The 57,671-nt window shown below is 63.3% G+C and carries 42 protein-coding genes (2 of these 42 only partly in view); 14 read left to right on the top strand and 28 right to left on the bottom strand.

Annotation, left to right across the window (positions count from 1 at the left end; all coding sequences use genetic code 11):
• The 12 genes in view from sctT to AD662_RS09345 are tightly spaced (at most 58 nt apart) and all read right to left on the bottom strand, a layout consistent with a single transcriptional unit that may run on beyond the window.
• Window positions 1-187: the start of a type III secretion system export apparatus subunit SctT gene (gene sctT / locus AD662_RS09400; protein WP_018608706.1), read on the bottom strand. The gene continues 608 nt to the left of window position 1, outside the view; 187 of the gene's 795 nt are visible here — the first part of the coding sequence; it begins with the start codon at window positions 185-187; its stop codon lies off the left edge, out of view.
• A gap of 4 nt (window positions 188-191) precedes the next feature.
• The gene (locus AD662_RS09395) at window positions 192-446 is read right to left on the bottom strand and encodes an EscS/YscS/HrcS family type III secretion system export apparatus protein (RefSeq protein ID WP_014337351.1); all 255 of its coding nucleotides are present in this window, start codon (window positions 444-446) and stop codon (window positions 192-194) included.
• Window positions 447-454: 8 nt separating this feature from the next.
• Window positions 455-1,114 (bottom strand): EscR/YscR/HrcR family type III secretion system export apparatus protein, encoded by a 660-nt coding sequence (locus AD662_RS09390; protein WP_053181459.1) that lies wholly within the window; start codon window positions 1,112-1,114, stop codon window positions 455-457.
• Window positions 1,107-2,030 (bottom strand): FliM/FliN family flagellar motor switch protein, encoded by a 924-nt coding sequence (locus AD662_RS09385; RefSeq protein WP_053186775.1) that lies wholly within the window; start codon window positions 2,028-2,030, stop codon window positions 1,107-1,109. Before AD662_RS09385 ends, AD662_RS09390 begins: the two co-directional genes overlap by 8 nt.
• Window positions 2,027-2,935, bottom strand: a complete 909-nt coding sequence (locus AD662_RS09380) for a SpaN/EivJ family type III secretion system needle length determinant (protein ID WP_053186772.1) — start codon at window positions 2,933-2,935, stop codon at window positions 2,027-2,029. The genes AD662_RS09385 and AD662_RS09380 overlap by 4 nt, the downstream gene beginning before the upstream one ends.
• The gene (locus AD662_RS09375) at window positions 2,932-3,387 is read right to left on the bottom strand and encodes a type III secretion protein (RefSeq protein WP_053186769.1); all 456 of its coding nucleotides are present in this window, start codon (window positions 3,385-3,387) and stop codon (window positions 2,932-2,934) included. The genes AD662_RS09380 and AD662_RS09375 overlap by 4 nt, the downstream gene beginning before the upstream one ends.
• Window positions 3,371-4,657, bottom strand: coding sequence for a type III secretion system ATPase SctN (gene sctN / locus AD662_RS09370; RefSeq protein ID WP_053186766.1), 1,287 nt, complete (start codon window positions 4,655-4,657; stop codon window positions 3,371-3,373). Before sctN ends, AD662_RS09375 begins: the two co-directional genes overlap by 17 nt.
• Complete coding sequence (locus AD662_RS09365) at window positions 4,654-5,061, bottom strand: InvB/SpaK family type III secretion system chaperone (RefSeq protein ID WP_053186762.1); 408 nt, start codon at window positions 5,059-5,061, stop codon at window positions 4,654-4,656. The genes sctN and AD662_RS09365 overlap by 4 nt, the downstream gene beginning before the upstream one ends.
• A 14-nt stretch (window positions 5,062-5,075) precedes the next feature.
• Window positions 5,076-7,127, bottom strand: a complete 2,052-nt coding sequence (locus AD662_RS09360) for an EscV/YscV/HrcV family type III secretion system export apparatus protein (protein WP_053186759.1) — start codon at window positions 7,125-7,127, stop codon at window positions 5,076-5,078.
• 23 nt (window positions 7,128-7,150) lie between these two features.
• A complete protein-coding gene (gene sctW, locus AD662_RS09355; protein ID WP_018608721.1) occupies window positions 7,151-8,257 on the bottom strand; it encodes a type III secretion system gatekeeper subunit SctW in 1,107 nt (368 codons plus the stop codon).
• Window positions 8,254-9,849, bottom strand: coding sequence for a type III secretion system outer membrane ring subunit SctC (sctC, locus tag AD662_RS09350; protein WP_408003932.1), 1,596 nt, complete (start codon window positions 9,847-9,849; stop codon window positions 8,254-8,256). Before sctC ends, sctW begins: the two co-directional genes overlap by 4 nt.
• Before the next feature lie 58 nt (window positions 9,850-9,907).
• Window positions 9,908-10,645, bottom strand: coding sequence for a helix-turn-helix domain-containing protein (locus AD662_RS09345; RefSeq protein ID WP_053187294.1), 738 nt, complete (start codon window positions 10,643-10,645; stop codon window positions 9,908-9,910).
• Window positions 10,646-10,825: 180 nt separating this feature from the next.
• On the opposite strand from AD662_RS09345, the gene AD662_RS09340 reads away from it, so the two are divergent.
• The 8 genes from AD662_RS09340 (at window position 10,826) to cobA (ending at window position 22,716) form a co-directional block, all read left to right on the top strand.
• Window positions 10,826-12,037: a CmpA/NrtA family ABC transporter substrate-binding protein gene (locus AD662_RS09340; protein ID WP_018608725.1), complete on the top strand. Its 1,212-nt coding sequence runs from the start codon at window positions 10,826-10,828 to the stop codon at window positions 12,035-12,037.
• A 14-nt stretch (window positions 12,038-12,051) separates the two neighbouring features.
• Complete coding sequence (locus AD662_RS09335; RefSeq protein WP_003199539.1) at window positions 12,052-12,627, top strand: ANTAR domain-containing response regulator; 576 nt, start codon at window positions 12,052-12,054, stop codon at window positions 12,625-12,627.
• A gap of 360 nt (window positions 12,628-12,987) precedes the next feature.
• Entirely contained in the window at window positions 12,988-14,199 is a 1,212-nt protein-coding gene (locus AD662_RS09330) for a nitrate/nitrite transporter (protein ID WP_014337339.1), read from the top strand.
• Between the two features lie 9 nt (window positions 14,200-14,208).
• Entirely contained in the window at window positions 14,209-15,879 is a 1,671-nt protein-coding gene (locus AD662_RS09325; protein ID WP_053186755.1) for a bifunctional protein-serine/threonine kinase/phosphatase, read from the top strand.
• A gap of 585 nt (window positions 15,880-16,464) precedes the next feature.
• Window positions 16,465-18,918, top strand: a complete 2,454-nt coding sequence (gene nirB, locus AD662_RS09320; RefSeq protein ID WP_018605254.1) for a nitrite reductase large subunit NirB — start codon at window positions 16,465-16,467, stop codon at window positions 18,916-18,918.
• A complete protein-coding gene (nirD, locus tag AD662_RS09315; protein ID WP_018605256.1) occupies window positions 18,915-19,232 on the top strand; it encodes a nitrite reductase small subunit NirD in 318 nt (105 codons plus the stop codon). The genes nirB and nirD overlap by 4 nt, the downstream gene beginning before the upstream one ends.
• Window positions 19,232-21,949 (top strand): nitrate reductase, encoded by a 2,718-nt coding sequence (locus AD662_RS09310; protein WP_018605257.1) that lies wholly within the window; start codon window positions 19,232-19,234, stop codon window positions 21,947-21,949. Before nirD ends, AD662_RS09310 begins: the two co-directional genes overlap by 1 nt.
• Before the next feature lie 11 nt (window positions 21,950-21,960).
• Entirely contained in the window at window positions 21,961-22,716 is a 756-nt protein-coding gene (gene cobA / locus AD662_RS09305) for a uroporphyrinogen-III C-methyltransferase (protein WP_018605259.1), read from the top strand.
• 849 nt (window positions 22,717-23,565) lie between these two features.
• Here the strand turns inward: cobA and AD662_RS09300 are convergent.
• From AD662_RS09300 to ppsA, 8 genes are all read right to left on the bottom strand, one after another.
• The gene (locus AD662_RS09300; RefSeq protein ID WP_018605656.1) at window positions 23,566-24,600 is read right to left on the bottom strand and encodes an OmpA family protein; all 1,035 of its coding nucleotides are present in this window, start codon (window positions 24,598-24,600) and stop codon (window positions 23,566-23,568) included.
• A 107-nt stretch (window positions 24,601-24,707) separates the two neighbouring features.
• On the bottom strand, window positions 24,708-25,298 hold the full coding sequence (gene sigX / locus AD662_RS09295; RefSeq protein ID WP_018605654.1) for an RNA polymerase sigma factor SigX: 591 nt from the start codon (window positions 25,296-25,298) through the stop codon (window positions 24,708-24,710).
• 91 nt (window positions 25,299-25,389) lie between these two features.
• Window positions 25,390-26,214 (bottom strand): mechanosensitive ion channel family protein, encoded by an 825-nt coding sequence (locus AD662_RS09290; RefSeq protein ID WP_003199523.1) that lies wholly within the window; start codon window positions 26,212-26,214, stop codon window positions 25,390-25,392.
• Between the two features lie 2 nt (window positions 26,215-26,216).
• Window positions 26,217-26,462 carry a hypothetical protein gene (locus tag AD662_RS09285; protein WP_024619525.1) on the bottom strand — a complete coding sequence of 82 codons (246 nt, stop codon included), beginning with the start codon at window positions 26,460-26,462 and terminating at the stop codon, window positions 26,217-26,219.
• Window positions 26,463-26,525: 63 nt separating this feature from the next.
• A complete protein-coding gene (locus AD662_RS09280) occupies window positions 26,526-27,521 on the bottom strand; it encodes a zinc transporter ZntB (protein ID WP_053181497.1) in 996 nt (331 codons plus the stop codon).
• Window positions 27,522-27,546: 25 nt separating this feature from the next.
• Window positions 27,547-28,038, bottom strand: a complete 492-nt coding sequence (gene rraA / locus AD662_RS09275; RefSeq protein ID WP_003199517.1) for a ribonuclease E activity regulator RraA — start codon at window positions 28,036-28,038, stop codon at window positions 27,547-27,549.
• Window positions 28,039-28,164: 126 nt separating this feature from the next.
• On the bottom strand, window positions 28,165-29,154 hold the full coding sequence (locus AD662_RS09270; RefSeq protein WP_053186752.1) for an alpha/beta fold hydrolase: 990 nt from the start codon (window positions 29,152-29,154) through the stop codon (window positions 28,165-28,167).
• A 236-nt stretch (window positions 29,155-29,390) separates the two neighbouring features.
• The gene (ppsA, locus tag AD662_RS09265; protein ID WP_018605647.1) at window positions 29,391-31,766 is read right to left on the bottom strand and encodes a phosphoenolpyruvate synthase; all 2,376 of its coding nucleotides are present in this window, start codon (window positions 31,764-31,766) and stop codon (window positions 29,391-29,393) included.
• A gap of 184 nt (window positions 31,767-31,950) precedes the next feature.
• Between ppsA and ppsR the strand changes: the two genes are divergently transcribed.
• Window positions 31,951-32,769, top strand: a complete 819-nt coding sequence (gene ppsR / locus AD662_RS09255; protein WP_014337326.1) for a posphoenolpyruvate synthetase regulatory kinase/phosphorylase PpsR — start codon at window positions 31,951-31,953, stop codon at window positions 32,767-32,769.
• Between the two features lie 133 nt (window positions 32,770-32,902).
• On the opposite strand, the gene AD662_RS09250 is transcribed toward ppsR, so the two are convergent.
• A complete protein-coding gene (locus AD662_RS09250) occupies window positions 32,903-33,748 on the bottom strand; it encodes a type 1 glutamine amidotransferase domain-containing protein (protein WP_053186750.1) in 846 nt (281 codons plus the stop codon).
• Between the two features lie 102 nt (window positions 33,749-33,850).
• Here AD662_RS09250 and AD662_RS09245 point away from each other — a divergent pair, with 102 nt between their 5' ends.
• The gene (locus AD662_RS09245) at window positions 33,851-34,750 is read left to right on the top strand and encodes a LysR family transcriptional regulator (RefSeq protein WP_018605638.1); all 900 of its coding nucleotides are present in this window, start codon (window positions 33,851-33,853) and stop codon (window positions 34,748-34,750) included.
• 121 nt (window positions 34,751-34,871) lie between these two features.
• On the opposite strand, the gene AD662_RS09240 is transcribed toward AD662_RS09245, so the two are convergent.
• The 4 genes from AD662_RS09240 to AD662_RS09225 form a co-directional block, all read right to left on the bottom strand.
• Entirely contained in the window at window positions 34,872-35,099 is a 228-nt protein-coding gene (locus AD662_RS09240) for an MbtH family protein (RefSeq protein WP_018605637.1), read from the bottom strand.
• An 84-nt stretch (window positions 35,100-35,183) separates the two neighbouring features.
• Window positions 35,184-36,596: an aspartate aminotransferase family protein gene (locus AD662_RS09235; RefSeq protein WP_053187291.1), complete on the bottom strand. Its 1,413-nt coding sequence runs from the start codon at window positions 36,594-36,596 to the stop codon at window positions 35,184-35,186.
• Between the two features lie 280 nt (window positions 36,597-36,876).
• On the bottom strand, window positions 36,877-38,208 hold the full coding sequence (locus AD662_RS09230; protein WP_053181508.1) for an ATP-binding protein: 1,332 nt from the start codon (window positions 38,206-38,208) through the stop codon (window positions 36,877-36,879).
• Window positions 38,205-38,885 carry a response regulator gene (locus AD662_RS09225; protein WP_013692602.1) on the bottom strand — a complete coding sequence of 227 codons (681 nt, stop codon included), beginning with the start codon at window positions 38,883-38,885 and terminating at the stop codon, window positions 38,205-38,207. The genes AD662_RS09230 and AD662_RS09225 overlap by 4 nt, the downstream gene beginning before the upstream one ends.
• Window positions 38,886-39,060: 175 nt before the next feature.
• Between AD662_RS09225 and dsbD the strand changes: the two genes are divergently transcribed.
• From dsbD to dsbG, 3 genes are read left to right on the top strand one after another with little or no spacing between them, the layout of a single operon-like run.
• Window positions 39,061-40,788: a protein-disulfide reductase DsbD gene (gene dsbD, locus AD662_RS09220; RefSeq protein WP_053186748.1), complete on the top strand. Its 1,728-nt coding sequence runs from the start codon at window positions 39,061-39,063 to the stop codon at window positions 40,786-40,788.
• Window positions 40,788-41,657, top strand: coding sequence for a TlpA disulfide reductase family protein (locus AD662_RS09215; RefSeq protein WP_053181518.1), 870 nt, complete (start codon window positions 40,788-40,790; stop codon window positions 41,655-41,657). The genes dsbD and AD662_RS09215 overlap by 1 nt, the downstream gene beginning before the upstream one ends.
• Window positions 41,633-42,400 carry a thiol:disulfide interchange protein DsbG gene (gene dsbG / locus AD662_RS09210; protein WP_014337318.1) on the top strand — a complete coding sequence of 256 codons (768 nt, stop codon included), beginning with the start codon at window positions 41,633-41,635 and terminating at the stop codon, window positions 42,398-42,400. The genes AD662_RS09215 and dsbG overlap by 25 nt, the downstream gene beginning before the upstream one ends.
• A 170-nt stretch (window positions 42,401-42,570) precedes the next feature.
• Here the strand turns inward: dsbG and AD662_RS09205 are convergent, their stop codons facing one another.
• Both AD662_RS09205 and AD662_RS09200 read right to left on the bottom strand, forming a co-directional pair.
• Window positions 42,571-43,377 (bottom strand): alpha/beta fold hydrolase, encoded by an 807-nt coding sequence (locus AD662_RS09205; RefSeq protein ID WP_018610233.1) that lies wholly within the window; start codon window positions 43,375-43,377, stop codon window positions 42,571-42,573.
• Window positions 43,378-43,593: 216 nt separating this feature from the next.
• Window positions 43,594-56,580: a non-ribosomal peptide synthetase gene (locus AD662_RS09200; protein WP_053186745.1), complete on the bottom strand. Its 12,987-nt coding sequence runs from the start codon at window positions 56,578-56,580 to the stop codon at window positions 43,594-43,596.
• Window positions 56,581-56,849: 269 nt separating this feature from the next.
• Between AD662_RS09200 and AD662_RS09195 the strand changes: the two genes are divergently transcribed.
• A complete protein-coding gene (locus tag AD662_RS09195; protein WP_024619408.1) occupies window positions 56,850-57,398 on the top strand; it encodes an RNA polymerase factor sigma-70 in 549 nt (182 codons plus the stop codon).
• A 146-nt stretch (window positions 57,399-57,544) separates the two neighbouring features.
• On the opposite strand, the gene AD662_RS09190 is transcribed toward AD662_RS09195, so the two are convergent.
• Window positions 57,545-57,671: the end of a GNAT family N-acetyltransferase gene (locus tag AD662_RS09190; RefSeq protein ID WP_053186742.1), read on the bottom strand. 887 nt of this gene lie beyond the right edge of the window; only the last 127 of its 1,014 coding nucleotides appear in the window; its start codon lies beyond the right edge, outside the window; its stop codon occupies window positions 57,545-57,547.

The raw sequence follows: 57,671 nt of genomic DNA, 5'->3' as shown, positions 1-57,671 counted from the left end.
GCGTAGGCACGCCGACGTAGCGCCAGAACCCCAACGCCACCAGCACAATCACCGCCTGGCGCGTGACACCGGTCAGCACGCTGCTATTGAGAAACGGCAACATGAAGAAAATCGGCGCCAGACGCGCCACACCCAACACCGCCGCAGCGAACCAGGCGTACAGCTCGAAAAACAACGCCACCGACATCGGCCTAACTCAACGCCAGGCGAATGACTTCACGACTGAAATCCAGCAAGGTTTCGCCGTACCAGCCCGAAAGCAGGAACAGGCACGCCGCCACCGCCAACAGTTTGAAGCCAAACGGCAGCGTCTGCTCCTGCAACTGCGTCACGGTCTGGATCAACCCGACCACCAGGCCGACCACCGTGGCGACGATGATCGGCCAGGCCACCATCAGCAGGATCAAGTACAAGGTTTTGTTGCCGGCATAGACCAGATCGTTCATCGGTGCACCTAGGCCAGCAAGGTCAGGTATTGCTTGACCAGCCCGGTCGACAGCAACGCCCAGCCGTCCAGTGCGACAAACAACACCAGTTTGATCGGCACGGAAATGATCACCGGGCTCATCATCATCATGCCCAGCGCCAGCAGGATGCTGGAGATCACCAGGTCGACGATCACGAAGGGCAGGTACAGATAGAAGCCAATCTTGAAAGCACTTTTGATTTCACTCAGCGCATAGGCCGGCAGCAGCGAAAACAGCGAGGTCTCAACCTCTTCATCGGCAGGCAGGCCCGCGTCGGTTTCAGCCTGGAACGCCTGGGCCCGCTCGAAGAACTGCGCCAGCTCCGGGTCGGTGTACTTGCGCAGGTAATCCTTGTAGCTGCCCAGGCCGTTCTCGGCGAAGTCCACCACCGACGCAATGTCGGTAAAGGTCACCGCCTCGCGCTTGTAGTAGTCATGGCCCTGCTTCATGACCGGCGTCATGACGAAAATCGCCAGCATCAGGGCAATCGCATTGAGCGCCATGTTCGATGGCACCTGCTGCAGGCCCAACGCGTTGCGCACGATGACGAAGACGATGGAGAACTTGAGGTAGCAGGTGCCCGCCGCCACCAGGAACGGCAGCAGCGAAGCAAACGCCAGCAGCGCGATCAGCGAGACGTCATTCATCGGCGCCCGCTCGATAGACCTTGAACAACTCGACCCCCAACTGGCCGTCCAACTGCACCAGTTCCCCCTGGGCCACCGGCTTGCCGTTGGCGCGCACCTCGATGTGCCGCGCGGCATCTTCGGCCAACGGGATCAGTTGTCCCTCGATGATGCGCGACAGCGTCGCCAGGTCGGTTTGATGGGTGGCGAGCAGGAACTCCAGGCGCACCGGCAGCGCGCCCAGGTCGATGGCCGCGCCAGACTCCGGCGGCTGCTCTGGATCGGTATCGGTCACAGTCGGTTGCATGTGTAGCCCCTCTTGGGTAAAGGTAAAAGTGCCGAGGCAACGGTTGGCCAGACAGCACCGTTGAGTGCGCTGGGCGACGCGCAGGACATCGCCCTCACCCAGGCGTCTGCGACTGGCAAGACTCAGGTGGCTGACGCCGAGAATCAGTTCCAGGTGCAACGGCAATTCATCCAGCCATGAGTCGGCGTCCAAGCGCTCGCTGGCGAAACGTGCGGGCGGCAGTTGCAGCAACCAAACCCGTCCCCGAGGGGTGTCGAGCCATGGCAGGTCGCGGGTTGGCAATCGCACCGGGGCGACGCCTTCGATGTCGGACAACGCCCGGTAGTGCAGCTCATCCACCTCCAGCAGCAAGGGGTGCGGCGCGGCGCGAAACAATCCGAGGACATTCGTCCACGACGTTTCGCTCGTCAGCAAAGACCGCAACTGTGGAAGCGCGCGATGCAGCCAATCATGGGCCACGATCAGCCCCTGCCACTCGCCGCCGTCACCCTGGGCGCAAAACCGCAAATAGCCGGAGCGCTCTGGCACCTTGCCCAACCCCGCGTCGCGCCCGGCACGCCGCCAGCGTTGAATCGCCTGGGCCTGGGCATGCGCCAGAGGGTCGACCCGCCGTAACTGCAACGCGCTCATGCCGGACGCTCGCCCTGTTCGTCCTGCTCCTCATCCGGCGCCTGATGCGAACCCTGGCGCGGCTGCTCGCCGCCACTGTCAGCCAAGCGCCAGGCTGGCTCCCGGGCCAGCTCGAAAGGTGCCTTGAGCTGCTCGAGCACCAGGGCATTGCTTGGGCTGAGCGTCAGGTTCCGAGTGGGCTCTTCAGGCAGCCGGCTGATCGTGATCTGTCCACTGGCGGCCCCTCGACTGAACGGTATTTGCAGCAAGCCCCGGCCCGTGTCCGGCAAGGCCTCGACCATGACCTCAAGTGCTGGCGGTAGCGTTGGCGGCAACGCTGGCGGTAGCGCTGGTGCGGGCAGCGCCACCGGTGCAACCGGTGACCCATGGCGCGCGCCCTGAAAACTCAACGGCGCTTGAGGCAACTGTTCGTCGATACGGGGGGCCGACCGTGCACGGGGAACAATGACAGGGGCCATTGGTAGCGGCTCGGTCGACACCCCATCCCTCGGCACTGTGGCTTTATCGATGACAGCAACAACAGGCTGCAGGCGTTGCGGTGACGGACGTTGCGTGGGCTCGCTGAACAATGGACCTGCTTGTGGAACAGCGATTGTTTCCCGGGCGGGGAGTCGTCTGCCATCGGGTTCAACCGCCCGCGTCTCCCGGGCAATCGGCTGAGTTTCATCACGATCGAGCGCCTGCGTTTCCTGCCCCACGCTCATCGCCTGCCAGACCGGCACACGGGCGGTTTCCATCAAGGGCCGCTGCTGCCGAACCAGCGCAACCACAAGGTCCAGCACGCCTTGCGGCAGCTCATCCTCCTGCACCGGGATGAGCAGATCTTGCAGCTCATCCAGCGGGTCTTCGTCGACCGGTTCCAAGGCGTGGACCAGACGGGTTGGCGGCACACAGACCTCTTTCATCGCCGAACTCCAATCAACTCTTCCAGCTCTCGCTCTTCGCGGCGCACCGCCTCCAACCGTTGCCCACGCAACAGCTGCTGGACAGCGCGCTCATAGTTGTCGTGTTTGCGTTGCAGCCCGCGCAGTTGTTCGCGCTGCACCTGCAGCTGTTGCTCGACCTGTCGGCGCTGCTGATCCACGCGGTCACGCTCGACGCGCAGCAGATCGATGCGCCGACGGATGACCGCCTGGGTCCGCAACAGCGCCAACAACTGCCCGTGATCCAGCACACAGTCATTGGCCCGATGGCTGCTCAACAAACGTTGCAGCGCAGCCTCCTGTTCCTCGAAACCGGACTGTTCCTGCAACAGCGGCTGCAACTGACGCTGGACGCGCAACAGCGCCTGCTCGCCGCGTTGCCGACGCAACTGACTGAAGGCCAGCAGGCGCCGTCGATCAAGCAATGAGTTCATGCAGGCTCCGCAAGGTTTCATCCGGTTCAACGCACTGATCCGTCGGCTGGCGCAGCCACTGGCTGAGGGCTTCGCGACGTTGCAGCGCGTGGTCATTGGCCGCGTCCACGCCCGGGCTGTACTCGCCCATGTCGAGAAACACCTGCAGTTGTTCCAGACGCGCCAGGGTGTCCCGGGTCGCGGCCGCCAGTTGCCGGACCTGTGGCGAGGTGACTTGCGTCGCCACCCGGCTGACGCTGCGCAAGACATCGATGGCCGGGTAGTGCCCCTTGGCGGCCAGGGTCCGGCTGAGGTAGACGTGGCCGTCGAGAATGGAGCGAATCTCCTCGGCGATCGGGTCCGGCTCGTCGTCACTTTCCAGCAGCACCGTGTACCAGGCGGTGATGCTGCCCGACGCGGTCACACCCGGACGTTCGAGCAAGCGCGGCAAGGCATCGAACACCGAGGCCGGATAGCCGCGCCGCGCCGGTGCTTCACCGGCCGCCAAGGCCAGGTCGCGGCGAGCGCGGGCGTAGCGCGTCAACGAGTCCAGCAACAGCACCACGCGCCGGCCCTGGTCGCGAAAATACTCGGCGATGGTGGTGGCCTGCAGCGCCGAGTTGCAGCGATCCACCGAGGAAAAATCCGACGTGGCGTACACCACCACGCAACGGGAATGCTGGGGCGACTGGCGCAAATGCTCGATGAACTCGGTCACTTCGCGCCCGCGCTCGCCAATCAGGCCGATCACGAAAACATCCGCGTCGGTGTGTTCGATCAGCATGTTGATCAAGGTGGTTTTGCCGGAGCCGGCGGCGGCAAAAATGCCGATGCGCTGGCCGACACCGCAGGTCAGTAAACCGTCGATGACCCGAATGCCGGTGCGCAAGGGCTCCACCACCGGGCGCCGTTGTTGGTACGACGGCGGGGCGGCATCCACCGGACAGTCGCGCTGGGCCACCGCTGTCGACGGCGCCAGGCGCTCGACGATAACGCCCTGGGGATCGACCACACTGCCGAGCAAGGCGTCACTGCAGGTCAGTTGCAGGGTCGAACCAGTGGGCACGATCATCGACTCCCGGGACAAGCCTTTCGCCTCGCCCAGCAAACTGAGCAGCACCGCGCCGGGCTTGAAGCCGATGACCTGCGCCCGGGCGGCAACCTGGGGCGAACGCCAATGCCGGCGCACCTCACAGATTTCGCCGATCACCACGTCCCGCAGCGCCGCTTCGATCAATGGACCGCTCAAGCACAAGGGATGGGCCGCCAGCCGTTCCAGCCGCAGGCTCATCGACGCAGGATGTCCAGCAGCGTTTCAATGGCCTGCACGAAAGAGTCCAGCGCTTGGGCCAAGTGTTTGGCATCATTCAAGGCATAGGCACTGGCCATCAACCGCAACTCCAGCCGCCCCTCGACCTCGCACAGGTGCAATTGCCCGGTACGGGAAAACGGGTTGCCTTCGAGCAGGAACTGCAGCAGGTCGAAAGCACAATAATTCAATGACGATGGCGTCGCTTCGGCGACCGCCGCCCAGACCCACACATCACCTTCCACCTCAGCCACACTGATATCCGGCAGATTTTTCATCTGCATTTCTATCGTGCTGTGGCTGTCGAAATGCCCTATTTGACTGTCTACGCAGCCGCTGTGTCGCAGCGCTTCGCGTAATAGCCCGGCGATATCCGTTGGTACCATTGGTAAAATTTCCTTTATAGCGTCTTGATGACATTGACCGAGACCGTCTCGGAAACCTCGCCGAACGACATCACGTCCAGCTCCCGAAAACGCCCCTCGATCAATTTCTTGATGTAGCGCCGCACATCGACCGAACACAGCAGCACCATGTCCTTGTGGGCGATGTGCACGCTGTCCAGGCCGACACTGAGGCGGTCCATCAGTTCTTCCGATTCGGCCGGTTCCAGGTTGAGGAAACTGCCGCCCGAGGTTTGCCGGATGCCCCGGCGCACCACGTCTTCGAACTCCGCCGACAACAGCAGCACGCGCAGGTCGTTGCCCTGGGCAAACTTGTTGCTGATGTAGCGGGCCATGGCGCCACGAACGTGCTCGACCAGCGCCAGCACATCCTTTTCCCGGGAGGCCCAATGGGCGAGGGTTTCGAGGATCAGCTTCATGTTGCGCACGGAGATGCGCTCGCCGATCAAGCGCTGCAGCACCTCGGCGATCTTCTGCACCGTGACGTGGCGATAGACTTCCTTGAGCAGGTCGGGGTAGCGCGCTTCCATTTCGTCGAGCAGCTGCTTGGTTTCCTGCACGCCGAAAAACTCCTGGATGTTGCGCGCCAGCAGCGTGACCAGGCAGCGATAGCATTCTTCGTCGGCAGGTCGCAGGTGATAGCCCAACTGCTGCACGCGCTCGCGGTCGGCGGCGGTGAGCCAGACACCACCGAGGCGATTGCTGTCGTTGCCACGCACCAGGGCAAAGCCCAACGGCTCCAGCTCCGGCGAATAGTCCAGCAGGCGCCAGTGATCGAAATGAATATCGAACTGCTCGGCGCGCACTTCATTGATCAGCACTGCCACTTGATGGGCCGGCAACGCCTCGCTGGCGCGCAGCCGCGGTTCGGGAATGCGCAGCCCGTAATCGACGAAGAACTGGCTGCGAAAGCGCGCCGCCCAACGCTCTTTCTCCAACGCTTGCAGGCGCGCTGGGGGCACCAGCAGCATCAGGGCGATGGTTTCAGTGGCAACGTTGTCGACGTCGTCGAGCAATCCCGATTCACCCTGCGCCGCGCCTGGCTCGGCAGGTTCGCTACGGCTTTCGCCCGGGCTGGCCTGGCGCAAGGACTTGCGGTGGCGCACAAACACCACCAGCCCGAGCACACTGGCAATCGAGAGGAAGGTCAGCAGCGGAAAACCGGGCAACAGGCCCACGCCCACCGCCAGCAACGCGGTGACACCGAGCACGAACGGGTTGCCCAGCATCTGGGCAAGCATGTTGCGCCCCAGGTTGCTGTCATCACCGTTGACCCGGGTGACAATGAAGCCGGCGCCGATGGCAATCAGCAGCGCGGGGATCTGCGCGACCAGGCCATCGCCAATGGTCAACAGCGTGTAGGTGGACAAGGCCGTGGACATGTCCATGCCCAATTGCCCGACGCCGATGGCCATGCCGCCGATGAAATTGACGAAGATAATGATGATGCCGGCGATGGCATCGCCCTTGATGAATTTCATCGCCCCGTCGAAAGAACCGTACAACTGGCTTTCACGCTCCAGCACGCTGCGTTTTTCCCGCGCCTGGGCCGCGTCGATGGCACCGGCCTTGAGGTCGCCGTCGATGCTCATCTGCTTGCCGGGCATGCCGTCCAGGGAGAAGCGCGCCGCCACTTCGGCGACCCGTTCCGAGCCTTTGGTGATCACGATGAACTGGACAATGGTGACGATGGAAAAAATCACGAAACCCACCACCAGGCTTTCGCCGATCACGAAGTCGCCGAACGACGCGATGATCTCGCCGGCATCGGCCTGGCTGAGAATCAGCCGGCTGGTGCTGATCGACAGCGCCAAGCGGAACAAGGTCGTCAACAGCAGCAGCGCTGGGAACGTCGAATAGCTGAGGATCCGTTCGATGTAGAACGAGCCCATGAACACCAACAACGAGATGACGATGTTCAGGCCGATAAGAAAATCCACCAGCACCGTTGGCAAGGGGATGATCAGCATGGCGATGATCATCACCATCAAGGTGAGGATCAGCAGCTCCGGGCGCGCGCCGACATTGCGCAGGAACACGTTGAGCATTCAGGCCTGGCTCCGGGACAAGATCATGGGCCGCCACCGGGCAGTCGCTGCTCGATGAGTTCGTGGGCATAGGCGACGTCGGCCAGGCGAGTGAACTGGATGGCCAGGCGTTGTGGCGCCTCTTCATCGGCAAACAGCGGCGTCGGCAATTGCAGGCTGAGCCGACGCACGGCCTGCAACACCGTCGAACGCTCCCGGTGGGCACTGAGCAGCACCCCCTCCCCCAACGCCCCGAGCAACAGCTGGTCGAGGTCATCGGGGTAGGTCAACACGCCGAACATGAACACCAGCCAGTCGGCCTCGTGGGGGTTGTGCCGGCAGAGCAGTGCATCGCCGAGCACAGCGCCGATAAACAGCGCATCGGCCGAGCGCAGGCGCTTGAGGTCGGTGACCCGGGTCAACAGTTGGCCGAACTCGATGCGCGAGCAACTGGGGTCCTGGGCGCTGATGTCGGTAAGCAGCGCGGCTTCGATGAAGGCCAGCACATTCGTGCGCTGTGCCGGGCCGTACAGGGCAATCCAGTCCTGGTAGCAACTGAGCGGGCCTTCGTCGGACTCGAGGAAATCCCGGTAGGTCTCGCGCAGCAGGCCGGCCCGCACCGCCATGCTCCCGCCAAACATCCTGGCCTTGAGCGCCGCGTTGATCCCGGCGTTCATGCGCTTGGGCGAGCTTTGGGCAACCACCGTCTGCAACAGCGTTTCGAGCCGCTGGCGGGTGCGGGTTTCCAGGTTCCGACGGCGCAACAACGCCCGCAGCACCAGCGCCAGGTCGCTGTCGTCGGGGAACAGGCTGCGCGCCATTTGCAGCAACCAGGCCACGGGCTTGTCCGCCAGCCGCGCCAAGCTCAGCACCTGTCGTGCCTTGGGTACGGTGTCGTCCTCGAGCACGCGTTCGAAGGTGTCGGTCAGCGTCTCGGACTTGAGTTCGAACAAGCGCCGGCCACGGAACTGCGTCAGCGCCGCCGACAGCTCGTCGCTGATCTGCACGATGCGCTGCGCCACCGCCGCCGTTGCGCTGTCGTCCAGCCCCGCCTCGGCGTCGACTTGCGGTTGTGGATGTTCGGCGGCCTTCTCGGCGTTCAGCCGCGCCTGGGCAACCCGGCCACCGCTGGAAACCGTTGGCAGGATCATCGCTCTGACATCCGGAAGTACATTCGACGCACACGTTCGTGCTGCTCGGGAGTCAGCAACGGCATGCCCGTCTCCACGGGTTCAAGGGCGTCGCGGATTTCCTTGGGCTGGATCAGGAACACCCGCACCGTGTTGGCCGAGCGGTTCTGGCGATAGCTGAACAAGCGGCCGATCCACGGAATCGATCCCAACACTGGCACGCGTCCGATCTGCTCGCCATGGTCATCACGGGTGAAACCGCCCACCAGCAGGCTCTTGCCCTGGGGCACCCGCGCCACGGTACTGATGCGCGTGCGTCCGACCGTCGGCAACGCACTCTGTTGCTCACCCCGGCCGGGGTTCTCGACTTCGTTGCCGTCCTCGATATTGAGCGACATCTCGATCTCGTCCGCCTGGGCGAAACGCGGCAGTACGCTGACCAGCGTGCCGTAGGTGATGTGCTGCAGGTCAACGCTGCGCTCCCCCACCAGCGGGGCGTAGAACGTGCGGTTGTTGTCGAAGATCGCCGGGACGTTCTCTTGCGTCAGGATCACCGGTCGCGAGACCACGTTCGCCCGGTGGGTGCGCTCCAGCGCCATGACCTGGGTCACGAACGAGGCGCCGTCGAGGGTGGTGGCCGAACCGGCGTTGAGCGAGGCGCTGAATTGCCCGCCGGACTTCACCGCGCCTTGCCAGTTGATACCCAACTGATTGAGTTCATCCTTGTGCAGATCGATGATCCACAGCGACAGCTCGACATGGCGTTTCGGCGTGTCCAGGGCATTGACCAGGTTCTCGATAAAGCGCACCTGCTCGGGCAGCCCCTTGACCAACAGGCTGTTGGTGTCCGGGTAGGCGACCACCCGAATGTTGCCGGCGGCCACCTCGCGCGCAATGATTCGCGGTGCCGTCGGGTCCTGGTCCGAAGAGCTGTTCGCCAGGCCTTCGAGGGGAAACACCGGCATCGCGCCTCGTGGCTGCTGGGTGGAAGGTTGGGCCACCGTTGGCTCGACCTGCTGCTTCTCGCCGCGCAACAGCGCTTCGATCACGGTAGCCAGCCCGGGGATGGTCACCTTGTCGTCACGCAGCTCATATTTACGGTCGCTGACGAAGGTGTTGCGCACATGGATGACGCCAATCTGCTGCTTGCCCAGCAACAGTTCCGAGCGCTGGTTGTCCATCAACCCGGCCGCTTGCACCACCAGGTCGACATACATCGGCGGGCCCGACACATGGAAGGTCCGCAAACCGTCGTGACGCAGCGGATAACGCGCATCGTGCAAGCCCGAACGCCCCAGGAACGCCTGGAGCTTGGCGACGGTCAGGGTCTGCAGCGACATCATCGCGCTCTTGATTTCCGAGGCGTCATACAAATAGATCGCCTGGCCATCGCTGTACCAGATCAACCCCATCTGCACGCTGACTCGCTCGAAGGTCCGTTGCGGCGTGCGCAGGTCGAACGTACCGCCAATGCGCTTGGCCGCCGCGGCCTTGCTGACGATCACCGGCTTGCCCAATGACCCGGACAGCTCGCTGAAAAAGGTCCGCGCGCTCTGTTCGCGAGCCTCGAAGGTATAGACATCGGCCCTTGCGGCACCGGATACGAGCAGCATCACAGCGCTAAGGCAGATGAATAAAAGGGATGGGGATAACGGTTGGCGGCTCATCGGCTCACTTGCCTGGAAGGTAGGTGATATCCGCCAGGCTGCTGGGTGCGAAACCCACCAGTTCGCGGATCTCCTTGGAAAAATGTGACGACGAAGCAAAGCCGAACTCCAGCGCGACATCGGTCAACGAGCCGTCCTGAAGGCTCATGTTCAACAGCGCCTGGGCCGTGCGCCAGCCGCGCAAGGCCGGTTTGGCGGCAGAGCCCAGGGCTTGGCGACAGAGCCTGCGAAAGTGCGAAACCGATACGCCGTAGCGTTGCGCCAGCGCGTTCAGTTTTTCGCTGTGGGTGCCTTGCTCCAGAAGGAAACGCACGAGCCCGTAGCTCTCGTGATGACGCAGCAGGTGGGCGACCGCGTGATAGGCCGGCGTGCCGCTCATCGCTTGGCCGATGTACCAGCGTTCGAGCCGTTGCGGCGAGCGGACGGTTTCCCCCGCCACCGGCAACAGGGCCCATGGCTCCGCGTGCAGCCGTTGCCCGGCATCCACCAGGGCATCGCTCATGTCCAGGAACGCCTGCAGCTTGACCAGCGTCGCTTCGCAAACCGGCGTGACATGCAACTCACCGCCACTCAAGCGCAGCGAATCGCTCTGTACCACCAACCCCTCCCAACCGACGGGCAGGCAGTGGCTGCGGCCCAACCGCCCGGCGCTCAGTTGAACCGGGGCCCGGGCCACGCGCAGGTGCAGCACGCGTTCGCCCAGATCGGGCAATGCCGTGGCGCGAATTGTTGTGTCCTGCATACGGTCCCCTTTGCTGCCTGGCGTTGGAAGGACCGACAGGATGAAAGACACGACGCCTGGAATCTTGATGGGAAGGTGATGAGGGCTCGGCTGGCATATGCCTTGCACCATTACTGCTCATCGGCGCCGGTGCCAAAGGCCAAATGAGTGCCAGACTGATTAAGTGGAAGGTGATGCACGATGAATGAAGTTCCAGCCAACCCCCTGGCCTGGGTCAACGGCAGCGATGCCCCGGAAAAGAGCGCGGTCAACCTCGGGTTCATGGCGTTGAGCGACTGCGCCCCGGTCGTCGTGGCCGCCACCCAGGGCTTCGCCCAGCCCTACGGCCTGACCCTGAACCTCAAGCGCCAGGCGTCCTGGGCCAACCTGCGCGACAAGCTGGTCAGCGGTGAAATCGATGCCGCCCACAGCCTGTATGGCCTGATCTACGCGGTGCACCTGGGCATCGGCGGGGTCGCGGCGAGCGACATGGCCGTGCTGATGGGGCTGAACCAGAACGGCCAGAGCATCAACCTGTCCCATGGCTTGCAGGCCCAAGGCGTGACCAGTCCTGAAGCACTGGAACGGCACGTGCACCAAACTCGCCCGAAACTGACCTTCGCCCAGACTTTCCCCACCGGCACCCACGCCATGTGGCTCTATTACTGGCTCGCCGCCCAGGGCATCCACCCGTTGTCGGATGTCGACAGCGTGGTCGTGCCTCCGCCGCAAATGATCGCGCACCTGCAAGCCGGGCGTATCGACGGGTTTTGCGTCGGCGAGCCCTGGTGCGCCAGCGCGGTGAAGCAGAACCTCGGTTTTACCCTGGCGACTACCCAGACCATCTGGCCCGATCACCCGGAAAAAGTCCTGGGTTGTACCCGCGCGTTCGTCGAGCAATACCCCAATACCGCCCGGGCCCTGGTGATGGCGATCCTCGAAGCCAGCCGCTTCATCGAACAAAGCAGCGAAAACCGTCGCAGCACCGCGCAACTGTTAAGTGCGCCCGAATACCTCGACGCCCCGCTGGACTGCATCGAGCCGCGCCTGCTGGGGATTTATGCCGACGGTTTGGGCAACAGCTGGCAGGACCCCCACGCCATGCGCTTTCATGGCAATGGCGAGGTGAACCTGCCGTACCTATCGGACGGCATGTGGTTCATGACCCAGTTCCGCCGCTGGGGCCTGCTGCGCGAAGACCCGGATTACCTGGCCGTGGCCCAGGGCGTCCAGCAACTCAAGCTGTACCGCGAAGCCTGCGCGGCGCTGGACATCGCGTCCCCGCGCCAGGACATGCGCAGCAGCCAACTGATCGACGGCACCACCTGGGACGGCTCGGACCCGGCCGGGTACGCCCGCAGCTTCAAACTGCACGCCTTGAGCGATGCGGCTCCCCTTCTCGCCAGCCGCTGACAGGAGCCACGACCATGCTGCGTATCCTGCTGATCAACGACACCGCGAAAAAAGTCGGGCGCCTCAAGGCTGCCCTGATTGAGGCCGGGTTCGAAGTCATTGACGAATCCGGCCTGACCATCGACCTGCCAGCGCGCGTCGAAACGGTGCGTCCGGACGTGATCCTGATCGATACCGAGTCACCCGGGCGCGATGTGATGGAGCAAGTGGTGCTGGTCAGTCGCGACCAGCCACGACCGATCGTCATGTTTACCGACGAGCACGACCCCAATGTGATGCGCCAGGCGATCAAGTCGGGCGTCAGCGCCTACATCGTCGAAGGCATCCACGCCGCGCGCCTGCAACCGATCCTCGACGTGGCCATGGCCCGCTTCGAAAGCGACCAGGCCCTGCGCGCCCAACTCCTGGCCCGGGACCAGCAATTGGCTGAGCGCAAGCGCATCGAACTGGCCAAGGGCATGCTGATGAAGATGAAGGAATGCAACGAGGAACAGGCCTACACCCTGATGCGCCGCCAGGCCATGAGCCGCCAGCAGAAACTGATCCAGGTTGCAGAGCAGATCATTGCCATGAATGAGCTGCTCGGCTGAAAGCCTTGTAGCGCCTGCCCTACTAATGATCGTTCCCACGCTCTGCGTGGGAATGCCGCCAGGGACGCTCCGCGTTCCGCTTCACAAGGTGACGCAGAGCGTCACGAGATGCATTCCCACGCAGAGCGTAGGAACGATCATGACAGACCTGGCACAGATCTCGCTTAAGCAAACCCACAGGTAACCAACGGCGGTTGCCCCACCTACGACAAAGACGTCGCACACCCTCCTTGCCTCTCTGGCGATCCGGGTTGCGGCGTTTTTTTGTTTTGGCCCTTCGGGACCGGTGGTGCGACCACAGACGGCGCACTGCTCAAAGCACTGACTCATTTCTCGAGACTTTTACAGCTGAGGTGCGCGATGAATTCAAGCTTCTGGAAATCCGGCCATACCCCGACCCTGTTCGCGGCCTTCCTCTACTTCGACCTGAGCTTCATGGTCTGGTACCTGCTCGGTCCACTGGCGGTACAGATCTCCGCCGATCTGCACCTGACCACCCAGCAACGCGGCCTGATGGTCGCCACACCGATCCTGGCTGGCGCCGTGCTGCGTTTGTTCATGGGCCTGCTGGCCGATCGGATCTCGCCAAAAACCGCCGGCATGGTCGGCCAGGTGATCGTGATCGGTGCGCTGTTCTGCGCCTGGAAACTGGGCATCCACAGCTACGAACAAGCCCTGCTGCTCGGCCTGTTCCTGGGCGTGGCCGGCGCTTCGTTCGCCGTGGCCCTGCCGCTGGCCTCCCAGTGGTATCCGCCACAGCATCAGGGCAAGGCCATGGGCATCGCCGGTGCCGGTAACTCGGGCACCGTGCTCGCGGCGCTGATCGCACCGGTGATGGCGGTAGCCTTCGGTTGGAGCAACGTGTTCGGCTTCGCGCTGATCCCACTGGTGCTGACCCTGGTCCTTTTCGCCTGGTTGGCCAAGAACGCCCCCGAGCGGCCGAAAGCCAAATCCATGGCCGACTACCTCAAGGCCCTGGGCGACCGTGACAGCTGGTGGTTCATGTTCTTCTACAGCGTGACCTTCGGCGGCTTCATCGGCCTGGCCAGCGCCCTGCCCGGCTATTTCAACGACCAATATGGGCTGAGCCCGGTCACCGCTGGTTACTACACCGCCGCCTGCGTCTTCGGTGGCAGCCTGATGCGTCCCCTGGGCGGCGCCCTGGCGGACCGTTTCGGCGGCATCCGCACCTTGCTGGGCATGTACACCGTAGCGGCCGTCTGCATCGCCGCAGTGGGCTTCAACCTGCCGAGCTCCTACGCCGCCCTGGCCCTGTTCGTCTGCACCATGCTCGGTTTGGGTGCAGGCAATGGCGCGGTGTTCCAACTGGTGCCACAACGCTTCCGTCGCGAAATCGGCGTGATGACCGGGCTGATCGGTATGGCCGGCGGTATCGGCGGCTTCGCCCTGGCGGCGGGCATGGGTGCGATCAAGCAGAGCACCGGCAGCTATCAACTGGCCCTGTGGTTGTTTGCCAGCCTCGGTGTCCTGGCCTGGTTCGGCCTGTACGGCGTCAAGCGTCGCTGGAGAACCACTTGGGGTTCGGCAGCTGTCACCGCTGCTCGGGTATAACCTGCAACCATGAGCCTGCAATTGAGTTTCGCCGAGGCCAGCGCCATCGGCCCGCGGGAGGAAAACCAGGACGCCCTGCGCCTGGTCACCCCCGCCCCGGCCCTGGCCGCCAGCAAGGGTTACCTGTTCGCCATCGCCGACGGCGTGAGCCAATGCGCCGATGGCGGATTGGCCGCCCGTTCGACCTTGCAGGCGCTGGCCCTGGACTACTATTCCACGCCGCAAACCTGGGGCGTGGCCCAGGCGCTGGACCGGCTGTTGCTGGCCCAGAACCGCTGGCTGCAAGCCAACGGTGGCGGGCAACCGCTGCTCACCACCGTCAGCGCCCTGGTCCTGCGGGGCCGGCGTTTCACCCTCGCGCATGTCGGTGATTGCCGGGTCTACCGCTGGCACGCCGATCATCTGCAACGGGTCAGTGAAGATCACGTCTGGGAACAGCAAGGCATGCAACATGTGCTCAAGCGCGCCCTGGGACTGGATCAACACCTGATCCTCGACTTCCTCGACGGTGAACTGCGCACCGACGAAACCTTCGTATTGCTCAGCGATGGCGTCTGGGCAGTCCTGGGGGACACGGCCATCGCCGGCATCCTGCGCGACCAACCGGACCTGGACCTTGCGGCCCAGACGCTGGTCAACGCCGCGCACCTGGCCGGCAGCCAGGACAACGCCAGCGCCTTGTTGGTGCGGGTCGATGCCGTGGGCGAAGCCAGCATTGGCGATGCCCTGATCCAGTTGCAGCAATGGCCCCTGCCGCCTGCGCTGAAACCGGGCCAGGTGTTCGAGGGCTGGCAGATCGAAAGCCTGCTCGGCCAGAGTCAGCAATCGTTGCTCTACCGGGTACGCGACGGCCAGGGCCAACCCTGGCTGCTGAAAACCTTGCCCGTGCAGTTACGGGACGATAGCCGCGCTGGGCAGGCCTTGCTCTCGGAGGAATGGTTTCTCAAGCGCGTCGCCGGGCGGCAGTTTCCCGAGGTCCATGGTGTTCCCCAGCGTCAGCACTTGTATTACGTGATGCGGGAATATCCAGGGGCAACCCTGGCCGAGCTGTTCAACCAGGGCGGGCCGCTACCCCTGGCCCAGTGGTTGGACCTGGCGCAACGGCTGGTACGGGCGGTAGGCCTGTTGCATCGAAGGCAGATCTACCACCGCGACATCAAGCCGGAAAACCTGCACCTGGGCGACGACGGCGAATTGCGCTTGCTGGATTTCGGCCTGGCCTACTGCCCGGGCCTGTCCGAGGACCAGGCCAACGTCTTGCCCGGTACGCCCAGCTACATTGCCCCGGAAGCTTTCGGCGGCACCGCACCCACGGCGCAGCAGGATTTGTATGCCGTCGGCGTGACCTTGTATTTCCTGCTGACCGGGCACTATCCCTACGGCGAAATCGAAGCCTTCCAACGCCCGCGCTTTGGCGTGCCGGTCAGTGCCAGCCGCTATCGGCCGGACCTGCCCGAATGGCTCGGGCAAAGCCTGGACCGCGCCGTCGCGGCGGATCCGGAGCAGCGTTTTGAGACGGCCGAGGAATGGTTGTTGCTGCTGGAACAGGGCGAGCGCCGCAGCTTGAGCGTCAGGCCCAGGCCGTTGCTGGAAAGAGAGCCGCTGAAGGTCTGGCGGACGTTGGCGCTGGTGTCGTTGGTGGTGAATCTGGTGCTGCTGTTTCTGGTGTTTCATAGCTGAGATCCGGTCGCGCCCATCGCGAGCAAGCTTTGCTCCCACAGGGGATCTGCTGCCACAGGGAATTTGCTGCCACAGGGGATCTGCTCCCACAGGGAATTTGCTGCCACAGAGGATCTGCTCCCACAGGGAATTTGCTGCCACAGGGGATCTGCTCCCACAGGGAATTTGCTGCCACAGGGGATCTGCTCCCACAGGGAATTTGCTGCCACAGGGGATCTGCTGTGGGAGCAAAGCTTGCTCGCGATGGCGGCCTGCCTGTCCACTGCATATCCACCGCCTTCACGCTCCATTACCGGGCAACACGCTTTGATTCGGTGCAATAACCCCCTCCCCAATCCGCTCAACCAGCCCGCTGCTCAATAAATCCGCACCTTCGAGCCACTTGGCACAACCACTGCATATCCCCTATCAACATACATAAGGCAACGCCTCCAACGATGAAGGCGGTGCTTCCCGAGAGAACGGGACCAGGACAAAGGCGTCCTCGCTAGCTTGCTAGCGGGACGCCTTTTTTTGTTTTCGTAAAAATGACCGAGCCAGTCCGATCGCCGTGATAAAGCGGACCTGAGCTTGCGGAGAACCCTGATGAAGAAACTCAAACTGGTGATGATCGGCAACGGCATGGCCGGGGTTCGAACCCTCGAGGAACTGCTCAAGCTGAGCAACGAGCTGTACGACATCACGGTGTTCGGCGCCGAGCCCCACACCAACTACAACCGCATCCTGCTCTCGCCGGTGCTGGCCGGTGAGCAGACGTTCGAAGAGATCGTGCTCAACGACCTGAGCTGGTACCTGGACAACAACATCAAGCTGCTGCTCAACCGCAAAGTGGTGGAGATCGACCGGGTCAAGCGCCGGGTCATCGCCGAAGACGGCAGCGAAGCCGAATACGACCGCCTGCTGATCGCCACCGGCTCCACGCCCTTCATCCTACCGATTCCTGGCAACACCCTGGAAGGCGTGATCGGCTACCGCGACATCGCCGACACCCAGGCGATGATCAACACCGCCAAGACCCACAAGCACGCGGTGGTGATCGGCGGCGGCCTGCTCGGCCTGGAAGCGGCCAACGGCTTGAAGCTGCGGGGCATGGACGTGACCGTCGTCCACATCGGTGAATGGCTGTTGGAACGGCAACTGGACAAGACCAGCGGCCAACTGCTGCAGACCGCCCTGGAAAACCGTGGCCTGAAATTCCGCCTCTGCGAACAGACCCAGGCCTTGCACGACGCCGGCAATGGCCGGGTCGGCTCGGTCCAGTTCAAGAACGGCGACATCATCCCCGCCGACCTGGTGGTGATGGCCGCCGGCATTCGTCCCAATACCGAACTGGCGGAAAAATCCGGCATCCCGTGCAACCGCGGGATCCTGGTCAACGACACGATGCAAACCTACGACCCGCGCATCTACGCCATCGGTGAATGCGCCAGCCACCGCGGCACGGCCTACGGCCTGGTGGCGCCGTTGTTCGAACAGGCCAAGGTCTGCGCCAACCACCTCGCGCAACTGGGCTTCGCCACTTACAAGGGTTCGGTCACCTCGACCAAGTTGAAGGTCACCGGCATCGACCTGTTCTCCGCCGGCGACTTCATGGGCGGCGAAGGCACCGAGACCATCACCCTTTCCGACCCCATCGGCGGCGTCTACAAAAAGCTGGTGATCAAGGATGACGTGCTGGTCGGCGCCTGCCTGTACGGCGACACCGCAGACGGCGGCTGGTATTTCCGCCAGATCCGTGAAAACCACGGCATCAGCGAGATTCGCGATCACTTGATGTTCGGTGAAAACGCTTTGGGCGACGTAGGCCACCAGGGCCAGGACAAAGCCATGAGCATGGCCGACACCGCCGAAGTCTGCGGCTGCAACGGCGTGTGCAAAGGCACCATCGTCAAGGCGATCCAGGAACACGGGCTGTTCAGCGTCGATGACGTGAAAAAACACACCAAAGCCGCCAGCTCCTGCGGCTCGTGCGCCGGCCTGGTGGAGCAGATCCTGATCAACACCGTCGGCGGCGCGGCGGACGTCAAGCCGAAAAGCGAAAAAGCCATCTGCGGTTGCAGCGACCTCAACCACGGCCAGATCCGCCAGGCGATCCGCGACCAGCACCTGCTGACCATCGCCGGGGCCATGAGCTACCTGAACTGGCGCACCCCCAACGGCTGCGCCACCTGCCGCCCGGCGTTGAACTACTACCTGATTTCCACCTGGCCCGGCGAAGCCCAGGACGACCCACAGTCGCGCCTGATCAACGAACGCGCCCACGCCAACATTCAGAAAGACGGCACCTACTCCGTGGTCCCGCGGATGTGGGGTGGCGTGACCAACCCTTCGGAACTGCGGCGCATCGCCGACGTGGCCGACAAATACAACGTGCCCATGGTCAAGGTCACCGGCGGCCAACGCATCGATTTGCTGGGGATCAAGAAGCAGGACCTGCCCGGCGTGTGGAAAGACCTCGACATGCCGTCCGGCCACGCCTACGGCAAGTCCATCCGCACGGTGAAGACCTGCGTGGGCAGCGAGTTCTGCCGCTTCGGCACGCAGAACTCGACCCAACTGGGCATCGAGCTGGAACACGACCTGTTCAACATGTGGTCGCCTCACAAGGTGAAGCTGGCCGTCTCCGGTTGCCCACGCAACTGCTCGGAAGCCGGCATCAAGGACGTTGGCATTATCGGCGTCGATTCCGGCTGGGAGATGTACATCGGCGGCAACGGCGGGATCAAGACCGAAGTCGCGGAGTTTTTCGTCAAGCTCAAGACGGCCGAAGAAGTGCGCGAATACAACGGCGCCTTCCTGCAGCTGTACCGCGAGGAAGCCTTCTACCTCGAACGCACTGTGCACTACATGCAGCGGGTTGGCATGGAGCACATCAAGAAAGCCGTGCTGGAAGACTCGGAACGACGCAAAGCGCTCCATGAGCGCTTGAAGTTTTCCCTGTCGCTGGAGCAAGACCCCTGGAAACAACGCCTGGAACAGCCTCAGTTGAAGAAAGAATTTGAGGTCATCCCTGTGAAAAACCTGGAGGTGCCGGCATGAACTGGCTGGATATCTGCGCACTGGAAGAGATCAATATCCTCGGTTCGCGCATCATCAATGGCCCGAAAGGCGACATCGCGATTTTTCGTACCAGCGACGATGAAGTGTTCGCCCTCGATGACCGTTGCCCGCACAAGGGTGGCCCGCTGTCCCAAGGATTGGTCTACGGCAAGCGCGTGGCCTGCCCGCTGCACAACTGGCAGATCGACCTGGAAAGCGGCCAGGCCCAGGCCCCGGACGTGGGCTGCGCCCATCATCATTCGGCCCGGGTCGAGAACGGCCGGGTGCAGTTGGCACTGCGGGACGCAAGCTGATGAACCGCCAGATCACTGCCTCGACCTGCTGTTATTGCGGGGTCGGTTGCGGCGTCCTGATCGAGCATGACGACGAGCGCATCCTCGGCGTCAGCGGCGATCCCGCCCATCCGGCCAATTTTGGCAAACTGTGCAGCAAGGGTTCGACACTGCACCTGACCGGCGACCTCGCCGCCCGCGCCCTCTATCCCGAGTTGCGCCTGGGCAAAGGCCTGGCCCGCGCCCGCACCGACTGGGACAGCGCCCTGGATCACGCTGCCAGTGTCTTCGCCGAGACCATCGCCGAACACGGCCCGGACAGCGTGGCGTTCTACATCTCCGGCCAACTGTTGACCGAGGATTACTACGCCTTCAACAAGCTCGCCCGGGCATTGGTGGGCACCAACAACATCGACAGCAATTCGCGGCTGTGCATGTCCTCCGCCGTGGTGGGCTACAAGCGCAGCCTCGGCGCCGACGCCCCGCCCTGCAGCTACGAAGACCTGGAACTGAGCGATTGCGTGATGATCGTCGGCAGCAACATGGCCTACGCCCATCCCATCCTGTTTCGCCGCCTCGAAGAGGCTAAATCCCGCCGGCCGCAGATGAAAATCATCGTCATCGACCCCCGGCGCACCGACACCTGCGACCTGGCGGACCTGCACCTGGCGATCCTGCCGGGCACCGATGTCGCCTTGTTCCATGGGATTTTGCACTTACTGCTGTGGGAAGACTGGGTCGACCGCGACTTCATCAAGGCCCATACCGAAGGCCTGGCCGACCTGAAAAACCTGGTACGTGATTACACCCCGACCATGGTCGCCCAGCTGTGCGGTATCAGCGTCGAGCAACTGCAGCAGTGCGCCGAATGGGTCGGCACGTCGCCGAGTTTCCTGTCCTTGTGGTGTATGGGGTTGAACCAGTCCACCGCCGGCAGCGCGAAAAACAGCGCACTGATCAACCTGCACCTGGCCACGGGGCAAATCGGCCGGCCGGGGGCGGGGCCTTTCTCGCTGACCGGCCAACCCAATGCCATGGGCGGGCGGGAAACCGGCAGCCTGTCGAACCTGCTGCCGGGCCATCGCGAAGCCGCCAACCCGGAACATCGTGCGGAAGTCGCCCGCTACTGGGGCGTCGAGCAACTGCCCGCCACCACTGGCTTGAGCGCCATCGAGCTGTTCGAGCAGGTGCGCAGCGGCAAGATCAAGGCCTTGTGGATCGCCTGCACCAACCCTGCGCAATCGATGCCGGACCAGACCGCGGTACGTGAAGCCCTGCAAGCCTGTCCGTTCGTGGTGTTGCAGGAAGCTTTCCGGACCACCGAAACCGCCGCGTTTGCCGACCTGCTGCTGCCAGCGGCCAGTTGGGGCGAGAAAGAAGGTTCGGTGACCAACTCCGAACGGCGCATTTCCCACGTCCGCCGGGCCATCGGCGCACCGGGTGAAGCACGTGCGGACTGGGCAATCACCGTGGATTTCGCACAACGCCTGGAGAAACGTCTGCGCCCAAGCTTGCCCAGCCTGTTCGCCTTTGAAAGCCCTGCCCAACTGTTCGATGAATACAAACAGCTGACCCGTGGCCGCGACCTGGACTTGTCCGGCATCAGCCATGCCCTGATCGATCAACTCGGCCCTCAGCAGTGGCCCTTCCCGGACGGCGCCACGGTCGGGACGGCGCGCCTGTACGTGGACGGAATTTTTCCTACCGACAACGGCCGGGCGCGGTTTGTGGCCGACCCGTATCGCGCCGCCAAGGAGCTGCGTGACGCCCGCTACCCATTGACCCTGAACACCGGCCGTTTGCGTGACCAGTGGCACGGCATGAGCCGTACCGGTACCGCCGCGCAGTTGTTTGGTCATGTGAACGAAGCGGTCCTCAGCCTGCACCCCGACGAACTGCAACGCCATCGCCTGCAAGCGGGCGACCTGGTCAGCCTCAAGAGCCGTCGCGGCAGCGTGATCGTGGCCGTGGACAGCGATGACAGTGTGCGCCCCGGCCAGGCCTTCCTGCCCATGCACTGGGGCGACCGGTTCCTCAAGGGTGGGGTCAATACCCTGACGCAACCGGCCTTCGACCCCTTGTCGAAACAACCGGAACTCAAGCACAGCGGCGTGCGCCTGGAACCGGTGAACCTGCCTTGGCAGCTTTTTGCCTTGATCGAAGGCGATGTTCAACAGCATCTGGAGGCCCTACGACCCCTGTGTGAGGCGTTTTCCTACGTCAGCCTGAGCCTGACTGGCCGTGAGCGTCCCGCGTTGCTGATTCGCGCTGCCAGCGCCGTTGCCCCTGAACCGCAACTGCTTCAGGCCATCGATGAACAATTGGGCCTGATCGAGGGGCCGGTGCTGGCCTATGACGATCCGCGTCGCTCCATCGGTAAACGGGTGCGCATCGAAAACGGCCGCATCACCGCCATTCGCCTGGCAGGCGAAACCCTGGCCCGGCACTGGCTGCAGAACCTGTGGCTGGAAGGTCGTGCCGATGAACAACTGCGGCGCTGGCTGCTGGCGCCTTTGAGCGCGCCGCCGGGCAACGTCGGCGCCGCAACGGGTGGCAGTAAAACGCTGTGCAACTGCATGAACGTCAGCCAGCGTGCGATCTGCGCAGGCATCGAACGTGGCCTGGACTTGCAGGGGCTCAAACAGGAACTGGGCTGTGGCACGCAATGCGGCTCCTGCGTACCGGAAATCAAGCGCCTGCTGGTTGCCACTGCGCAACCGCTGGCGGCTATCTCGTGAGGAAAAACACTATGAACGCAAAAGTCTGGCTGGTGGGTGCAGGTCCCGGTGACCCTGAATTGCTGACCCTCAAAGCCGTGCGCGCCCTGGGCGAGGCCGACGTGGTGTTGATCGACGATCTGGTCAACGCCGCGGTGCTGGAGCATTGCCCCGATGCGCGCATCATTGCCGTGGGCAAGCGCGGCGGCTGCCGCTCCACACCCCAGGCCTTTATCCATCGCCTGATGCTGCGTTATGCCCGCCAGGGCAAATGCGTGGTGCGTCTCAAGGGCGGCGACCCCTGCATCTTCGGACGCGGTGGTGAAGAGGCGCAGTGGCTGCGCGAGCACGGTGTCGAAGTGGAGATGGTCAATGGCATCACCGCCGGCCTCGCGGGGGCGACCCAGTGCGATATTCCACTGACCCTGCGCGGGATTGCCCGGGGCGTGACGCTGGTGACGGCCCACACCCAGGACGGCAGCAGCCTGAACTGGCAAGCCCTGGCGCAAAGCGGAACCACCCTGGTGGTGTACATGGGCGTGGCGAAGCTGAGCGAGATTCGTGAGCAATTGCTGGCCGGCGGCCTCGCGGCGGACACACCCGTGGCCATGATCGAAAACGCCTCCCTGCCCCACCAGCGTGACTGCCGCAGCGACCTGGCCTCGATGGAAGCCGATGCCAGCACCTTTCAACTCAAGAGCCCGGCGATCCTGGTGATTGGCGCAGTGGCTGGCGCGGCTGAACTGGCCGCCTCCCCGCCGGCCCGGGCTCAGGTTTCAGCCCTCTGACAGACACCCACAATGGGATCGGAGTACGACCGGGAGAGACAGGTCGGCTGGAAGGCCGCCTCGCGAGCAAGCTTTGCTCCCACAGATCGGATGGGTGTACGACCGGGAGAGACAGGTCGGCTGGAAGGCCGCCTCGCGAGCAAGCTTTGCTCCCACAGATCGGATGGGTGTACGACCGGGAGAGACAGGTCGGCTGGAAGGCCGCCTCGCGAGCAAGCTTTGCTCCCACAGATCGGATGGGTGTACGACCGGGAGAGACAGGTCGGCTGGAAGGCCGCCTCGCGAGCAAGCTTTGCTCCCACAGATCGAATGGGTGTACGACCGGGAGAACCAGGTCGGCTGGAAGGCCGCCTCGCGAGCAAGCTTCGCTCCCACAGATCGAATGGGTGTACGACCGGGAGAGCCAGGTCGGCTGGAAGGCCGCCTCGCTTTTGATCTTGATCTGGGGCGCCCCGTTAACCACGCTGGCCGAACGCAGGTATTGCGTAGTGGGCATCCCGGCATGGATGCCGGGATAGCCGCGCTGGGCCATGGATGGCCCTTCGCGGCGGGCCCACGGAGCAATGCCTTCGTTCGGGCATGCCGAGCCTAGGCGAGGCACCGAGTGGTGGGGCAGAAGCGTTTTGCTTACTTTTGCGCTTCTCAAAAGTGAGCCGCCGTCAGGGCGGAACCCTAAGTGGCCGTTACCGCAGCAACGGATATGTACCCAATCCAAAAATCCTGGTTAACCGTAAGGCCGCCATCGCGAGCAAGCTCGCTCCCACAGGTTCAGTGCTCCAGCCCTGAGTCATAAATCCCAGGCAAAGAAAAGCCCGGCCTAGGCCGGGCTTTTCCAAAGCTGTGGGCTAATTACTTAGCTTGAGCTTCAACCTGCGCTTCTACGCGACGGTTAACTGCACGACCAGCTTCAGTGGCGTTGTCAGCAACTGGGCGGGATTCGCCGTAGCCAACAGACTGAACGCGAGTCGATTCAACACCGTACTGGTTGGTCAGAACTTGCTTAACGGCGTTTGCACGACGCTCAGACAGTTTCTGGTTGTAAGCGTCAGGACCGACGGAGTCAGTGTGACCTTCAACAGTGGTGCTGGTCGATGGGTACTGCTTCATGAAATCAGCCAGGTTCTTGATGTCGCCGTAGCTGTTTTCTTTAACGACCGACTTGTCGAAGTCGAACTTGACGTCCAGCTCAACACGTACGACTTCAGCAACAGCTGGGCAGCCATCAGCGTCAACGGTTACGTTGGCTGGGGTGTCAGGGCACTTGTCGACGTTGTCGCACACGCCATCGTTGTCGCTGTCGGAGCAGACTTCAGCTGGTGCTGGAACTGGAGCAGCAGCAGGCTTGGAGCCGCCACCGAAGTTCACACCGATACCAACGCTAGGAGCCCACTCGGTGTCGCCCTGGTCGATGTTGTACTGAGCTTCAACGCCGGCACGGGCGTAGAAGTTGTCGGTGAAATACAGCTTGGCGCCGCCACCAACGTTGGCGAAGGTAGAACGGTTACGACCGTTGCTGCCATTCTGGTCGATGCTCTGGTCGGAGAAACCGGCAGAAACATAAGGACGCAGCATGTCGCCTGGGTTGTTGAAGTGGTACAGAGCGTCCAGAGCGGTGTTGGCGCCCTTGACGTTAGTGCCGTCTTCGGTACGTGCGTTGTGCACTTCGTCGTAGGCCAGACGCAGTTCAACGTCGTCGGTCAGGAAGTAACCAACCGAACCGCCGAACAGGTTGCCGTTGTTCTTGAAATCACGAGCGCTGTCGAACATTTCTTTCTTGGCGAAGCCTTCGATTTCAACTGCGCCTTGGCCTTGTGCCAGAGCGCCGAACGAAGTGGCAGCAATCAAAGAACCAATGGCAAAGCCCAAGGTGTTTTTCAGTTTCATCCGTTAAATCCCCATCTGGTGATTGTGAAGCAGTCCCGCAAACCGGGGGACAACTCGGCGGCAAGTCTATCAGAACTTGCCTACACGTAAGAGATATTTGCGCCGAACTAAGTTTCAGCAATGCCTGCAAATTTCTCACGCAATTTGTCAAGAGCACGCTTGTAACGCATTTTTGTCGCGCTCAAACCCATATGCATTATGTCTGCGATCTCCTGGAATTCCAGCTCTGCGACAAATCGTAGCACCAGAATTTCCCGATCGATCGGGTTCACATAGACCAGCCAGCGATCGAGTCCACCCTTTTCCTCGGGCTTGGGCGCCTTATCTTCCGACGCTTCCTCGAGAGGGTCCAGGCTCAACGCGTCCATCAAGCGACGCTTTCGCCGTTCCTTGCGGTACTGTGTGATGCATTCGTTGTACGTGATGCTATAAAGCCATGTCTTGAACTTCGATTTCCCCTCGAAGTTCTTCAGGCCATACAGCACCTTCAACATCACCTCCTGACAGACATCGTCAGCATCACGATCGTTCCCGAGATAACGTGCACAAACGTTAAATAACGTTCTCTGGTAACGACGCATCAACTCTTCATAGGCGCGCGTTACGTGAAACAGCTCCGTATGCGCGCGCGCGACCAACTCCTCATCGGAGAGATCACGGGGTTCGTAGCGCGTGGATAGCGATTGGGGTTTGTTCAAAACAAGTCGGGCCGACAGTCTAGGTCAATGTGCGCCGCAGCCTGCGATATCGGGCATTTTGCGGCGGCATACATTAGCAGGGTTTGCCGGGTTAGCGGCTACTCACATGCTGTTCCAGCAGGATCCGATTGGAAAGCGACACCAACTCGCCCTCCTCGGTCAGCAATGTGGTCTTCACCGTGCCGATCTCTTCGATCTGGCCTTCGACCTCGCCAACACGCACTTGTTGCCCAACCTCATACAATTCACGCACATAGATTCCCGCCAGGATCTGACCGGCGATTTCCCGACTTCCCAACCCCATTGCCAGCGCAACCGCCAGACCAACGGTAATCAATACGATCACGATCACGTGGTTGAGCAGGTCAGTCTTGACCTCCAACTGGCTGATCGCCACCGAAATACTGATGATGATCACCAGGCCCTGGGCAATTCGCCCCACGCCAGCGGCGTAGTCCAGCCCAACGCCCTCGGCCGCACCGCGCACCAGCCCGTTGGCCAGTTGCGCCAGCAAAACGCCGACCAGCAACACCAGCGCAGCACCAAAAACCTTCGGCAAATACAGCGCAAGCATATCAAGCGTAGCCGAAACTCGCTCAAGGCCAAGGGATTCTGCTGCGGAAACTAGGAAAATCAGCAACACGAACCAATACACAATCTTGCCGACCAGGGTCGAGATCGGTACCTGGATGCCGCCTCGGGACAACAGTTTGGTCAGGCCGGTGCCACCCATCAGGCGATCGAGGCCCAATTTGGCGAGCAACTTGGACAGCAACGTGTCCAGCAGCTTGGCCACGACAAAGCCCAGCAACAGCACCACCAGGGCGCCGAAGAGGTTTGGGATGAAGTTAGCCACCTTGGTCCACAACGCAGTCATTGCCGTGACGAGGCTCTGGGTCCAGAGATCAAGTTCCATATTCAATCAGCCTTATCAGCGGTGCGAGTAACAGGTTTACGGCGGGAAACCGGCGCGACATGGGCCGATCCATTATTCAGGGCGATCATCAGCGCGGGCAACCAGCGGCCCAGCAGGCTGAAGAGATCGCCGGCGCCGACCTGGCGGTTGGCGGTTTTCAGTACACGTCCCAGGCATGCATCGTCGTCCCGGCTGGACGGCGAAGCCTTGAGCATGTCGCGCAAAGACTGTTCAAACGGATCGTGCATACGCACCTCTCGTGATGTCTGTGGAAGACGCGATCACATTTCGTCGGGTCACATGAAACCCCATCACACCCAGCGCAAACGGCGGAACAACCACCACTGCCCCGTCGCGACGCAGATCATCAGCAGGCAGGCGACCATGAAACCGTAGGGGCTTTCGGAAAACGGAATGCCACCTACGTTGATACCCAAAAGGCCGGTGAGAAAACTCATCGGCAGGAAAATCCCGGTGATGATGCCGAAGCGGTACATGGTGCGGTTCATGCGCACCGACAGGCGCCGGTCTTCGGCCTCCAGCACAAGCCCCACGCGCTCTCGGGTCAATTCCAGCTCCTCGAGGTAACGGGTCAGGCTGTTGTTCAATTCGTTCCAGTAGTCGCCGTCATCGTCGAAAAACCACGGCAGCTTGAGCCGCGTCATCTGGCCGAAGATGTCCCGCTGTGGCGCCAGGAATCGCTTGAGCCCGGCAGCCCTTCGACGGATGTGCAAAATGGCGTCGTGCTCGGGAGTATACCGTTCGTCGGTATCGAGTTTTTCTTCCTCGCCGTCGACGATTTCGGAGAGGCAGGTGACCAGGTCCTGCACCTTATTGGTGAGGTATTGCGCCATGTAGAGGATGAGTTCGGATGCCGTCTTCGGGCCCTTTCCCTCGGCCAGTTGCGCCAACAGCTCATCGGTGGCGCGCAACGGACGCAGGCGCAGGGAGATGACCCGCTGGGCGGACGCAAAGATCCGTACCGAGACCATGTCTTCAGGCTCGGCACCCGGGTTGAGGTTGATCCCCCGCAGGAACAGCAGCAATTCGGCGTTGGGCAACGGCAACAAGCGCGGCCGGGTGTTCTCTTCGAGCAGCAGGTCGCAGTTGAATTCGCTCAGGCCGCTGGATTTGCGCAGCCAGGTGTGGGTTTGCGGATGACTGCGATCCCAGTGCAGCCACAGGCTTTCATGGGCCTGCAACTGCAAATCGTCGAGTTCGGTCCGGGCTATGGAACGCGCGCCGCCTTTACCGTCCAGCACCAGGGCATGCACCAGCCCCCATTGCGCGTTTTCTTCCTCGAACATCCTCATCCCTTATGACTGTACTGCTTCATTCAGGCATTTTCAGTGGGCTTGGCGAGACAATCACGCCGTTATTGTCCGCATAGACATACTCGCCCGGGCGAAACGTCACGCCGGCAAAGGTCACCGGCACATTGAGTTCGCCGACGCCGCGCCGGTCAGTCTTCATCGGGTGACTGGCCAGGGCCTGAACCCCGAGGTCGGTCTGGGCAATGATGTCGACGTCGCGGATGCAACCGTAGACCACCAGCCCTTCCCAGCCGTTTTTCGCGGCCTTTTCCGCCAGCATGTCCCCCAGCAGCGCCCGACGCAGGGAACCGCCGCCATCGACCACCAGCACCTTGCCGTTGCCCTTGAGTTCAACCTGCTCCTTGACCCGGGAGTTGTCCTCGAAGCACTTGATGGTCACGATTTCACCGCCGAAGGAATCGCGGCCACCGAAATTGCTGAACATCGGCTCCAACACCTGCACCAGTTCCGGGTAGGCGTCGCACAGGTCGGGCGTGAGGTAATGGTTCATCGAACAACTCCTGAAAGGCTGGAACGTCAGACTGAATGAGCAACCGTTTGTGACTGGAACCGCTTGAAGCGTCATATCTTAGCCGCAAGCCGACCAGAGCGAAATGCCCACGTCAGAGCCTTTCGCTTAAACCGCCTCGGCCAGGGCGGGCAGGTTTTCCAGCAACGGTGCCTGCTGATCTTGCAGCCAACGCGCCACCAGAGGCCAGACCTCAGCCTGTGCCGCCTTGCTGACCAGCATCTCGACGTGACCGAAATCGCCTTTGAAACCTTGTTCCCGGCCCAGGCAGACAAACTGTTTGTGCTCGGAACCGATCTGGTCAAAGAGCTTGCGGCACGCCCAGGTGGGGTCCTGATGATCGCCCGCGGCGCTCACCGCCAGCACCGGCAACCGGACATCGGCCAACCCGGCCCACCAGTTCTTCTCGGCATCGCCGAAACGCCCGAACAGGCCGTACCAGCGCATGCTTTCCAGGGCCAGGCCGATGGGCTCATCCTCGGGGCCGCGCTTGAGCCTTGAACCGGACAATTGGGCAAAACGCTTGAGGATGAAGCGGCCGCTCCATTCCACTGGCGGAATCTTCAGCGGCCAGTAGGTGCGGCTGACCTGGGTGCCAAAAAACGCCGCCGAAGCCACCGCCGGCTCGCCCAGGTAATGGCCGCCCAAGGCGGCCGCCAGGGTGATGCCACCCAGGGAATGACCGATCCAGTGGGGCACTTGCCCGCTCTGTTCACGCACGAAGGCGCCAATGGCCGGCAAGTCGTAGCGGGCGTAGTCGGCCACGCGATTGTGGCGATAACCCTGGTTGCGCTGGGACAACCCATGGCCGCGCATCTCGGGGATCCAGACATCGAACCCCAGGCGTGCCAGGTACGCCCCCAGGCCCAGGCCCTTGGGCGAATACCAGAAACGCCGATTGGAAAAACTGCCGTGCAACAGGATCACCGGGACCCCACGGGTTTCGCAGGCGTCGGCCATGCCCAGCCGGGTGACGGCCAGTTCGACGCTGGCGTCCGGGCTGTTGCCGGGTTTCAAGCGATAGACGTCTTCGCTCAGATCACCGCGCCGCTCGGCGCTGATCAGGGCGACAGGAAAGAGGTTGCTGCTGCTTTGCATAATCTTCTTGCACAAAAAAGGGCGGCATCCGCGTGGAGCCCGCCCTACTTCAATCAAAAGGGACCCGGCTAATGCCAGTCGGTTAAGCGCACCCCCTGTGGGAGCGGGCTTGCTCGCGAAGACGGCGGAACAGTCAACATTGATGTTGTCTGACACACCGCTTTCGCGAGCAAGCCCGCTCCCACAGGTTCTGCGTTTAACTGGCGGGCTTTAGTCGATCAGATCCCTTCACTCGATCAGACCGCCGCCTGACCCTCAGCCAGGAAGAACCAGGTTTCCAACACGGAGTCCGGGTTCAACGAAACGCTTTCGATGCCCTGCTCCATCAGCCACTTGGCCAGGTCCGGGTGGTCCGAAGGGCCCTGGCCGCAGATGCCGATGTACTTGCCAGCCTTGTTGCAGGCAGCGATGGCGTTGGCCAGCAGCTTCTTGACCGCCGGGTTCCGCTCGTCGAACAGATGCGCGATGATCCCGGAGTCACGGTCCAGGCCCAGGGTCAGCTGGGTCAGGTCGTTGGAACCGATGGAGAAACCGTCGAAGAACTCGAGGAATTCTTCAGCCAGGATCGCGTTGGACGGCAACTCGCACATCATGATCACGCGCAGGCCATTGTCGCCACGGGCCAGGCCGTTTTCCGCCAGCAGGTCGACGACCTGGCTCGCTTCGCCCAGGGTCCGCACGAACGGCACCATGATCTCGACGTTGGTCAGGCCCATCTCGTTACGCACGCGCTTGAGGGCGCGGCATTCGAGTTCGAAGCAGTCGCGGAACGATTCGCTGATGTAGCGCGAAGCACCACGGAAGCCCAGCATCGGGTTTTCTTCTTCCGGTTCGTAGAGTTTGCCGCCGATCAGGTTGGCGTATTCATTGGACTTGAAGTCCGACAGGCGCACGATGACCTTTTTCGGCCAGAACGCCGCCGCCAGGGTGCTGATGCCTTCCACCAGCTTCTCGACGTAGAAACCGACCGGATCGTTGTAACCGGCAATGCGCTTGTCGACGCTGTCCTTGATTTCCTGCGGCAGGCCGTCGTAGTTCAGCAATGCCTTGGGGTGTACGCCGATCATGCGGTTGATGATGAATTCCAGGCGGGCCAGGCCCACACCGGCATTGGGCAACTGCGCGAAGTCGAAGGCGCGATCCGGGTTGCCGACGTTCATCATGATCTTGAACGGCAGGTCCGGCATGGCGTCCACGGAGTTCTTCTTGATGTCGAAGCCCAGTTCGCCCTCGAAGATGTAGCCGGTATCGCCTTCGGCGCAGGAAACGGTCACGCCCTGGCCGTCCTTGAGCAGTTGGGTGGCGTTGCCGCAACCCACCACGGCCGGGATCCCCAGTTCACGGGCGATGATCGCCGCGTGGCAGGTACGCCCGCCGCGGTTGGTGACGATGGCGCTGGCGCGCTTCATCACCGGTTCCCAGTCCGGGTCGGTCATGTCGGAGACCAATACGTCGCCGGCCTGGACCTTGTCCATCTCCGAGACGTCCTTGATGATCCGCACCTTGCCCGCGCCGATGCGCTGGCCGATGGCACGGCCTTCCACCAGCACAGTGCCGGTTTCCTTGAGCAGGTAGCGCTCCATGACGTTGGCCTGGGTGCGGCTCTTCACGGTTTCCGGACGGGCCTGCACGATGTACAGCTTGCCGTCGTCACCGTCCTTGGCCCACTCGATGTCCATCGGGCACTTGTAGTGCTGCTCGATGATCATCGCCTGCTTGGCCAGCTCGCTGACTTCGGCATCGCTGAGGCAAAAACGCGCGCGCTCGGCCTTGTCCACATCGACGGTCTTCACCGAACGGCCGGCCTTGGCTTCGTCGCCGTAGATCATCTTGATGGCCTTGCTGCCCAGGTTGCGGCGCAGGATGGCTGGACGACCGGCTTGCAGCGTGCCTTTGTGGACGTAGAACTCATCCGGGTTCACCGCGCCCTGCACGACGGTTTCACCCAGGCCGTAGGCGCCGGTGATGAACACCACGTCACGGAAACCCGACTCGGTGTCGAGGGTGAACATCACGCCGGCGGTGCCGGTTTCGGAGCGGACCATGCGCTGCACACCGGCGGACAGGGCGACCAGCTTGTGGTCGAAGCCCTGGTGCACGCGGTAGGAAATGGCACGGTCGTTGAAAAGGGAGGCGAAGACTTCCTTGGCGGCACGGATGACGTTTTCCACGCCACGGATGTTCAGGAAGGTTTCCTGCTGGCCGGCGAAGGAGGCATCCGGCAGGTCTTCGGCGGTGGCCGAGGAACGCACGGCGACGGCGATGTCCGGATTGCCTTCGGACAACTTGGCGAACGCGGTGCGGATCTCGGCGTTCAGTTTCTCGGGGAACTCGGCGTCCATGATCCATTGGCGGATCTGGGCACCAGTCTTGGCCAGGGCATTGACGTCATCGACGTCCAGGGCATCGAGCGCATCGTGGATCTGCTTGTTCAGGCCGCTCAGTTCCAGGAAATCACGATAAGCCTGGGCGGTCGTGGCGAAGCCACCTGGCACCGATACACCGGCACCGGCGAGGTTGCTGATCATCTCGCCCAGGGATGCGTTCTTGCCCCCCACATGCTCCACATCATGGACGCCGAGCTTATCGAGGGAAACTACGTACTCTACCAAGGTGATCTCTCCACTAACTGTGTTGGAAAAGCTCAAGGCACCGGTGGCTCCAGGGGAGCGATGACCGGCGATATGGCCTGGACCTGGAAAATAAGTGAGAATGCGGACCACTGGCGGCCGGCAAATCGCGCCTATCATATCCAAGAATCGTCACTAGCTCACTAGCTTAAGGCCCAAGGCGCAAATGAAACGATCTGCTTTCTTTATCTCCGACGGCACCGGCATCACGGCCGAAACGCTAGGCCAAAGCCTGTTGGCACAATTCGAAAACATTACCTTCGCCAAGTTCATACGTCCGTACATCGACAACGTCGACAAGGCGCGGGCCATGGTACAGCAAATCAATAAAGCCGCCGAAACCGACGGTTTCCGCCCGATTATCTTCGATACCATCGTCAATCAAGACATCCGTGAGATTCTCGCAACGTCCAATGGTTTCATGATCGACATTTTTTCCACGTTCCTGGCGCCCCTGGAACAGGAGCTGAGCGAGCACTCGTCCTACTCGGTCGGCAAGTCCCATTCCATTGGCCACAACTCCAACTACATGGAGCGGATCGAGGCGGTCAACTTCGCGCTGGACAACGATGACGGCGCCCGCACGCATTATTACGACAAGGCCGACCTGATCCTGGTGGGCGTGTCGCGCTGTGGCAAGACACCGACGTGCCTGTACATGGCGATGCAGTTCGGCATCCGTGCGGCCAACTATCCGCTGACCGAAGACGACATGGAGCGCCTGCAACTGCCCAGCGCCCTGCGCGCCCACCAGCACAAGCTGTTCGGCCTGACCATCGACCCGGACCGCCTGACCGCGATCCGCAACGAGCGCAAGCCCAACAGCCGCTATTCGAGCTATGCCCAGTGCGAGTTCGAAGTGCGCGAGGTGGAAAACCTGTTCCGGCGGGAGAATATTCCGCACATCAATTCCACGCATTTTTCCGTGGAAGAGATTTCGGCGAAGATCCTGGTGGAGAAAGGGGTGGAGCGGCGGTTCAAGTAAACCTCAGGTACACCATAAAACCTGTGGGAGCGGGCTTGCTCGCGAAAGCGGTGTGTCAGGCAACATCAATGTTGACTGCTCCGCCGTCTTCGCGAGCGAGCCCGCTCCCACAGGGGTTGCGGTGTTTGGTGGATCAGAGCTTCAACCGCTTGACCAACACCTGCCCCACCTCCAGCGCCGACGCCGGGTTCTGGCCGGTGATCAACTCCCGGTCCATGACCACATGGGACATCCATGGCGATGTGTTGCTGCGGTATTGCCCACCCGCCTGTTCCAATGCGGTTTGTGGATAGAACTTCATGCTCCCGCCGCCCAGAAGCCCCTTGGCCAGTTCTTCTTCCTGATTGCTGATCACCGTCATCTTGTACCCGGCGTAGATCCAGTCGGCCTTGGCCGAGGCCTGGCCTTTGGCGGCCAACTGGTCGACGAAGCCCCTGGCATCGGGCAGGGTCGACAGCAGCGCTATCGGCCCGTGGCAGACCAGCGCGGTGGTCTTGCCCTTGTCATGAAAATGCGTCAGCACCCGTCCCAGCGGTGCGCTGGTCAGCAAATCCTGCATCGGCGCGTGCCCGCCGGGGATGTACAGGGCGTCGAACCGCCCCAGGCCGATCTGCTCGACACGGGCCAGGCTGATCACCGGTGAGTCCTTGGCCGAGGTGATGTTCAACTGCGCCAGCAACGCCTGGTAGCGCTCCAGCTCCGCCGAGTCATTGTTGAAGTACATCTTGTCCACCGAGGAACGGTCCAGCGTCGGCGCCTTGCCCTCGGGCGTTGCGAACGTCACCTGGTGACCCGCCTCCAGCAACAGTTTCACCGGTTGCAGCAATTCGTTGAGGTAAAAACCGGTGGAGAAGACCTGGCCATTTTTCAGATCCAGATGATCGGCGTCCGACAGGACCACCAGCACGTTATCGGCATGGGCCGCGACGCTGATGCCTGCCAGAACGACAGACGTTGCCAAGGTAGTGAGCTTTTTCATGATGACTCCAGAACGCTTCGATAAAAGATGGCTCACTGTATTGATGCGCTTACCGGCGATAAACTGGCTGCCCGGAACATCACCTGGCCTCTGGAGGCAACAATGGCCCGTCGTTTCGATCATCTGGCGGACGTGGAAGCCTTCGTCACAGTCGTGGAAAAAGGCACCCTCAGCGCCGGCGCCGTGGCGCTGGGGACCACGCCTTCGGTCCTGAGCCGCGCCATCTCCCGCCTCGAAGCCCGGCTTGGGGTGCAATTGTTGCGACGTACGACCCGGCGGCTGAACCTGACCGATGCCGGCACGTTGTACCTGGAACAGTCGCGCTCGGCCTTTGCCCTGATTGACGATGCCGAGCGGCGAATCCAGGGCCAGGACGGTGTCCTGACCGGTCGCGTACGCCTGAGCGTGCCGACTACCTACGGTCATTACCGCCTGCCGTCGCTGCTGTCGCGTTTCGCCCAGGCGTGCCCGCAAGTGCGGGTCGAGCTGAGCATCACCAACCGCAATGTCGACCTGGTGGCCGAGGGGTATGACCTGGCGATCCGCCTCGGGCCATTGCCGGACAGCGGGCTGGTCGGCCGCAAGCTCGAAGACGCCCGCCTTTGCCTGGTGGCCGCGCCGCACTACCTGGCACGCGCCGGAATGCCCCGGCACGTCGATGAACTGGCTGCACACGCCTGCCTGCCCTTCGTGATGCCCAGCAGCGGACGCATCGCCCCCTGGCTGTTTCGCGAAAATCATCAAGATCGGGAATGGCTGCCGGTGGGCAATGTGCAGGTGTCCGACGATGTATTGGGCATCGTGTCCCTGGCCCAGGCCGGGATGGGGATCTGCCAGACCTATGAATTCATTGTCCGGGAGCGAATCGAGCGCGGGGAACTGGTGGCTTTGCTGGAAGACTTCGGCGGACGCAGCCGGCCGTTTTCAGTGATCTACCCGCCGCACCGACAACTGCCGGCGGCGGCACGGGCGTTGATTGATTTTTTGATGGGTGAATCTTGAACACACGCAACATGTGGGAGCGGGCTTGCTCGCGAAAGCGGCGTGTCAGGCAATAACTGGCTAACTGACAGACCGCCTTCGCGAGCAAGCCCGCTCCCACAAAAAGCATCCCATATCGGCTTTAGTTAAGCACTGCCGCCTGCTCTTCCATCTTCTTGCGCAGGCTCAGCGGGCGCATGTCGGTCCAGACTTCTTCGATGTAGGCCAGGCACTCCTTCTTGAACCCGCTTTTGCCGACGGTACGCCAGCCTTCGGGCACGGCCTTGTAGTCCGGCCAGATCGAATACTGTTCTTCGTGGTTGACCACGACCTGAAAGACGATGTCCTCGCGGTCGAATACTGAAGTCATGGGTGTCTCTCCATCTTTGCTCGAGGTTCGCTGCGGCGCATGCGCAGCCAGGATATGAAAGGAACGTACGGGCCCGAGTGAAAATTAGGCCGCGACAACCGCCGCCTGCAGGGCTCGCCCGAAAATTTCGGCGACCCGGTCGATTTCCGCCCTTGTGATAATCAGCGGCGGCAGGAACCGCACCACGCCGCCCTGCCGGCCACCCAGCTCAAGGATCAGCCCGCGCTTGAGGCATTCACGTTGCAGCCGTGGCGCCAGCCATGCGTGCACCGGCGGATGGCCCAGGGCGTCGGGTTTACCCGCCGGGTCCACCAGTTCGACGCCGAGCATCAACCCGCGACCGCGGATATCGCCCAGTTGTGGGAAGTCTCGCTGCAGGATGCGCAAGTGCTCGCTCAAGCGTTCGCCCATGGCGGCGGCGTGGGTCGGCAAGTCGTGCTCCTGCAGATAGCGCATTACTGCGGAACCGGCGGCCATGGCCATCTGATTGCCACGGAAGGTCCCGGCGTGAGCACCCGGCAGCCAGGTGTCGAGCCAGTCGCGATAAACCACCACCGCCAGCGGCAGGCTGCCACCGATGGCCTTGGACAGCACGACCACGTCCGGGATGATCCCGGCGTGCTCGAACGCAAACATCTTGCCGGTCCGGCCGAAGCCGCTCTGGATTTCGTCGACGATCAACGCCACACCCGTCTGCTCGGTGATCCGCCGCAAGCCGCGCAGCCAGTCCAGGTCGGCAGGAATGACCCCACCCTCGCCCTGCACCACTTCGACGATGACGGCTGCCGGCAATTGCACGCCGGCCTCGGGGTCATTCAGCAGGTTTTCCAGGTAATGCAGATTGGCCTTCACGCCCGCCACACCGCCCAGCCCGAACGGGCAGCGGTAATCGTAGGGGTATGGCATGAACTGCACGCCGCTGCTGAGCAAGGCGCCCAAGGGTTTCTTCGGCCCCAGGCTGCCCATCAGGCTCAACGCCCCTTGGCTCATGCCGTGATAACCGCCCTGGAACGACAGCACGGTGCTGCGGCCGGTGGCGGTGCGCACCAGCTTGAGGGCCGCTTCCACGGCGTCAGTACCGGTGGGGCCGCAGAACTGGATCTTCGCCTCGGCGGCCAGCTCTGCCGGCAACAGGCCGAACAGGTCCTGGACGAAACGGTCCTTGACCGGCGTGGTCAGGTCCAGGGTATGCAACGGCAGCTCATCGGCCAACACCTGCTGGATCGCTTCGATCACCACTGGGTGGTTATGCCCCAGCGCCAGTGTGCCAGCGCCGGCCAGACAATCGATGAAGGTGCGGCCCTCGACATCCTCGACATACAGCCCCTTGGCACGCTTGAGGGCCAGGGGAATCCGCCGTGGGTAGCTGCGGGCATTGGACTCCTGCCGACTCTGGCGGGCCAGCAGCGGCGACTCATTGAACTGGTAGAGCGTCTCGGCCGGCGCAAGACTGACCCGGGCCGGCTGTGCTTCGATAAGACTGTTGGCGACTGACATCCCTCGACCCCGCAATACACTGAAGTAATGACCCAACGACACACCGCGCAGATGCATCTCCGGTCGGAGCGCACATGCAGGTTTCCTGTTGTGGAAACGCATCAGCCACGCAGGGATTTACTCTCGGGCAGAACTTTCTCCGTCAGCGCGATCAGTGGTTTGTCCTTGAAACCTGTGGGAGCAAAGCTTGCTCGCGATGCAGGCACCTCGGTCTGACTAGCGGCCAAGGTGATGCCATCGCGAGCAAGCTTTGCTCCCACAGAGCCTTCCTACAGGCCAATCAGGCCGGTAACACCTGCACCGGCACCGTCAATTCAACCCGCAGGCCATCCGGACGAGTGTCGAAATGCAGGCCACAGCCGCAACGCTGGACGATGGCCTGGACGATCGCCAGCCCTAACCCGCAGCCGGTGCTCTGGCCGTTGCGCCAGAAGCGCTGGGTCAGGTGCTGGATGTCGTCGGCAGCGATGCCGGGGCCGTGGTCGCGGACCTGGAAGCGCACGCGCTGGCCGATCATCTCCAGGCTCAGCTCCACATCGGTATCGTCCGGGGTATGGCGCAGGGCGTTATCCAGCAGGTTGCGCAAGGCGGCGATGGAGAGCACCGCCGGCATCTGCACCGGTGCATCGGACACCCCTGGGGATACGTGCAGCCTGATCCGCCGGGAATCACTGCTGGCGGCATCCTGGATCGCCAGCCGGGCGACCTGTTCGGCGTTGCATTGCACGCCATCGTCGAACGACAGGCTGCCTTCGACCCGCGCCAGCAGCAGCAACTGTTCGAGCGTACGATGCATGCGGTCGGCGCCCTCCTCGGCCCGGGCCAGGGATTGATCGCGGGCGACACCCTCGGTCATGCGCGCCACTTGCAGGTGCGTCTTGATGGCGGTCAGCGGGCTGCGCAGCTCGTGGGCAGCGTCGCCGGTCAGCCGTCGCTCGCGCTCGATGGTCTTGCCGATGCGCTGGAACAACTGGTTCTGGGTCTCCAGCAACGGTCGCAACTCACTGGGCAGTGGATGGATCTGCAAGGGCTCCAGGGAGTCGGCATTGCGCCGCATCAGCGCATCGCGCATGCGATTGAGCGGTGCCAGGCCCTGGCCGATACCGAGCCACAACAGGCACAAACAACCGAGCAATGCCACGCCCACCGGCACCGAGGCGGCCAGCAGTATCGACATGTTCAGGGCTTCCCGTTCGATCTGGCGGTCGGCGGTGGTGATGCGCAAGTCACCCCGGGCCAGGGTGAAGCTGCGCCAGGGCGCGCCGTCGATCATCTGGTCGTGGAAACCCATCTTCTCGGCTTCCAGGGTTTGTTCCGGAGTGCCATGGCTGCGGGCCAGAATCTCGCCGCGCAAGGAGCTGACCTGACAGGCCATGCCGCCAGGAATGCTCAATGGCTCGGAGCTCAAATGCGTGCCGTCGCCCTTGCTGGGCAACGGTGGCATCTGTTCCAGCAACCCGGCGACCATTCGCGCGGAGGCCACCAGGCGCTGGTCGAGGGAAAACATCATCTGGTTGCGCAGGTCGCTGAGCATCCACGCCGCGGCCAGGGCCCAGATCAGGGCAAAGGCCGCGCCGAGGGTCAGGCTCAGGCGCAGTCGCAGGCTCATCACTTGGAAGACTCTCCACCTTCGGCTGGCCCCAGGCGATAGCCCAGGCCGCGCACAGTCTCGACAATCCCGTTGCCCAACTTGCGCCGCAGGTGATGGATATGGACGTTGAGGGCGTTGCTTTCCAATTCGTCGTTGAAGCCGTAGACGCTGTCCTTGAGCTGTTCGGTGGACAGCACCCGACCGCGACTGTGCAGCAGCGCCTGCAACAGCGATTGCTCGCGCCGGGACAGATCCACCGGCTGGCCGTCCAGGGTGGTTTCCCGACTGCTGGGGTCGTAGGTCAGGCGACCGTGCTCGATCAGGTTGACGCTGCGCCCCGCTACGCGCCGCAGCAACGTGTGCAGGCGCGCCGCGAGTTCGCGCAGGTCGAAGGGTTTGAGCAGATAGTCATCGGCGCCTGCCTGCAAGCCGTCGACCCGGTCGGTTACCGAGTCCCGGGCGGTGAGGATCAGCACCGGCGTCTCCAGCCCCTGCTGACGCAACTGCCTGAGCAGCTTGAGACCGTCCTCGTCGGGCAATCCCAAGTCCAGCACCATGACGTCGAATTCCGCCACGCCGACCATCGCCCGCGCCGCCGATGCGGTGGCGACGTGCTCGACAGTCAGGCCCTGCGCCGTAAGGCCGGCAACGATCCCGCTGGCAATCAACTCATCGTCTTCGCAGACCAGTACGCGCATGGTAAGCCCCGTGGAAAAAGGTACATTAGGCCGCCGGCCGATTAAGCCGACATTATGCGACGAGTACGGCCAACATGGGCGATCATTGCTGCCTGCCGGTCGTCGCCGGGTTAATCGACGGTTAATCGCCAGCCGCCATTGTGTTTTCCACTTGCTTCGTTCTAAGGCTTTATCCATGCGTCGATTGTTTTTGCTGTGGCTGTTCCTGATCTCGGGCCTGGCCCAGGCCGCCAATCCCTTCGAAACCAAACCCGATTTCCTGCCGGTGGAAAAGGCGTTCGTGTTTACCTCCGAACGCCTGGACTCCGGTGAAACCCAGCTGTTCTGGCAGATCGCCGATGGGTACTACCTGTATCAGCAGCGGCTCAAGTTCGATGGCCTGGCCGAGGCGCAGAAACCGAAATTGCCGGAGGGCGAGGCCCACAGCGACGAGTTTTTCGGCGACCAGCAAGTCTATCGCCAAGCGTTGGAACTGAAGATACCCGCCGGTGCCACGGGCAAGATCAAGGTCGGCTTCCAGGGCTGCGCCGACGCGGGCCTGTGCTATCCACCCCAGACCCAAGTGGTCGACCTGGGTGGCAGCGCACCGGTGGCGGCCAGCGGCGAGGCGCCGGACCAGGCCCTGGCCAGCGGCCTGCAACAACGGGCCTTGGGCTGGAGCCTGCTGGTGTTTTTCGGCCTGGGCCTGCTGCTGGCGTTCACTCCCTGTTCGCTGCCGATGCTGCCGATCCTGGCCGGGCTGGTGGTGGGCAGCGGCGCCGGACCGAGACGCGGCCTGGCCTTGGCTGGCAGCTACGTGATCAGCATGGCCCTGGTATACGCCGCCATGGGCGTGCTCGCCGCGCTACTGGGGGCCAACCTCCAGGCGCTGCTGCAACAGCCGTGGCTGCTGGGCAGCTTCGCGGCCGTATTCGTGTTGCTGGCGCTGCCCATGTTCGGCTTCTTCGAATTGCAATTGCCGGCCGCCCTGCGTGACCGCCTGGAAAACGCCGGGCGCCAGCAGCGCGGTGGCAGCCTGGTGGGTGCCGGCATTCTCGGGGCGCTGTCCGGCCTGTTGGTGGGCCCGTGCATGACCGCGCCGCTGGCCGGCGCGCTGCTGTACATCGCCCAGAGCGGCAATGCCCTGCACGGCGGGCTGATCCTGTTCACCATGGGCATCGGCATGGGCTTGCCACTGTTGCTGTTGGTGACCGTGGGCAACCGCTTCCTGCCCAAGCCCGGCGCCTGGATGAACCTGCTCAAGGGCGTATTCGGCTTCCTGTTCCTGGGCACCGCGCTGCTGATGATTCGCCCGATCATCGACGGTTCGTTGTGGGTCGGGCTGTGGGGCGTGCTGTTGTTGATCGCCGCTTACAGCGCCTGGCGCCAGACCGAAGGGTTCGGCCGCATCGCCTATGTCTGCGGCAGTGCCTCGTTGCTGTTCGGCCTGTGGGGCAGCCTGCTGGTGATTGGCGCGGCGGGCGGCGGCGAGGATTTCTTCCAGCCCCTGAAGGTCTACGCCGGCAGCGAGCGCAGTGCGACCGTCAGTGCCCATGACGCGTTCGTCACGGTCAGCGAGCCCGCCGCCCTGCAACGGGAACTGGACGCCGCCAAGGCCCAGGGCCAGTGGGTGCTGCTGGACTACTACGCCGACTGGTGCGTGTCCTGCAAGATCATGGAAAAACAGGTCTTCGGCCGCAGCGAAGTGCTCGACGCCCTGAAAGGCGTGCGCCTGCTGCGCCTGGATGTCACCGCCGACAGCCCCGCCAGCCGCGAACTGCTGAGCCGGTACCAGGTGCCGGGACCGCCGAGCCTGCTGTGGATCGGCGCCGACGGTGAAGAGCGCCGCAGCCAGCGGATCACCGGGGAAGTCGACGCCAAGGCGTTCCTGGAGCGCTGGAACCTCACCCGGGACGCGCGCTGATGCTGACGTTTACCTTGGGCACCTTTGCCATCGCCCTCAACCACCTGTTGCTCATCAGCGCCCTGGCGCTGGCGACCTTCGTCGGCTGGCGGGTGGCCAAGCGCGGTGGCGAAAACCCCGAGTCGGTGCTGTTCGTGCTGTTTCTACTGGGCCTGCTGGCCGCACGGATCGGCTTCGTCGTCGCCTATTGGCAACATTACCGGGACGACCCGTGGCAGATCGTCGACCTGCGCGACGGTGGCTTCCTGGCCTGGCCTGGCATCGTGGCGCTGCTGATTGGCGCCTTGTTGTGGGCACGGCGCCGTCCACCCCTGCGCCGGCCGTTGGGCTTCGGCGTCGGCAGCGGCTTGCTGTTCTGGCTGGTGGCGACCCTGTCGCTGACAATTTATGAACAAGGCACCCGGCTGCCGGACATCACCCTGCGCACCGCCGACGGCGAGACCGTGAAACTCACCGATTACCAGGGCGGCCCCCTGGTGATCAATCTATGGGCCACCTGGTGCCCGCCCTGCCGGCGTGAAATGCCGGTGCTCGAAGAAGCCCAGCAACAGCGTCCGGACCTGACCTTCCTGTTCGTCAATCAGGCCGAAAGCATGCAAAGCGTCAGCACCTACCTTGCCACCCAAGGCCTGAGCCTGACCAATGTATTGTTCGATGGCAGCGGTCGCCTCGGCCAGGCCGTGGGTTCCATGGCTCTACCGACTACCCTGTTCTACAGCGCCGACGGTCGCCTGCTGGGCAGCCACCTGGGGGAATTGTCGGAAGCGAGCCTGGCTCGCGCCCTGGAAAACTTCGAAACGCCGGACTCGTCCACGACGCCCCATTCCGCCACAAGGAAAACGCCATGCCCCGCCTCCGCCACCTGCTGACCCTGGCCGTCGCCGCCGCACTGTCGCAGGCCCCGCTGCTCCAGGCCGAAGAATTGCCTGCAGCGATCAAGAAGATCGAAGCCAAGGGCGCAAAAATCATCGGTACCTTCGACGCGCCGGACGGCTTGCGCGGTTACGCGGCGCAATACCAGAACCGTGGCATGGCGCTGTACCTGACCCCGGATGGGCAGCACGTCCTGCTGGGCAACCTGTACGACGCCGACGGCAAGGACCTGAGCGCCGAGCCGCTGCAAAAACTGGTCTATGCGCCGATGGCCAAGGCCATCTGGGCGAAAATGGAAGCGAGCAACTGGATCGCCGACGGCAACAAGGACGCGCCGCGCACGGTGTACCTGTTCAGCGACCCGAACTGCCCGTACTGCAACATGTTCTGGGAACAGGCTCGGCCTTGGGTCAAGGCCGGCAAGGTGCAGTTGCGCCACATCATGGTGGGCATCATCCGCGAAGACAGCCCGGGTAAATCCGCCGCCTTGCTGGCCGCCAAGGACCCGGAAAAAACCCTGGCCGAGCATGAAAAGGCCGGCAAGGGCAGCCCGCTCAAACCGCTCAAGGCCATACCGCCGGCCATCCAGGCAAAACTGGACGCCAACCAGCAGTTGATGGACGAACTGGAACTGTCCGCCACCCCGGCGATTTTCTATCTGGATGAAAAAGGCGACCTGCAACAGCAGCAAGGCGCGCCGTCACCGGACAAACTGGTGAAGATTCTCGGGCCGAAGTGACTGGCCTCGCTGTAGACCCCTTGTGGGAGCGAGCTTGCTCGCGATGGCGGCAGATCAGTCAGCATTGATGTGACAGACACACCGCTATCGCGAGCAAGCTCGCTCCCACATTGGATCTGCGTCGATCACAAGTCCCCTGTGGGAGCGAGCCTGCTCGCGATAGCGGTGGATCAGCGACGCAAGAGTCCCAGCAACATCCGATTCACGAATTCCGGGTTCTCCAGATTGGAGATATGCCCCGCCTCCGGAATCGACACATGGGAGCAACCGATCAACTCGGCCATCTCCAGCGACTCGGACGGCGGCCGCGGTTTGTCCTGGTCGCCAAACATCACCGTCGTGCGCTTGGCGTCCAGTTCATGCAGGCGCGGCAGGATGCTGTCCCGACCGAAAATGATCCGCCCCAGCGGCACGATGCTGTCGCGCAGGCGATCGGTCGGCAGCGCGGCCAGTGTGGCCCGCAACTGCTGGTAGAGCGCCGAATGCGGGTCGATCCCCGGCCGGAAAAAGATCGGCACGATGATATCCAGCAAGGGTTCGGGAATGCTGCCGCTGGCTTCGATCTTGTCGAACAGCGAGAAGTAATACTGGCGAGTCGGTTCCGGCTCGACGCCGACGTAGGTGTCCATCAACACCAGCGATTGCACGCGTTCAGGCGCCGCCAGCGCCAACCGAGCGCCCCACATCCCGCCCACCGAAAGCCCGACCAGATTGAAGCAGTCGATGTCCAGGTGATCCATCAACGTCAACGCCTGGCGAGCCAGGTCGTCCAGGGAGGTCATGCCCTCAGGCAAACGCCCGGACTGGCCGTGCCCCCACAAGTCCAGGGCGATGACTCGATAATGCTGGGACAACACCTCGATCTGCGGCGTCCACATGGTGTGGTCCCACAGATAGCTGCTGCCCAGCAGCACCACCGGGCCCTGGCCTTGGTCCAGGTAATGGAGCGGCTGTCCGTCAATGATTGAAAAGGGCATGGGTGACCTCCTTGTTTGAGTCTGGAAAAAGCCTTGGGGAGACTGAGCTGTGCAAGCTGAGCAGTCAACCTTTGAGCCAGCAGTGCCTGTGCTGCCCCCATCGCGGGCAAGCCTTGCTCCCACAGGGTTGAAGCTCGAACACAAATACTCTGTTCGCCGCTGATCCCTGTGGGAGCAAGGCTTGCCCGCGATGAGGTACTCATAGACGCCGCAGAACTACATCCCTTCCAACTCCGCCATCAAATCATTCAACCGATCCACCTTCTCCTCAGTGATCTCGCTGGCCGCCAGCCCATCGATGTAGTCGGCCAGTTCCTGCACCGTGCTGCATTCGAACATCGCCCGCAGCGGTACGTTGCGTTGCAGGGCCTTTTGCACCCGCGAGGCGATCTGCGTCGCGAGCAAGGAATGCCCGCCCAATTCGAAGAAGTTGTCCCGCACCCCCACCCGCTCGACTTTCAGCACCTGGGCCCAGATGTCTGCCAGGGCCTGCTCCAGTTCATTGCCGGGGGCTTGGTAGTCCTGGCTTTGCAACTGGCCGATCTCCAGGGCCGGCAAGGCCTTGCGATCGAGCTTGCCGTTGGCGTTGAGGGGCAGGCGCTCGAGCCACAGCCAGTGCAGCGGCACCATGTATTCCGGCAGTTCGGCCCGCAGGCGCTGCTTGATGCGCTCCAGGCGCTCGGCGGGTTTCAGTGCCGAGTCAGTGGCGACGAGGTAGCCCACCAGATGCTTGCCATTGGCGCCCTCCTGCACGCCCACTGCCCCGTCGCGCACTTCTGGCTGTTCATGCAAGCGCGCTTCGATTTCCCCCAGTTCGATGCGGTAGCCGCGGATCTTCACCTGATGGTCGATGCGCCCGACGTACTCCAACACCCCGTCGCTGCGCCGCCGCGCCAGGTCGCCGGTACGGTACAGCCGCTCCCCCGGCGCACCGAACGGATTCGGCACAAAGACCGGGGCGGTGCGCAACGGATCGCTGACATAACCACGCCCGACCCCGGTGCCCGCCACGCACAACTCACCCACCGCGCCCAGCGGCACCAGGTCCAGCGCGCCGTCGAGCAGGTACAGACGATTGTTGTCGGTGGGCGTGCCAATCGGCAGATACGTACCACGGGTCGAGGCCAGGTCGACCCGGAAGAACGCCACGTCGTCGGAGCATTCCGCCGGGCCGTAGGCGTTGACCAGGCCGATGTCCGGGTAACGCAACAACCACTGGTGGGCCAGTTCCGGTGGCATCGCTTCGCCGGTGGGCAGCATCCAGCGCAAACCCTGCAGACCGATGCGTTCCTGGGCAAGCATGCCCTGGATCAGCGACGGCACGCTTTCCAGCACACTAATGCCCTGCTGCTGTACATGCTCCAGCAGCCCTTGCGGGTCGTGGGCAATGGCGTTGGGCACGATGTCGACCCGGGCACCGAACAACGGCGCGGCCAGGAACTGCCAGACCGAAATATCGAAGCTCTGCGAAGCGGTCTGGGCGATCACATCCGCCTCGCTCAGCGCCAGGTACGGCACTTTGCTCAGTTGGTTATTGAGCATGCCTCGCTGCTCCACCATCACGCCTTTGGGCAGGCCGGTGGAGCCGGAGGTGTAGATCACGTAGGCGAGGTTATCCGGCCCGCTGTAGACACCTGGGTCTTGCGGTGAAAAGTCGCTGGCCTGGACGGTTTCCCACACCAGCAGTTTCGGTCGCCCGGAACAGGCGAACTCGTCCAGCAACGCCTGCGCCTGAGCCTCGCAGGCCTGGGTGCAAACCAGCAACGGCGTGCGACTCAATTCGATGATGCGGCTCAGGCGCTGGCTCGGCAGGCCGGGGTCCAGCGGCAGGTAGCCGGCGCCGGCCTTGAAGCTGCCGATGATCATGCCCAGCAACTCGGCATCCCGTTCGGCCAGCAGCGCCACGGGCTGATCCAGGCCGACACCGGCAGCGATCAGGGCGTGGCCGAGGCGGTTGCTGCGCGCATTCAACTCGGCGTAGTTGTAGCTGGCGTCCAGGCAACTGACCGCAGGGCGGTGCGGATGGGTCGCGACCCGCGCCTCGAACAGCTCGACGTAGCTCTGTTCCAGCGGATAGGCATGCTCGCTCTGGTTGCAGCCTTCGATGAGGAAATCCTGTTCTTGAGCACCGATCAGCGGCAACTCGCTCATGTCGCCGTGCAAGCCCTCCATCAGCGCCAGCAGCAACCGCTTGAACTCACCCAGCAGCCCCTGGACGGTGCTTTCATCGAAGTAGCGCTGGTCGTACGAAAGGTGCAGCCCCAGGTCATCCCCCGGGTAGCAGACCGCCGTCAGCGGGAAGTTGGTGTGGGTCCGGCCCGAATCCGAAGTGGCGTTGAGGCTTTGGGCGCGGTCCAGCACCGAGACCTCCACCGGCGCGTTCTCGAACACGAACAAACTGTCGAACAGCGGCTGGCCCTTGGGCAGTTCGCTGACCTCCTGGATGCTCACCAGCGGCAGGTATTCGTACTCGCGCAGTTGCATGTTGCGGTCCAGCAAATCGCTGAGCCACTGGCGCACGCTGCAACGCTGATGGTCCTCAGGCATCTGCACGCGCAAGGCGATGCTGTTGATGAACAGCCCCACGGTGCGTTGCATCTGCGGCAGCTCCACCGGGCGCCCGGCCACGGTGACGCCGAACAGCACGTCGCGGTCGCCGCTGACCCGCCGCAGCACCAGGGCCCACGCCGCCTGGGCGAACGTGTTGACCGTCAGTTGATGAGCCTGTGCCAGCTCCCGCAGCCGCGCACCGTCCCGGGCATCGAGACGGGTGTAGCAGTCGCCGACGATCATGCCGCCACTGTCACCGGCGTGCTCGCGCAGGAACGGTCGGTCGCCAGGGATCGGGGTGGTCCGCTCGAAGCCTTGCAGGTTGCGCTGCCACCACTGGCGGGCTTCGGCCAGGCTCTGGTGCTGCAGCCAGCCGATGTAGTCGCGATAACGCGGTGGCACGGCCAACTGCGGTTCGCGGTTTTCACCCAGGGCGGTGTAAATCTCGAAGAAGTCGTCCATCAGCAGCGAACGGCACCAGGCATCAATGAGGATGTGGTGGTTGCTCATCATGAACCAGTAGCGCGCCGCGCCGACCCGAATCAGCCGCAGGTGGAACGGCGCCTGGTTCAACAGATCGAAACCGGCCTCGCGCTCGTCCTTGAGCAGGGCCTGGAGCTTGGCTTCCTGGGCGTCTTCGGGCACCTCGGACCAGTCGAGATAATCCACCGGCGTGCTGCCGGGCTTGTGGATGATTTGCAGCATGTCTTCGCCAACGTTCCAGCAGAACGATGCGCGTAAGGCTTCGTGGCGGGCGATAACCGCTTGCCAGGCCTGGGCAAAACGCTGCGGGTCCAGTTCGCTGTTGATGCGATAGCGATCCTGCATGTAGTACAGGCCCGTGCCCGGTTCCAGCAAGGTGTGCAACAGCATGCCTTCCTGCATCGGCGTCAGCGGGTAGACGTCTTCGATCTGCCCGGCCGGCACCGGCAGGCTATCGAGCTGGCCCTGGGTCAGCTTCGCCAGGGGGAAGTCCGATGGCGTCAGGCCGCCCGCCTCGTCCGTCAGGCAGTGCTCGATCAGGCGTTGCAACTCATCGAGGTAGGCCTCGGCCAGGGTGGCGATAGCCTGACGATCATGACGTTCACGGCTGAACGTCCAGCGCAGCACCAACTCGCCACCGCTGACCTGGCTGTCGACACTCAGCTCATTGGGCAGCGGCGCCTCGGGGTCGTGGATCGCCCCCAACGGCGCATCCAGCGGCTGGAACAGCGCATCCTGACCGAGGGTCTGGTCGAGTTGGCCCAGGTAGTTGAAGGTGATCGCCGCGTGCGGCAGGTTGGCCATTGCCTGGCGAGTCGTCGCGTCGGCCAGGTAGCGCAATACGCCATGGCCGAGGCCTTTGTGGGGCACCGCGCGCAGTTGTTCCTTGATCGCCTTGATCGACGCACCAAAGCCTTCGGCCGCTGGGCTCAGGCGCACGGGATAGACGCTGGTGAACCAGCCGACGGTGCGGGTCAGATCGATGTCGTCGAACAGCGCTTCGCGGCCGTGGCCTTCAAGCTGGACCAAAGCCGAGGCATGGCCGCTCCAACGGCACAGTACCCGGGCTAGCGCCGTGAGCAGCAGGTCGTTGACCTGGGTGCGGTAGGCGCTCGGCGCCTGTTGCAACAGTTGCCGGGTGCGCTCGGCGTCCAGGCGCACGCTGACAGTTTCAGCATGACGTTCCTGCAGCCCGCCCTCGGGATTCGCGCACGGCAGCCGCACCTGCGCGCCACTCAACTGCGCTTGCCACCACACCAGTTCTTCGCGCAGGGATTCGCTGCCGGCGTAAGACTGCAAGCGCGCGGCCCAGTCCCGCAATGGGCTGGTCTTGGCCGGCAGTTGTATTTCCTGCCCGGTGGTGAGCTGGCGGTAGACGGTTTGCAGATCGTCCATCAGCACCCGCCACGACACACCGTCGACCACCAGGTGATGGATGACGATCAGCAACCGTTGCTGGCCATCGGGTAACTGCGCCAGCACTGCGCGCAGCAATGGCCCGGTTGATAGATTGAAACGGCTCTGCGTTTCGGCAAACAACGCTTCGCAATCCTGCCCGGTGTCCACGGACACGTGCCGCAACAGCGCCGCGTCAGACAACGGCAGGTGCTCGGCCCGCCAGTGCCCGGCGGTTTCGTCGAAGCCCAGGCGCAAGGCATCGTGGTGCTGGAAGACGCTGCGCAGTGCCTGTTCCAGCAGTTGCGGCGCCAGGGCCGTGGTCGGCGTCAGCACCAGCGCCTGGTTCCAGTGGTGCTGGTTGGGGATCTGGCGCTCGAAGAACCAGTGCTGGATCGGCGTCAGCCCGGACTCACCCTGCAACAGGCCCTGCTCGGCAAGCACCTGCTGGCTGCGCGTGGCAACCGCGGCCAAGGTCTGCACGGTCTGGTGCTGGAACAAGTCCCGGGGGGTGAAATGAATGCCCCGCTGCCGGGCGCGGCTGACCACCTGGATAGACAGGATCGAATCGCCGCCCAGCTCGAAGAAGTTATCGTTAAGACCCACTTGCCCGACGTTCAGCACCTCGCACCAGATCGCCGCCAGGGTCTGCTCCAGGGCATTGCTCGGCGCCACGTAGTGTTGGCGATTGAGTTCAGGGTCGGGCAGCGGCAAGGCGCGGCGGTCGAGCTTGCCGTTGGCGGTCAGCGGCATGCTCGCCAGCAGGATCAGGTGCGTGGGCACCATGTAGTCCGGCAACTGTGCCTTGAGGTGGTTTTTCAAGGCTTCGCGCAGGGCCGTTTGTTGTTCGGTGTCCTGTTCGGCGACAGCGGTCACCAGGTAGCCGGCCAGTTGCTTGCCCCCCGGCGTGTCGAGGGCCAGTACCACGGCCTCGCGCACCGCGTCATGTTCCAGCAGGCGGGTTTCGATTTCTCCCAGTTCGATGCGGAAGCCGCGGATTTTCACCTGATGGTCGATCCGCCCCAGGTATTCCACCAGACCGTCGGCACGCTGGCGCACCAGGTCGCCGGTGCGATAGAGGCGTCCGCCCTCGCTGGCGAACGGGTCGGCGACGAAACGCTCGGCGGTCATGCCCGGACGCTGGTGATACCCCTGGGCCAGACCGGCGCCGCCCACATACAACTCACCTGTGGCACCTTGGGGCACCAACGCCAGGTCGGCGTCGAGGATGTACGCCACGCGGGCGCCAATCACGCTGCCTATCGGCACACTGGCCGCGCCCTCTTCCAGTCGCTCCGGAGCCAGGCTCGCCAACGGCATGACCACGGTTTCGGTCGGACCATAGGCGTTGAAGAACAGGCTCGGGCTGAACGCCGCGCGAATGCGCTGCAAATGTTCGCCCGTCAGGGCCTCGCCGCCAGTGATGCACATGCGTACCGGCAGGGTCTGGCCCTGGGTCGCCAACCACTGCGCCAACTGGCTGCCGTAGCTGGGGGTGAAGCCAAGGATGTTGATGCGATGCTGGCGAATCAGCCCGCAGATTTCCTCGGCGTCCCATTGGCCCTGGGCCCGCAGCACCACGTGGGCGCCACTGAGCAACGGCACCAGCAGACGTTCGGTGGCCGCATCGAAGTTGATGGAATAGAAATGCAGCTCGCAATCGTCCGGGCGCATGCCGAAACGCTGGATCACCGCCTGGCAATGCATGGCGATTTCACCGTGGGACACCACCACACCCTTGGGCTTGCCGGTGGAGCCGGAGGTGTAGATCAGGTACGCCTGGTGTTGCGGCAGGTTGATCAGCGGCAGCGGCTGATCCGGGTATTGGGCCAGGGCCGCCGAATCATCTTCCAGGCACCAGCAGCCCACGCCCTCGGGTAACGCACCGAGGGCCTGGAACATCGCCCGGTCACTGAGCAGCAGGCTGATGCCACTGTCTTCGATCATGTAGTTCAAGCGGTCCAGCGGGTATTCCGGGTCCAGCGGCACGTAGGCGCCGCCGGCCTTGAGGATCGCCAGCAGGCCGATGACCATTTCCAGCGAGCGCTCCAGGGCCAGGCCCACCCGCACCTGCGGCCCGACGCCTCGCTCGCGCAGCATCCAGGCCAGGCGATTGGCGCGGCTGTCCAGTTGCGCATACGTCAGGGTCTGCCCGGCGAACGTCAGCGCCGGTGCGGCGGGACGCGTCTGGGCCTGTTCGTCGAACAGTGCGTGGAGGCATTGGTCCAGGCGATGCTCACCGGGCTCGACGCCCAGGCTGTCGAGCAACTGTTGCTGCTCGCGGGTGTCCAGCAACGGCAGTTCACTCAGGCGTCGGGCCGGATCGACCAGCAACGCTTCCAACAGATTGCGCCAGTGCCCAGCCATGCGCGCGATGCGCGGTTCGTCGAATAGGTCGGTGCTGTAGGTCAGGCAGCAACCCAGGCGCTGGTCCAGGTCGGTGACTTCCAGGTTAAGGTCGAACTTGGTGGCCCGGGCGTCGTTGACCAGGTATTCCACCGTCATGCCGGCCAGCGTGCGGCTCTGCTGGAACTCCCAGCGCTGCACGTTGCACATCACCTGGAACAGCGGGTTGTAGGCCGCACTGCGCGGTGGTTGCAGGACTTCCACCAGATGATCGAACGGCAAATCCTGATGGGACTGGCCTTCGATGACGGTGTGGCGCACCTGTTCGAACAGTTCGCCCACCGACATCTGCCCGTCGAGCTGGCAACGCAACACCTGGGTGTTGAGGAACGCGCCGATCAGCCCTTCGCTTTCCGGACGGATGCGGTTCGCCACCGGCGCGCCGATGCGCAAGTCAGTCTGGCCGCTGTAGCGATAGAGCAGCACGGCCAGGGCGGCGGTCATGGTCATGAACAGGGTCAGGCCCTGTTGCGCGTTGAAGGCACGGACCCGCGCCGCCAAATCATCGCTGAGGTCGAAACGGAACAATTCACCGCGATGACTTTGCACCGATGGACGCGGACGGTCACCGGGCAGTTCCAGCAACGGATGTTCGCGGCCCAGTTGCGCGGTCCAATAGTCGAGTTGCCGCTGACGCTCGCCGGACTCCAGCCATTGGCGCTGCCAGACGCTGTAGTCCAGGTACTGCACCGGCAACGGTTCCAGCGGGGACTCACGATCGTCGATAAAGGCTTCGTACAGCGCGCTCAGTTCACGGGCGAAAATGTCCATCGCCCAGCCTTCAGTGACGATGTGGTGCAACGTCAGGACAAAGTAATGCTCATGCTCGGCGGTCTTGACCAGACAGGCCCGCAGCAGCGGCCCGGTTTCCAGGTCGAAGGGCCGGTGGGCCTCACTGTCGGCCAGTTGTTGCACCCGCTGCTGGCGAATGTCGGCGGCCAGCCTCGAGAAGTCCTTCCAGTCCATGCACAGGCCCGTCTCGCCGTGCACCTGCTGGCGGGCCACGCCGTCGACGCTCGGGAACGTGGTGCGCAGGGTTTCGTGGCGCAGGATCAACGCCTGCAAGGCCGCCTCGAAGCGCCCGACATCCAGCACCCCGCGCAAGCGCGCCATGCCACCGACGTTGTAGGCCGGGCTGTCCGGCTCCATCTGCCAGAGGAACCACATGCGCTGCTGGGAATAGGACAGCGGCACCGGTTGGCTGCGGTCGACCTTCTCGATGGGCGGCTGGCGGTTGGTCTGGCCGCTGACCTGGATCAAGCGCACTTGTTCAGCGAAGGCTCCCAGCTCACTGGCTTCGAACAAAGTGCGCAGCGGTAGTTCGACGTCACAGGTTTGGCGGGTGCGGGAAATGATCTGGGTCGCCAGCAGCGAATGGCCGCCGAGGGCAAAGAAATCGTCCCGCAGGCCGATGCACACAAGGCCCAGCACGTCGCGCCAGATGCCGGCGATTTGCTGCTCCAGGGCACTGGCCGGCTCGACGTGCTCGCGCACCTGCCACTGCGGTTCGGGCAAGGCGCGGCGGTCGAGCTTGCCGCTCGGGCCCAGGGGCATGGTGTCCAGGCGCAGCAGTTGGGTGGGCACCATGTAGTCGGGCAGCTCGGCGGCCAGGGCGGTTTTGAGTCGAATGTTCAACGCGTCCTGGTCCTGAGCGACAGTCGAGGCGGTGTAATAGCCGATCAACTGCGGGCCGGCCGAGGTGTCGCGCACCAGCACTGCCACTTGGGCGACGCCGTCCTGGGCCAATAGGCGCGCTTCGACTTCCTGCGGCTCGACCCGGAAACCGCGCAGCTTGACCTGCTGGTCGAGGCGGCCGAGGTACTCGATCACGCCGTCGGCGTTCCAACGCGCGCGGTCGCCGGTGCGGTACAACCGCGCACCGGCCGGCCCCAATGGGTCGGCGACGAAACGCTCGGCGCTCAGGCCCGGACGGCCGAGGTAACCCCGGGCCAGGCCCAGGCCGCCGATGCACAGCTCGCCCGGCACACCGGCCGGCACGGGATTGAGCTCGCTGTCGAGTATCCGGCACAGGACGTTGCCCAGGGGACGGCCGATCGGCGAGCGCTCGCCATCGGCCTCGGTGCAATGCCAATGGGTGACGTTGATCGCGGTTTCGGTCGGGCCGTAGCGGTTGTGCAATTGCACCGCCGGCAGTTGCGCCAACACCCGGTTGCGCAGTTCGGCGGGCAAGGCTTCACCGCCGGAGAACAACCGACGCAGGCTGTTGCAGCGCGCGCTCAGTGGCTCATCGACAAACAGGCTGAGCAACGGCGGCACGAAGTGCAGCGTGGTCACGCCAAACTGCTGCACCAACTGGGCGATGCGGTGTGGGTCACGGTGCTCTCCGGGGCCAGCCAGTACCAGTTGGCTGCCGGTGATCAGTGGCCAGAAGCACTCCCAGACCGACACGTCAAAACTGATCGGCGCTTTTTGCATCAGCACATCGCTGGCATCCAGCCCGTAGGTCGCTTGCATCCATTGCAGGCGCTCGGCCAGGGCCGCGTGGGTGTTGCCGACGCCTTTGGGCTGACCGGTGGAGCCGGAGGTGTAGATCACGTAGGCCAGGTGGTCGCCGTGCAAGTGCAGGCCCGGCGGATTGCTTGGCCATTGCTCCAGGTGCAGGGCGTCCATGGCGATGACACTGACGCCGTCGCACGCCGGCAAACGCTCCAGCAGCGCGGTTTGGGTCAGCAGCAAGTCGACGCCACTGTCGTGGAGCATGTAGGCCAGGCGTTCGGCCGGGTAGTCCGCATCCAGCGGCACATAGGCACCGCCGGCCTTGATGATGGCCAGCACACCGATGAGCAACTGCGGCGAACGATCGGCGGCAATCGCCACGCACACGTCCGGGCCAACGCCCTTGTCCCGCAGGTAATGGGCCAGGCGATTGGCCTGGGTGTGCAGCTCCGCATAGTCGAGTTGACCACCGTCCCAGCGCAACGCAGTGCGTTGCGGCGTGCAGCGGGCCTGTTCGTTCAACAGCTCCGGCAGCCATTGGCTGGCCGGCGCGCACGGGGCCGCGCTCCATCGCTGCTGTTGGCGGTGTTCATCGGCGGCCAATAACGGCACATCGCCGATGGCTTGTTGCGGATCGGTACAGACCGCCCGCAACAGGTTGCAGTAATGCGCTGCCAGCCGCTCAATGGTCGCCGCCTCGAACAGTTCGTCGGCGTAGTCGAACGACAGCGTCAAACGGCCGTTGCGATCTTCTTCGCTGTGCAGTTGCAGGTCGAACTTGGCTTCACGGCTGTGCCACGGCAACTCCTCGGCCAGCAACCCCGGCAGGCGCCGCAAGGCACTCAAGTCACGCTGCTGGTGGTTGAACATCACTTGGAACAGGCCTTGCTCGCGCGCCTCGGGAAACGCTTCGAGCAATTGTTCGAACGGCAGGTCCTGGTGAGCCTGGGCACCGAGCGTGGCTTCCCGGGCCTGGGCCAGCAGCGCAGCGAATGGCTGACGTGAATCGACCTGCCCGCGCAGCACCTGGGTGTTGATGAAGAAGCCGATCAAGCCCTGGGTTTCCAGGCGCGGACGGTTGGCGTTGGGCACGCCAATGCGGATGTCGGATTGGCCGGTGTAACGCTGCAACAGCGCCTGGAAGGCTGCCAGCAACAGCATGAACGGTGTCGCGTCATGGGCCTGGGCCACGTGGCGCAGGGCCTCGCCGAGACCCTTGTCCAGGCGCAGGCTATGCCGCGCGGCACTGCGCTGGCGTTGAGCGCTGCGTGGGTGATCCGTGCCCAGCACCAGGGCCGATTGTTCCGCGCCCAGTTGCTGCTTCCAATAGCTCAGTTGGTGCTCGGCTTCGCCTTGGGCGAGCCACTGGCGCTGCCAACTGCCGTAATCGGCGTATTGCAAGGGCAACGGCGCCAGACCGGCGACCTGGCCTTGGGATGCAGCGGCGTACAGCCGGGAAAACTCTTCGACCAACACGTTCATCGACCAGCCGTCGGCGATGATGTGGTGCAGGGTCACCAGCAGCTGATGGTCATCCTCGTCGAGACGCAACAGGCTAACCCGCAGCAGCGGCCCCTTCTCCAGATCGAACGGCGTGACCGCTTCGTCTTCTCGAACCTGCCGCGCCCGGGCTTCGCGCAAGTCGGCAGGCAGGTCGCCGAGATCGATGACATGCAGCTTGAATTCACCGGCCGGATCGACCTGTTGCAGGGCCACGCCATCCCGCTCCAGGAACCGCGTGCGCAGGGACTCATGACGCTCGATCAATTGCTGGAAACTGGCGCGCAACGCGTCTTCGTCCAGCTCGCCGCGCAGGTGCAAGGCGCCGGGAATATTGTAGGCATGGCTCGCCGGATCGAGCTGCCAGGTGATCCACAAACGGTTCTGGGCCAGGGATTGCGGCAACGCATCGTCGCGCGACAATGCGCTGATCGCGCCTTGAGGCTGGCCGCCGTCCTGTTGCTGGTTCGCCACCGCTGTGGCGAACGCAACCAGGGTCGGGGCTTCGAACAGCAGGCGCAGGTTCAACTCCAGCCCCAGGGTTTCCCGTAGCTTTGCGATCACCTGAGTGGCGGCGATGGAGTTACCGCCCAGCAGGAAGAAATGATCGTCAGCCTGGACGTGTTCGACCTGCAACTGCTCCTGCCAGATTTGGCCGATGAGCGTTTGCAGCTCGGAGGACGGCGCCGACTCATCAGCGCCTTCTACCTCGGCTGACGGGAACTGTGCATAACTGTCCAAGCTGCCGTCGGCCAATCGACTGCGGCAGGCCGAGCGCTGCAACTTGCCGCTGGAGGTCTTGGGCAACGCGCCGGGATTGAGCAGCACCACCACGCTCGGGGCTTGCTGGCAGGCCTCGGCCACGGCCTGGCGAATGGCTTTGATCAAGGCTTCGGGCGGGAGGATTTTCTGCACGCTGCGGCTGATTTCCGCAGCGATGCCGATGCCTTCCTCGCCGTTATCGTTGACCGCGAACGCGGCCACGCGGCCCTTGCGCACCACCTCCACTTCACGCTCGATGGTTTGCTCGATGTCCTGGGGATAGAGGTTATGCCCGCGCACGATCAGCAGGTCTTTCAGGCGACCGGTGATGAACAGCTCACCACCGCGCAGGAAACCCAGGTCACCGGTACGCAGCCAGGTCCGGCCATCGTGCTGGACAAAGGTCTGGGCGCTGGCTTCAGGGTTGCGCCAGTAACCCAGGGCGATGCTCGGGCCGGCGGCCCAGACTTCACCGACCTGATTGTCGGCCAACGGCTGCACCGTAGCGGGCTCGACCACCAGCAGCGCGTGCCCAGGCTGACTGACACCACAACTCATCACCGCACTGCCCTGCCCCGGCTCGGCACGGTTTTGCGCCAGTGCCACATCATCCACCCGCAGCGAAGGAATGCCGTGGCGGCGTGGCGTGCCGGCGACGAACAGCGTCGCTTCGGCCAGGCCGTAAGAGGCCATGAAATTGTCCGGCGTGAAGCCGCACGCGGCGAACTTCTCGGCAAACCGCTCCAGCGTGTCGAGGCGGATCGGCTCGGAACCGGAATAGGCCACGCGCCAGCCGCTCAGGTCGAGACGCTGCCGGGCCGAGTCACTGACCCGTTCGCTGCACAGCCGATAGGCGAAGTCCGGGCCACCGCTGATGGTGCCGCCGTATTCGCTGATTGCTTCGAGCCAACGCAGGGGCCGGGCCAGGAAGTAGGCCGGCGACATCAATACGCAGGGGACGCCGCTGAACACCGGCTGCAACAAGCCGCCAATCAGACCCATGTCGTGGTACAGCGGCAGCCAGCTGACGATGACGTCATCGGGGTTCAGGTCGATGCCGAAGCCATGACGGATCAGCAATTCGTTGGCCACCAGGTTGCCGTGGCTGACCTGCACGCCCTTGGGCAGCGCGGTGGAGCCGGAGGTGTATTGCAGGAAGGCAATGTCATCGTCCTGCAGCGTCGGCATCCGCCATTGCCCGGCGCGGGCCGGGTCGAGGGTATCGACGCACAACACCGGCGGTGCCGATTCGATGGCCTGCAACGGCTCGCACAGATCGCTACTGGTGAGCAACAGGCGCGGTTCGGCGTCGGCAATGATCGACAGCAAGCGCTCTTGATGATGGCGGCGGGCAGACTCCGGCGGATAAGCCGGCACGGCAATCACCCCGGCGTAGAGGCAGCCAAAGAACGCCGCGACGTAATCCGGGCCGCTGGGGAACAGCAGCACGGCGCGATCACCCAGCGCCGCTTCGGCCTGCAAGGCGGCGGCGATGGTCCGGGCGCGCAGGTCCAGGTCGCGATAACTCAACACCACACCCTGCTCCGGGGTGTCGGCAAGGAAGCGCAGGGCCACCCGGTCCGGCGTCAACGCGGCGCGGCGCTGGAGGGCATGAGCCAGGGTGCTGGGGAGTTCGAACGCGTCGGTCATGGGGTTTCCTGCCTGGATTCGGCTTGCAAGTTGTCACCCATGGGAACGGATAGCAGCGGCAAATAATTAGTCGGAGCGCCTGCTCACCGAAGCATCCGGCAGCCAGGCGCCGCGGCAATGGGTCGCGGGACCGAGACTGGACTTTATTGAAGCAATAATTCTTCTTCTCAATTGACAATCATTATCATTAAGCCTAATTTGGCGCTCGATGTGTAGGACGGGGCCGGCATCCGGACGTCCTGCTAACTTTTTGCAGCAAGGTGAATTCCATGACGGAACAAGTATCCACAAGCAGGTGCGACTCACCGTTACTCCAGGCATTCGTGGACAACCGATTGATCCTGGTCAAGATCGCGGCGCGCATTACCGGCTGCCGCTCCCGCGCGGAAGATGTGGTGCAGGACGCGTTTTTCCGGCTGCAATCGGCACCGCAGATCACCTCCTCGTTCAAGGCCCAGCTCAGCTACCTGTTCCAGATCGTGCGCAACCTGGCGATCGACCACTACCGCAAGCAGGCGCTGGAACAGAAATACTCGGGGCCGGAAGAGGAAGGGTTGAACGTGGTGATCCAGGGTGCTTCGCCAGAAACCTCCCATATCAACTTCTCCACGCTGGAGCACATCGCCGACGCGCTGACCGAACTGCCCAGCCGCACCCGCTATGCCTTCGAGATGTATCGCCTGCACGGCGTGCCACAGAAGGACATCGCCAAGGAACTGGGCGTCTCGCCGACCCTGGTGAACTTCATGATCCGCGATGCCCTGGTGCATTGCCGCAAGGTGTCGGGGGTTCGAGGAGATACCTTCGCCCGGCGGTGATATGTCAGTTCCGACCCCATCGCGGGCAAGCCTTGCTCCCACAGGTTTTTCTGGCAGGCAGATAGTGTATGAAGCCCCGGGGCCTGTGGGAGCAAGGCTTGCCCGCGATGGCGGCCTGTTAACCACCACCTGCCCCATGCCAAACCTCACATCAACCCACACCGATCAAAAAACCGCTCACGCCCCAGGATCATCAGCGCCGCGCGCTTGTGGGGGAAATCGAATTCCTTTTCACAATGGAAGCACTGGTTGTGCAGGTGCCCGATCATCCGG

The organism is Pseudomonas kilonensis (assembly GCF_001269885.1).
GTDB lineage: Bacteria > Pseudomonadota > Gammaproteobacteria > Pseudomonadales > Pseudomonadaceae > Aquipseudomonas > Aquipseudomonas kilonensis.
Note: the sequence above shows the minus strand (reverse complement) of the source record. Positions and strands in the feature narration are given on the sequence as shown.

Excerpts from the sequence above, each read along its gene's own strand:
- AD662_RS09395 (WP_014337351.1), bottom strand. The coding sequence starts at position 446 with ATGAACGATCTGGTCTATGCCGGCAACAAAACCTTGTACTTGATCCTG.
- AD662_RS09390 (WP_053181459.1), bottom strand. The coding sequence starts at position 1,114 with ATGAATGACGTCTCGCTGATCGCGCTGCTGGCGTTTGCTTCGCTGCTG.
- AD662_RS09385 (WP_053186775.1), bottom strand. The coding sequence starts at position 2,030 with ATGAGCGCGTTGCAGTTACGGCGGGTCGACCCTCTGGCGCATGCCCAG.
- AD662_RS09380 (WP_053186772.1), bottom strand. The coding sequence starts at position 2,935 with ATGAAAGAGGTCTGTGTGCCGCCAACCCGTCTGGTCCACGCCTTGGAA.
- AD662_RS09375 (WP_053186769.1), bottom strand. The coding sequence starts at position 3,387 with ATGAACTCATTGCTTGATCGACGGCGCCTGCTGGCCTTCAGTCAGTTG.
- sctN (WP_053186766.1), bottom strand. The coding sequence starts at position 4,657 with ATGAGCCTGCGGCTGGAACGGCTGGCGGCCCATCCCTTGTGCTTGAGC.
- AD662_RS09365 (WP_053186762.1), bottom strand. The coding sequence starts at position 5,061 with ATGGTACCAACGGATATCGCCGGGCTATTACGCGAAGCGCTGCGACAC.
- AD662_RS09360 (WP_053186759.1), bottom strand. The coding sequence starts at position 7,127 with ATGCTCAACGTGTTCCTGCGCAATGTCGGCGCGCGCCCGGAGCTGCTG.
- sctW (WP_018608721.1), bottom strand. The coding sequence starts at position 8,257 with ATGATCCTGCCAACGGTTTCCAGCGGTGGCCGGGTTGCCCAGGCGCGG.
- sctC (WP_408003932.1), bottom strand. The coding sequence starts at position 9,849 with ATGCTGCTCGTATCCGGTGCCGCAAGGGCCGATGTCTATACCTTCGAG.
- AD662_RS09345 (WP_053187294.1), bottom strand. The coding sequence starts at position 10,645 with ATGCAGGACACAACAATTCGCGCCACGGCATTGCCCGATCTGGGCGAA.
- AD662_RS09340 (WP_018608725.1), top strand. The coding sequence starts at position 10,826 with ATGAATGAAGTTCCAGCCAACCCCCTGGCCTGGGTCAACGGCAGCGAT.
- AD662_RS09335 (WP_003199539.1), top strand. The coding sequence starts at position 12,052 with ATGCTGCGTATCCTGCTGATCAACGACACCGCGAAAAAAGTCGGGCGC.
- AD662_RS09330 (WP_014337339.1), top strand. The coding sequence starts at position 12,988 with ATGAATTCAAGCTTCTGGAAATCCGGCCATACCCCGACCCTGTTCGCG.
- AD662_RS09325 (WP_053186755.1), top strand. The coding sequence starts at position 14,209 with ATGAGCCTGCAATTGAGTTTCGCCGAGGCCAGCGCCATCGGCCCGCGG.
- nirB (WP_018605254.1), top strand. The coding sequence starts at position 16,465 with ATGAAGAAACTCAAACTGGTGATGATCGGCAACGGCATGGCCGGGGTT.
- nirD (WP_018605256.1), top strand. The coding sequence starts at position 18,915 with ATGAACTGGCTGGATATCTGCGCACTGGAAGAGATCAATATCCTCGGT.
- AD662_RS09310 (WP_018605257.1), top strand. The coding sequence starts at position 19,232 with ATGAACCGCCAGATCACTGCCTCGACCTGCTGTTATTGCGGGGTCGGT.
- cobA (WP_018605259.1), top strand. The coding sequence starts at position 21,961 with ATGAACGCAAAAGTCTGGCTGGTGGGTGCAGGTCCCGGTGACCCTGAA.
- AD662_RS09300 (WP_018605656.1), bottom strand. The coding sequence starts at position 24,600 with ATGAAACTGAAAAACACCTTGGGCTTTGCCATTGGTTCTTTGATTGCT.
- AD662_RS09290 (WP_003199523.1), bottom strand. The coding sequence starts at position 26,214 with ATGGAACTTGATCTCTGGACCCAGAGCCTCGTCACGGCAATGACTGCG.
- AD662_RS09285 (WP_024619525.1), bottom strand. The coding sequence starts at position 26,462 with ATGCACGATCCGTTTGAACAGTCTTTGCGCGACATGCTCAAGGCTTCG.
- AD662_RS09280 (WP_053181497.1), bottom strand. The coding sequence starts at position 27,521 with ATGTTCGAGGAAGAAAACGCGCAATGGGGGCTGGTGCATGCCCTGGTG.
- rraA (WP_003199517.1), bottom strand. The coding sequence starts at position 28,038 with ATGAACCATTACCTCACGCCCGACCTGTGCGACGCCTACCCGGAACTG.
- AD662_RS09270 (WP_053186752.1), bottom strand. The coding sequence starts at position 29,154 with ATGCAAAGCAGCAGCAACCTCTTTCCTGTCGCCCTGATCAGCGCCGAG.
- ppsR (WP_014337326.1), top strand. The coding sequence starts at position 31,951 with ATGAAACGATCTGCTTTCTTTATCTCCGACGGCACCGGCATCACGGCC.
- AD662_RS09250 (WP_053186750.1), bottom strand. The coding sequence starts at position 33,748 with ATGAAAAAGCTCACTACCTTGGCAACGTCTGTCGTTCTGGCAGGCATC.
- AD662_RS09245 (WP_018605638.1), top strand. The coding sequence starts at position 33,851 with ATGGCCCGTCGTTTCGATCATCTGGCGGACGTGGAAGCCTTCGTCACA.
- AD662_RS09240 (WP_018605637.1), bottom strand. The coding sequence starts at position 35,099 with ATGACTTCAGTATTCGACCGCGAGGACATCGTCTTTCAGGTCGTGGTC.
- AD662_RS09235 (WP_053187291.1), bottom strand. The coding sequence starts at position 36,596 with ATGTCAGTCGCCAACAGTCTTATCGAAGCACAGCCGGCCCGGGTCAGT.
- AD662_RS09225 (WP_013692602.1), bottom strand. The coding sequence starts at position 38,885 with ATGCGCGTACTGGTCTGCGAAGACGATGAGTTGATTGCCAGCGGGATC.
- dsbD (WP_053186748.1), top strand. The coding sequence starts at position 39,061 with ATGCGTCGATTGTTTTTGCTGTGGCTGTTCCTGATCTCGGGCCTGGCC.
- AD662_RS09215 (WP_053181518.1), top strand. The coding sequence starts at position 40,788 with ATGCTGACGTTTACCTTGGGCACCTTTGCCATCGCCCTCAACCACCTG.
- dsbG (WP_014337318.1), top strand. The coding sequence starts at position 41,633 with ATGCCCCGCCTCCGCCACCTGCTGACCCTGGCCGTCGCCGCCGCACTG.
- AD662_RS09205 (WP_018610233.1), bottom strand. The coding sequence starts at position 43,377 with ATGCCCTTTTCAATCATTGACGGACAGCCGCTCCATTACCTGGACCAA.
- AD662_RS09200 (WP_053186745.1), bottom strand. The coding sequence starts at position 56,580 with ATGACCGACGCGTTCGAACTCCCCAGCACCCTGGCTCATGCCCTCCAG.
- AD662_RS09195 (WP_024619408.1), top strand. The coding sequence starts at position 56,850 with ATGACGGAACAAGTATCCACAAGCAGGTGCGACTCACCGTTACTCCAG.